Source organism: Massilia luteola (assembly GCF_034420155.1).
Taxonomy (GTDB): Bacteria; Pseudomonadota; Gammaproteobacteria; order Burkholderiales; family Burkholderiaceae_D; genus Telluria; species Telluria luteola.
Genome location: NZ_JAXOFN010000040.1, coordinates 1 through 57,671, shown reverse-complemented (window position 1 = coordinate 57,671; position 57,671 = coordinate 1). Strand labels below are relative to the sequence as shown.

At 66.4% G+C, this 57,671-nt stretch carries 44 protein-coding genes, 1 tRNA gene and 1 pseudogene (1 of these 46 running past the window's edge); 22 read left to right on the top strand and 24 right to left on the bottom strand.

What is annotated here, in order from left to right; translation table 11 throughout:
• The 3 genes in view from U9J41_RS26190 to U9J41_RS26180 are tightly spaced (at most 35 nt apart) and all read right to left on the bottom strand, a layout consistent with a single transcriptional unit that may run on beyond the window.
• Nucleotides 1-185, bottom strand: the 5' portion of a protein-coding gene (locus U9J41_RS26190; RefSeq protein ID WP_322405106.1) for a hypothetical protein. Its footprint begins 64 nt before the window's first position; only the first 185 of its 249 coding nucleotides appear in the window; the start codon lies at nucleotides 183-185; the stop codon falls past the left edge of the window.
• A 35-nt stretch (nucleotides 186-220) separates the two neighbouring features.
• Nucleotides 221-2,614 (bottom strand): GspE/PulE family protein, encoded by a 2,394-nt coding sequence (locus tag U9J41_RS26185; protein WP_322405105.1) that lies wholly within the window; start codon nucleotides 2,612-2,614, stop codon nucleotides 221-223.
• The gene (locus U9J41_RS26180) at nucleotides 2,614-3,516 is read right to left on the bottom strand and encodes an MBL fold metallo-hydrolase (RefSeq protein WP_322405103.1); all 903 of its coding nucleotides are present in this window, start codon (nucleotides 3,514-3,516) and stop codon (nucleotides 2,614-2,616) included. The genes U9J41_RS26185 and U9J41_RS26180 overlap by 1 nt, the downstream gene beginning before the upstream one ends.
• A 237-nt stretch (nucleotides 3,517-3,753) precedes the next feature.
• On the opposite strand from U9J41_RS26180, the gene U9J41_RS26175 reads away from it, so the two are divergent.
• The 5 genes from U9J41_RS26175 (at nucleotide 3,754) to U9J41_RS26155 (ending at nucleotide 14,461) form a co-directional block, all read left to right on the top strand.
• Nucleotides 3,754-5,385, top strand: coding sequence for an HD domain-containing phosphohydrolase (locus U9J41_RS26175; protein WP_322405101.1), 1,632 nt, complete (start codon nucleotides 3,754-3,756; stop codon nucleotides 5,383-5,385).
• A 3-nt stretch (nucleotides 5,386-5,388) separates the two neighbouring features.
• Nucleotides 5,389-7,644: a CHASE2 domain-containing protein gene (locus U9J41_RS26170; RefSeq protein ID WP_322405099.1), complete on the top strand. Its 2,256-nt coding sequence runs from the start codon at nucleotides 5,389-5,391 to the stop codon at nucleotides 7,642-7,644.
• Nucleotides 7,645-7,847: 203 nt separating this feature from the next.
• Nucleotides 7,848-9,428 carry a ShlB/FhaC/HecB family hemolysin secretion/activation protein gene (locus tag U9J41_RS26165; RefSeq protein ID WP_322405097.1) on the top strand — a complete coding sequence of 527 codons (1,581 nt, stop codon included), beginning with the start codon at nucleotides 7,848-7,850 and terminating at the stop codon, nucleotides 9,426-9,428.
• A 10-nt stretch (nucleotides 9,429-9,438) separates the two neighbouring features.
• Nucleotides 9,439-13,695 (top strand): two-partner secretion domain-containing protein, encoded by a 4,257-nt coding sequence (locus U9J41_RS26160; RefSeq protein WP_322405096.1) that lies wholly within the window; start codon nucleotides 9,439-9,441, stop codon nucleotides 13,693-13,695.
• Nucleotides 13,661-14,461 (top strand): FecR family protein, encoded by an 801-nt coding sequence (locus tag U9J41_RS26155; RefSeq protein ID WP_322405094.1) that lies wholly within the window; start codon nucleotides 13,661-13,663, stop codon nucleotides 14,459-14,461. Before U9J41_RS26160 ends, U9J41_RS26155 begins: the two co-directional genes overlap by 35 nt.
• A gap of 217 nt (nucleotides 14,462-14,678) precedes the next feature.
• On the opposite strand, the gene U9J41_RS26150 is transcribed toward U9J41_RS26155, so the two are convergent.
• From U9J41_RS26150 to U9J41_RS26105, 10 genes are all read right to left on the bottom strand, one after another.
• The gene (locus tag U9J41_RS26150) at nucleotides 14,679-16,511 is read right to left on the bottom strand and encodes a PhoH family protein (RefSeq protein WP_322405093.1); all 1,833 of its coding nucleotides are present in this window, start codon (nucleotides 16,509-16,511) and stop codon (nucleotides 14,679-14,681) included.
• Nucleotides 16,512-16,732: 221 nt separating this feature from the next.
• Nucleotides 16,733-17,191, bottom strand: coding sequence for a peroxiredoxin (locus tag U9J41_RS26145; protein ID WP_322405113.1), 459 nt, complete (start codon nucleotides 17,189-17,191; stop codon nucleotides 16,733-16,735).
• Between the two features lie 95 nt (nucleotides 17,192-17,286).
• Nucleotides 17,287-18,234 (bottom strand): polysaccharide deacetylase family protein, encoded by a 948-nt coding sequence (locus U9J41_RS26140; protein WP_322405092.1) that lies wholly within the window; start codon nucleotides 18,232-18,234, stop codon nucleotides 17,287-17,289.
• Nucleotides 18,235-18,243: 9 nt separating this feature from the next.
• On the bottom strand, nucleotides 18,244-19,284 hold the full coding sequence (locus tag U9J41_RS26135) for a bifunctional UDP-4-keto-pentose/UDP-xylose synthase (RefSeq protein ID WP_322405091.1): 1,041 nt from the start codon (nucleotides 19,282-19,284) through the stop codon (nucleotides 18,244-18,246).
• Nucleotides 19,281-20,198 (bottom strand): formyltransferase, encoded by a 918-nt coding sequence (locus U9J41_RS26130; RefSeq protein WP_322405090.1) that lies wholly within the window; start codon nucleotides 20,196-20,198, stop codon nucleotides 19,281-19,283. The genes U9J41_RS26135 and U9J41_RS26130 overlap by 4 nt, the downstream gene beginning before the upstream one ends.
• A 138-nt stretch (nucleotides 20,199-20,336) precedes the next feature.
• Entirely contained in the window at nucleotides 20,337-21,320 is a 984-nt protein-coding gene (locus U9J41_RS26125; RefSeq protein ID WP_322405089.1) for a glycosyltransferase, read from the bottom strand.
• 11 nt (nucleotides 21,321-21,331) lie between these two features.
• Nucleotides 21,332-22,471: a DegT/DnrJ/EryC1/StrS family aminotransferase gene (locus U9J41_RS26120; RefSeq protein ID WP_322405088.1), complete on the bottom strand. Its 1,140-nt coding sequence runs from the start codon at nucleotides 22,469-22,471 to the stop codon at nucleotides 21,332-21,334.
• A gap of 122 nt (nucleotides 22,472-22,593) precedes the next feature.
• Nucleotides 22,594-22,968: an EamA family transporter gene (locus U9J41_RS26115; protein WP_322405087.1), complete on the bottom strand. Its 375-nt coding sequence runs from the start codon at nucleotides 22,966-22,968 to the stop codon at nucleotides 22,594-22,596.
• Nucleotides 22,969-22,977: 9 nt separating this feature from the next.
• Nucleotides 22,978-24,645: a glycosyltransferase family 39 protein gene (locus tag U9J41_RS26110; protein ID WP_322405086.1), complete on the bottom strand. Its 1,668-nt coding sequence runs from the start codon at nucleotides 24,643-24,645 to the stop codon at nucleotides 22,978-22,980.
• Nucleotides 24,642-25,037 carry an Mth938-like domain-containing protein gene (locus U9J41_RS26105; protein ID WP_322405085.1) on the bottom strand — a complete coding sequence of 132 codons (396 nt, stop codon included), beginning with the start codon at nucleotides 25,035-25,037 and terminating at the stop codon, nucleotides 24,642-24,644. The genes U9J41_RS26110 and U9J41_RS26105 overlap by 4 nt, the downstream gene beginning before the upstream one ends.
• Nucleotides 25,038-25,352: 315 nt before the next feature.
• On the opposite strand from U9J41_RS26105, the gene U9J41_RS26100 reads away from it, so the two are divergent.
• On the top strand, nucleotides 25,353-26,579 hold the full coding sequence (locus tag U9J41_RS26100; protein WP_322405084.1) for a pyridoxal phosphate-dependent aminotransferase: 1,227 nt from the start codon (nucleotides 25,353-25,355) through the stop codon (nucleotides 26,577-26,579).
• 29 nt (nucleotides 26,580-26,608) lie between these two features.
• Nucleotides 26,609-27,928, top strand: coding sequence for a homoserine dehydrogenase (locus U9J41_RS26095; RefSeq protein WP_322405083.1), 1,320 nt, complete (start codon nucleotides 26,609-26,611; stop codon nucleotides 27,926-27,928).
• A gap of 86 nt (nucleotides 27,929-28,014) precedes the next feature.
• On the opposite strand, the pseudogene U9J41_RS26090 reads toward U9J41_RS26095, so the two are convergent.
• Nucleotides 28,015-28,763: pseudogene (locus tag U9J41_RS26090) on the bottom strand (TraB/GumN family protein).
• 910 nt (nucleotides 28,764-29,673) lie between these two features.
• On the opposite strand from U9J41_RS26090, the gene U9J41_RS26085 reads away from it, so the two are divergent.
• Nucleotides 29,674-29,964, top strand: a complete 291-nt coding sequence (locus U9J41_RS26085) for an antibiotic biosynthesis monooxygenase family protein (protein ID WP_322405082.1) — start codon at nucleotides 29,674-29,676, stop codon at nucleotides 29,962-29,964.
• Nucleotides 29,965-30,056: 92 nt separating this feature from the next.
• Here U9J41_RS26085 and U9J41_RS26080 read toward each other — a convergent pair whose 3' ends face one another.
• The 3 genes from U9J41_RS26080 to U9J41_RS26070 all read right to left on the bottom strand — a co-directional run bounded on the left by U9J41_RS26080 (nucleotide 30,057) and on the right by U9J41_RS26070 (nucleotide 32,804).
• Complete coding sequence (locus U9J41_RS26080) at nucleotides 30,057-30,284, bottom strand: hypothetical protein (RefSeq protein ID WP_322405081.1); 228 nt, start codon at nucleotides 30,282-30,284, stop codon at nucleotides 30,057-30,059.
• A gap of 153 nt (nucleotides 30,285-30,437) precedes the next feature.
• Nucleotides 30,438-31,721: a Glu/Leu/Phe/Val family dehydrogenase gene (locus U9J41_RS26075; RefSeq protein WP_322405080.1), complete on the bottom strand. Its 1,284-nt coding sequence runs from the start codon at nucleotides 31,719-31,721 to the stop codon at nucleotides 30,438-30,440.
• Between the two features lie 156 nt (nucleotides 31,722-31,877).
• Complete coding sequence (locus tag U9J41_RS26070) at nucleotides 31,878-32,804, bottom strand: LysR substrate-binding domain-containing protein (protein ID WP_322405079.1); 927 nt, start codon at nucleotides 32,802-32,804, stop codon at nucleotides 31,878-31,880.
• A 308-nt stretch (nucleotides 32,805-33,112) separates the two neighbouring features.
• Here U9J41_RS26070 and U9J41_RS26065 point away from each other — a divergent pair, with 308 nt between their 5' ends.
• Genes U9J41_RS26065 through U9J41_RS26050 form a run of 4 tightly spaced genes read left to right on the top strand, consistent with a single transcriptional unit; the run spans nucleotide 33,113 to nucleotide 38,695 of the window.
• Nucleotides 33,113-34,399, top strand: coding sequence for a dicarboxylate/amino acid:cation symporter (locus tag U9J41_RS26065; protein WP_322405078.1), 1,287 nt, complete (start codon nucleotides 33,113-33,115; stop codon nucleotides 34,397-34,399).
• Between the two features lie 38 nt (nucleotides 34,400-34,437).
• The gene (locus tag U9J41_RS26060) at nucleotides 34,438-35,433 is read left to right on the top strand and encodes a porin (protein ID WP_322405077.1); all 996 of its coding nucleotides are present in this window, start codon (nucleotides 34,438-34,440) and stop codon (nucleotides 35,431-35,433) included.
• Nucleotides 35,434-35,462: 29 nt separating this feature from the next.
• Nucleotides 35,463-37,331 carry a sensor histidine kinase gene (locus U9J41_RS26055; protein ID WP_322405076.1) on the top strand — a complete coding sequence of 623 codons (1,869 nt, stop codon included), beginning with the start codon at nucleotides 35,463-35,465 and terminating at the stop codon, nucleotides 37,329-37,331.
• Between the two features lie 11 nt (nucleotides 37,332-37,342).
• Complete coding sequence (locus tag U9J41_RS26050) at nucleotides 37,343-38,695, top strand: sigma-54-dependent transcriptional regulator (RefSeq protein ID WP_322405075.1); 1,353 nt, start codon at nucleotides 37,343-37,345, stop codon at nucleotides 38,693-38,695.
• Nucleotides 38,696-38,713: 18 nt separating this feature from the next.
• Here U9J41_RS26050 and U9J41_RS26045 read toward each other — a convergent pair whose 3' ends face one another.
• Complete coding sequence (locus U9J41_RS26045; RefSeq protein ID WP_322405074.1) at nucleotides 38,714-38,947, bottom strand: hypothetical protein; 234 nt, start codon at nucleotides 38,945-38,947, stop codon at nucleotides 38,714-38,716.
• Nucleotides 38,948-39,420: 473 nt separating this feature from the next.
• Between U9J41_RS26045 and U9J41_RS26040 the strand changes: the two genes are divergently transcribed.
• Nucleotides 39,421-42,243 carry a TonB-dependent receptor gene (locus tag U9J41_RS26040; protein ID WP_322405073.1) on the top strand — a complete coding sequence of 941 codons (2,823 nt, stop codon included), beginning with the start codon at nucleotides 39,421-39,423 and terminating at the stop codon, nucleotides 42,241-42,243.
• A 120-nt stretch (nucleotides 42,244-42,363) separates the two neighbouring features.
• Here U9J41_RS26040 and U9J41_RS26035 read toward each other — a convergent pair whose 3' ends face one another.
• A complete protein-coding gene (locus U9J41_RS26035; RefSeq protein WP_322405072.1) occupies nucleotides 42,364-43,863 on the bottom strand; it encodes a sensor histidine kinase in 1,500 nt (499 codons plus the stop codon).
• A gap of 6 nt (nucleotides 43,864-43,869) precedes the next feature.
• The gene (locus tag U9J41_RS26030) at nucleotides 43,870-44,568 is read right to left on the bottom strand and encodes a response regulator (protein ID WP_322405071.1); all 699 of its coding nucleotides are present in this window, start codon (nucleotides 44,566-44,568) and stop codon (nucleotides 43,870-43,872) included.
• Between the two features lie 175 nt (nucleotides 44,569-44,743).
• Here U9J41_RS26030 and U9J41_RS26025 point away from each other — a divergent pair, with 175 nt between their 5' ends.
• From U9J41_RS26025 to U9J41_RS25990, 8 genes are all read left to right on the top strand, one after another.
• Nucleotides 44,744-45,799, top strand: coding sequence for a porin (locus U9J41_RS26025; protein ID WP_322405070.1), 1,056 nt, complete (start codon nucleotides 44,744-44,746; stop codon nucleotides 45,797-45,799).
• A gap of 24 nt (nucleotides 45,800-45,823) precedes the next feature.
• A complete protein-coding gene (locus U9J41_RS26020) occupies nucleotides 45,824-46,771 on the top strand; it encodes a tripartite tricarboxylate transporter substrate binding protein (protein ID WP_322405069.1) in 948 nt (315 codons plus the stop codon).
• 51 nt (nucleotides 46,772-46,822) lie between these two features.
• Nucleotides 46,823-47,923 carry an ABC transporter substrate-binding protein gene (locus U9J41_RS26015; RefSeq protein ID WP_322405068.1) on the top strand — a complete coding sequence of 367 codons (1,101 nt, stop codon included), beginning with the start codon at nucleotides 46,823-46,825 and terminating at the stop codon, nucleotides 47,921-47,923.
• A gap of 139 nt (nucleotides 47,924-48,062) precedes the next feature.
• On the top strand, nucleotides 48,063-49,862 hold the full coding sequence (locus U9J41_RS26010) for an ABC transporter permease (RefSeq protein WP_322405111.1): 1,800 nt from the start codon (nucleotides 48,063-48,065) through the stop codon (nucleotides 49,860-49,862).
• 33 nt (nucleotides 49,863-49,895) lie between these two features.
• Nucleotides 49,896-50,969: an ABC transporter ATP-binding protein gene (locus U9J41_RS26005; RefSeq protein ID WP_322405067.1), complete on the top strand. Its 1,074-nt coding sequence runs from the start codon at nucleotides 49,896-49,898 to the stop codon at nucleotides 50,967-50,969.
• 17 nt (nucleotides 50,970-50,986) lie between these two features.
• Nucleotides 50,987-52,039, top strand: coding sequence for an AbrB family transcriptional regulator (locus tag U9J41_RS26000; RefSeq protein WP_322405066.1), 1,053 nt, complete (start codon nucleotides 50,987-50,989; stop codon nucleotides 52,037-52,039).
• A 166-nt stretch (nucleotides 52,040-52,205) separates the two neighbouring features.
• Nucleotides 52,206-54,101, top strand: coding sequence for an MFS transporter (locus tag U9J41_RS25995; protein WP_322405065.1), 1,896 nt, complete (start codon nucleotides 52,206-52,208; stop codon nucleotides 54,099-54,101).
• A 73-nt stretch (nucleotides 54,102-54,174) separates the two neighbouring features.
• Nucleotides 54,175-54,251, top strand: a tRNA-Pro gene (locus tag U9J41_RS25990).
• 175 nt (nucleotides 54,252-54,426) lie between these two features.
• Here U9J41_RS25990 and tnpC read toward each other — a convergent pair.
• The 4 genes from tnpC to U9J41_RS25970 form a co-directional block, all read right to left on the bottom strand.
• Nucleotides 54,427-55,986: an IS66 family transposase gene (tnpC, locus tag U9J41_RS25985; protein WP_322405064.1), complete on the bottom strand. Its 1,560-nt coding sequence runs from the start codon at nucleotides 55,984-55,986 to the stop codon at nucleotides 54,427-54,429.
• A 30-nt stretch (nucleotides 55,987-56,016) separates the two neighbouring features.
• A complete protein-coding gene (gene tnpB, locus U9J41_RS25980) occupies nucleotides 56,017-56,364 on the bottom strand; it encodes an IS66 family insertion sequence element accessory protein TnpB (RefSeq protein WP_322405063.1) in 348 nt (115 codons plus the stop codon).
• A 50-nt stretch (nucleotides 56,365-56,414) separates the two neighbouring features.
• The gene (locus U9J41_RS25975) at nucleotides 56,415-56,681 is read right to left on the bottom strand and encodes a site-specific integrase (RefSeq protein ID WP_322405062.1); all 267 of its coding nucleotides are present in this window, start codon (nucleotides 56,679-56,681) and stop codon (nucleotides 56,415-56,417) included.
• 159 nt (nucleotides 56,682-56,840) lie between these two features.
• Nucleotides 56,841-57,134, bottom strand: a complete 294-nt coding sequence (locus tag U9J41_RS25970; protein ID WP_322405061.1) for a hypothetical protein — start codon at nucleotides 57,132-57,134, stop codon at nucleotides 56,841-56,843.
• 321 nt (nucleotides 57,135-57,455) lie between these two features.
• On the opposite strand from U9J41_RS25970, the gene U9J41_RS25965 reads away from it, so the two are divergent.
• The coding region (locus tag U9J41_RS25965; protein WP_322405060.1) for a hypothetical protein at nucleotides 57,456-57,671 on the top strand (216 nt) is incomplete at its 3' end.

Here is a 57,671-nt window from a genome sequence, read left to right as displayed (position 1 = left end):
CGCTTGTCGATGATCATGACGTTGTCGGTACGGCTCGGCGCCTTGCGCGGGATGAGCGTGCCGGTGGGCGTATAGCTCGCATCGAGGTATTTGTCGCCCGGTTGCCCGGCTTCCTGGGCAGCGCAACCGGACAGCAGGACGGCGACGACGGCCGCCGCCAGGGCGGACGAATTGAAACGGCGCATACGATTCTCTCCTCAGCGTGTGAAGGGTTGTCGCGTCATTTGATGCAGACGGCGCGCACCATCTTGATGTCGGTGACGCCGTCCAGGATCTTCTCGATGCCGTCCATCTTCAGGGTCAGCATCCCGTCCTCCAGCGCGGCCGCGAGCAGCTCGGCGACGCGCGCGTGCTCGGTCAGCAGGCGCTTGATGCGGTCGCTGCCCAGCATCAGTTCGTGCAGGCCGACGCGCCCGCGGTAGCCCTTGGTGCACTCGGCGCAGCCGACGGCCCGGTACAACGTGAAGCGGCCGTCGGCGTCGCCGTGGCGCGCGCGCCAGCCGGCCAGCACGGCCGTGCGCGCGGCCCGCGCATCCGCCTGGTAGGCAGCCTGGCCGCGCAATTCCTCGCAATACTCGTCGAGCAGCGCGTCCACCTCGGCGTCGTCGGGGTGGTAGGCCTGGCGGCACGTGGCGCACAGGCGGCGCGCCAGGCGCTGCGCCAGGATGCCGAGCAGGGCGTCGGCAAAATTGAACGGGTCCATGCCCATGTCGAGCAGGCGCACGACCGATTCCGGCGCGCTGTTCGTGTGCAGCGTGGAGAACACGAGGTGGCCCGTGAGCGACGCTTCGATGCCGGTGCTGACGGTCTCGCGGTCGCGCATCTCGCCGACCATGATCACGTCCGGGTCGGCGCGCAGGAATGCGCGCATGACGGTCGCGAAGTCGAGGCCGGCCTTGCGGTTGACCTGCACCTGGCGCAGGCCCTTCTGGGTGATCTCGACCGGGTCCTCGGCCGTCCAGATCTTCGTCTCCGGCGTGTTCAGGTACGCCAGGATCGAGTGCAGGGTCGTGGTCTTGCCGGAGCCGGTCGGTCCGCACACGAAGAACAGGCCGTAGGGTTTGCCGACGGCGGCTTTCAGGCGCGCCAGGTTGTGCGGCAGGACGCCCAGCTTGTCGAGCGGGATCGGTTCGCCGGCCTGCAGGATGCGCATCACGATGTCCTCGACGCCGCCGCTGGACGGAATCGTCGCCACGCGCAGCTCGATGTCGAGCGGGCCATATTTGCGAAAGCGGATCTTGCCGTCCTGCGGCTTGCGCCGCTCGGAGATGTCGAGGTCGCACATGATTTTTACACGCGCGATGAGGGCGTTGCGGTAGCTGGCCGGGATCTCGATGTATGGCACCAGCACGCCGTCCTTGCGGAACCGGACGCCCGTCTTGCCGCGCCCCGGCTGCGGTTCGATGTGGATGTCCGACGCGCCCTGGCGGTAGGCGTCGACGATGATCCGGTTGAGCAGCTTGACCAGTTCGTTCTCGACGGCGGCCGAGACGTCGGACCCGCCGCCGTCCGCATCCTCGTCCGCGTCGACGTCCTCGTCCAGGTGCGACAGCAGTTCGCCCACGCTGGTGTCGTCGGCGACGGGGCCGCCGAAGAACTGGGCGATGGTCAGGCGCAGGTCGTGGCGGGTCGTCACGCGCCAGGCGATGCGCGCGCGGCCGAACACCTGGGCGGCGATGTGGCTGGCGGCGACGCGTTCCGGGTCGAGCGCCATCAGCACCAGGCCGTCGGGGCCGTCCTCCAGCGGCAGCCAGCCGTGTTCGAGCGCGTACTGCTGCTTCAGGTTGCGCAGCAGTTCGACGGGCTTCACGCGGTCGGCGTGGAACGCTTCGTAGGGCACGCCGGCATAATCGGACAGCGCCTGGCCGAGGTGGGCGGGCTTGAGATGGAAGTCGGCCAGCAGGACGTCCTCGATGTCGGCGTCGCGCTCGCGCGCGAGGCGCGTGGCTTCTTCCAGTTCCTGCGCGCTCAGGAGCGAGCGCGTGACCAGGCCATCGTAGCGGCCGCGCGGCAGCGCTGCGCGCAGGCGTTGGCTGAGCGCGACGGCCAGCGTCTCGCACAACTGCTTCACGCCGTCCAGGCACAGTTGCGGGAACGGGCCGCCGCTACGATGGTTGATGAACTGGATGACGCCCAGCAGCGTGCCGCCAGGGTCGGAGGACTGCGCGATGAGGGGCGCGACCAGCATCTCGCGCGTGCGGTAGCCGGTTTTCTGGTCGACGCCGCGCTGGAACCGCAGGTTGGGCGACAGGCGCCGCAGCTCGGCCTCGTCGTAGACGTCGGCGATGTTGACGGTCTGGCGCGTGCGGGCGACGAAGCCGGCGACGGACCCCGGCCCGATCGGCAGCTTCAGGTCGCGGAACGACGACAGCCCGGTCTTGACCTTGGCGATGAGGGCGTCCTGCTCCGGCGTGACGGCGTACAGCGTGAAGCGGTCGCTGTCGAACAGGTCGCAGAAATCCAGGCCCAGGTCGAGCATGATCTGGTCCAGGTTGGCGGTGGCGTGGATGCGCGTGGAGATGGCCTGCAGGCGGCGCTGGAAATCGAGGCGGCGCTCGGTGTCGCCGGGCGCGCGCCGGTCGCCCTTGCGCTGTTCCACGAAATCCGCGCTCATCAGAGTTCCACTTCCAGGCCTTCGTAGGCCAGTGTCACGGCAAGGCCGTCCAGGCGGCCCGCCCAGCGCGCCAGCGCCTGCCCGAACACGGCTTCCAGCTCGTCGTCGGAGCGGGTCGGCTCGTGGTGGGTGCAGTACAGGCTGCGCGCGCCGACCCGGAGCGCCAGCGCGATGGCGGCGTCGAACGTGCCATGGCCCCAGCCCTGCTTGGCCGGGTATTCCTCGACCGTGTACGAGCAGTCGGCGATGAGCGCGTCGATGCCCTCCATCGCGTGCTCGATCTCCCGCTCGCGCCGTTCGATGTCGCATTGCGCCGCGTCGTAGTCCGCGCTGCCGGGGGCGTGCGGGTTGAAGAAGGGTTCATGGTCGCCCGTGAAGAACACGGCGCGGCCGTTGCATTCGACGCGGTAGCCGAGGTTGGTGACGGGGTGGTGCATCACGACGTTGTGCACGACCATGTCGCCCACCGCGTGCGGCACGCCGACGGCCAGCGTCCGGTAGTCGATGACGGCGTCCATGCGTTCTTCGCTGACGGGGAAGTAGCTGTTCTGCAGCTGCACGCCCATCACGTGTTCGATGCCGCGGCCCGTGACGTGGTCGTGGGCGCCGTGCAGGCACACGCGCGTGCCCTTCACGAACAGCGGCGTGAAGAAGGGCAGGCCGTGGATGTGGTCCCAGTGGCTGTGCGTGATGAAGATGTTGGCGTGCACGGGGGCGCCATCTTCCGCGCGCCGGCGCATCAGGTCCTGGGCGAGCGCGTAGATCCCCGTGCCGGCGTCGAGCACGACCAGCGTGCCGTCGTCGCCGCGCACTTCGATGCAGGTCGTGTTGCCGCCGTAGCGCACGGTACGCGGCCCGGGGGACGGGATCGAACCGCGCACGCCCCAGAATCTGAATTTCATAGAAGTCCCTTGCTGTGCAGTCTCGTCGCCTGCTTGTGTTTTTCATCGCGGCGGGCCAGCGCCGTTGCAATCTATGGCAGATGATAGCGGGATTCCGTAAGCGATTATCTGAAATTTGCAATTTCGCACCGATGTGTGTACAGAGGTGACTAACAAAGTTACACTGTGTGTTAATTTCGGTACGGCAATTTTTATGGCGATCATTGCACGTCGGATTTCAGCGAGACAGACACGAGCATGCAAGACCTCACCCCGACCAATATCGTAGAGCGGCTCGACCTGCTCACGGAGGTCAGCGTCGCCCTCGGCGACGGCCATGACATCGACACCTTCCTCGACCGCATCCTCAAGGTCGCGAAGAGCATGACGAACGCCGATGGCGGCACGCTGTACCGGCCCAGCGCGGACGAGCGCTGCCTGTGCTTCCACATCTCGCTGAACGATTCGCTGGCGCTGTACCAGGGCGGGGCCAGCGGCAAGTCCATCGACCTGACGCCGATCCCCTTGTATGATCAGGACGGCAACAAGAACCTCGCGTCGGTGGCGGCCTATGCGGCCAACTTCCACCAGTCCGTGAACATCGCCGACGTGTACCGGGCCGACGTGATCAGCTTCTCCGGCATGCGTTCGTTCGACCAGGCGTTCGGCTACCGCTCGAAATCCATCCTGACGGTGCCGATGACGGGCCACGAGGGCGAACTGGTCGGCGTGCTCCAGCTGATCAACGCGATCGACCGGGAGACGGGCGAGATCCGTTCGTTTTCCGACACCGACCAGCGCTTCATCGAGGCGCTGGCGGCGCAGGCGGCGGTGGCGCTCACGAACCAGCAACTCGTCGTACAGATGGAACAACTGCTGGAGTCCCTCGTCAACCTGATCAACATCGGCATCGACGAAAAATCGCCGTACACGGGCCGCCACTGCCAGTTCGTGCCGGAGCTGACGATGATGCTGGCCGAGGCCGTGCACGAGACGGACATCGGCCCGATGGCGTCGTTCCGCATGAGCGACGCCGACCGCCGCGAACTGCGGCTGGCCGGCCTGCTGCACGACTGCGGCAAGATCACGACGCCGGTGCACGTCGTCGACAAGGCGACGAAGCTGGAAACGATCTTCGACCGCATCCACATGATCGACACGCGCTTCGAGGTGCTGCTGCGCGACGCCGAGATCCGCGCGCTGCGGGCGCAATGCGCGGTGAGCGGCGATGCGGACGCGGACCGCGCGGCGATCGCCGCCGCCATGCACGCCGAGCAGGCGCGCCTGCGCGCGGACCGCGATTTCCTGCGCAGCGCCAACGTCGGCAGCGAAGGCATGTCGCCGGACGACCAGGCGCGCGTGCGCCGCATCGCCGCGTACCGCTTTACGGGGCCGGACGGTATCGAGCGCGACTTCCTCGACGAGGACGAGGTACGCAACCTGACCGTGCGCTTCGGGACGCTGAACGACGACGAGCGCAAGATCATCAACAACCACATCGTCGTCACGATCCGCATGCTCGAATCGCTGCCGTGGCCCAAGCACCTCAAGAACGTGCCGGAATACGCCGGCGGCCACCACGAGCGCATGGACGGCAAGGGCTATCCGCGCGGCCTCGTACGCGAGCAGATGTCGGTGCAGGCGCGCGTGATGGCCATCGCCGACATCTTCGAGGCCCTGACGGCGCGCGACCGCCCGTACAAGAAAGGCAAGACGCTGTCCGAGTCGCTGCACATCCTCGGCAGGTTCGCCCTCAACGGCCACATCGACCCCGACCTGTTCGACATCTTCGTGCGCGAGAAGGTCTACCTCAGGTTCGGCCGCCAGAACCTCGACCCGTCGCAGCTCGACGCGGTCGACGAGGCGGCGATACCGGGTTACCGGCCGTAAGCCATGGCACGGTTGCGCAAGGCATTCGGCAGATACGGCGCCCGCTGGGCGCTCGGCTTCGTCCTCACGCTCGCGGCGGTGCTGTACACGAACGGCACCTGGCACAGCCACGCCATCGAGCGCCAGGACACCATCATCGCGGACCAGCGCATGCGTCTGGAAGGACCGGCGCCCGATCCGCGCATCGTCATCGTCGACATCGATCCGAAGAGCCTCGCCGCCGTCGGGCGCTTCCCGTGGAGCCGCGACGTGATGGCGAAGCTGGTCGACCAGCTGGCCGGGCACTACGCCACGGCCGCCATCGGCTTCGACGTGTCGTTTCCCGAACCCGACACGAGCTCCGGCTACGCCGTGCTGGCGCGCCTCGCGCGGCACGAACTGAAGGACGTGCCGGGCATGGCGGCGAAGCTGGCCGCGCTCGAGCCCGAACTCGACTACGACGGCCGCTTCGCGAAGGCGCTGGCGGGACGGCCCGTGGTGCTGGGCTATAACGTGTCGTCGGAGCTGGCCAAGGGTGTGCTGCCGAAGCCCGCGTTCACCGTCGCGGATCTCGGCGGACGCCAGCTCGACGCCTACGTGCGGTCCGGCTACGAAGCGAACATCGCGCGCCTGCAGGCGGCGGCGCGGGGCGGCGGCAGTTTCACCGTCATTCCGGACGTGGACGGCGTCGTGCGCACGGTGCCGCTGCTGCAGCGCATCGGTGACGGCTATTACCCGTCGCTCGGCCTGGCCACGGCCGCCGTGTACCTCGGGGCGACGGCGATCGTCCCGGACTTCGGCAGCGAGGCGCCCGGCGGCGCCGACGGCGCGGCCGGCGCCGATGCCATCGACCTCACGCTGCCGCACGGGACCAAGAGGATCCTGGTCGGCGACGGCCTGACGACGGTCGTGCAATTCCGCGGCCCGGGCGGCCCGGGCGGCGGGACGTTCCGCTACGTGTCCGCGGTCGACGTGTTGAACGGCAAGGTGCCCGCGGACGTCCTCAAGGGCGCCATCGTCCTCGTCGGCACGACGGCGCCCGGCCTGCAGGACCTGCGCTCGACGCCGGTGAGCAGCGTCTATCCCGGCGTGGAAGTGCATGCCAACGTGATCAAGTCCATTCTCGACGGCCGCTTCAAATCGTATCCCGACTACGCCACGGCGATCGAATTCCTCCAGGTGCTCGTGGCCGGCACGCTGCTCGCGCTGCTGCTGCCGGCGCTGGCGCCGCTGCCGGCCGTGCTGGCGTCCGGCGCCGTCTTCGCGGGCGTCGTCGGCTTCAACTGGTTCCTGTACCGCGAGATGGACTGGACGACGGACATGTTCATCTGCCTGCTGCTCGTCGCGCTGCTGTTCGTCGCGAACGTGGCATGGGGTTATCTGTTCGAGTTCCGCAAGGGCCGCGCCCTCGTCTCGCGCTTCGGCGAATACGTGGCGCCGGAACTCGTCGCGCAGATGGCCGAGAACCCGGAAGCCTATACGATGGAAGGCGAGAGCCGCGAGCTGTCCGTGATGTTCGTCGACGTGCGCGGCTTCACGACGATCTCGGAAGGCCTGTCGCCCAAGGCGCTGCGCGAATACATCAACCTCTACCTGACGGCGATGTCCGAGGACATCCGCGCCAGCCACCAGGGCACGCTCGACAAATACATCGGCGATGCCGTGATGGCGTTCTGGGGCGCGCCCGTCGCCTTCGCCGACCACGCCAGCCGCGCCGTCGCCACCTCGCTGCTGATGCAGGCCAGCGCGGCGCGCCTGAACGACGCGTTCCAGCGGCGCGGCTGGCCGCGGCTCACGATCGGCATCGGCATCAATTCCGGCCTGATGCACGTGGGCGACATGGGGTCCGCGATCCGCCGCGCCTACACGGTGATGGGCGATGCCGTGAATCTCGGCTCGCGCCTGGAAGGCATCACGAAGGTCTACGGCGTCGGCATCGCCGTGGGCGCGGCGACGCGCCTGGCCGCGCCGGAATTCGTCTACCGCGAACTGGACCTCGTGCGCGTGAAGGGCAAGAACGAGCCGGTGGCGATCTTCGAACCGCTCGGCAAGCCGGCCGACGTCGCCCCCGCCGTGCTGGATGAACTGGCCGCCTGGGACGCGGCGCTGGCCCGCGTGCGTGCGCAGGACTGGGATGCGGCCGAACCGGCCATCGCGGCGCTGCATGCGGCGCATCCCGGGCGGGCCCTGTATGCCCTGTACCTGGAGCGGGTCGCGCGCTGGCGCGCGGCGCCGCCGGGCGCCGGGTGGGATGGGGTGACGACCTTCGATACGAAGTGACGGTGTATCGGCGACACAACGCCGCATCCGCGATACCCGCCATCCCGAGGGGAAGATCCCGAATCCTTAACAAATTTTCTCTCAAGCAAGGGAAACCTGATTACACTCCCAAGAATCCGGGGAGCGCCATCGGGGTTCCCTTCATTCGCGCGCAGGCCCGGGGATGCATGGGCCAGAATAACAACGATATGGTCATCCAGAACATGAAACTACGCTTGGCACGCCTGGTCGCGGGCTCGCTGCTGGCCGCCGCCGTCGGCGCGGCCTGGGCGGACGATGCGATCCGGTTCGAGATCAGCCGCTTCGAGGTGAGCGGCAACACGCTGCTGCCGGCCGCCGACGTGCAGGCCGCGGTGGCGCCGTACACGGGCCGGGGACGCGATTTCGGCGACGTCCAGCGCGCGCTGGAAGCGCTCGAGGCGGTGTACCACACGCACGGCTACAACATCGTCACCGTCCAGCTGCCGGAACAGGAACTGAACGGCGGCATCGTGCGCCTGAACGTCATCCAGACCAAGGTGCGCCAGGTCGAGGTGACGGGCAACCGCTGGTTTTCGGAAGCGAACGTGCGCGCCAGCCTGCCCACCCTGGTGCCGGGCGCGACGCCCAATCTCACCGACGTGTCGCGGAATCTCCGGCTCATCAACGAGAACCCGGCCAAGAAGGTCAAGCTGACCCTCGCTGACGCCGACGCCGGTGCGGGCGGCGAGGATGCCGTCGACGCCAGGGTCGACGTCGCGGACGAGCGGCCGTGGAAGGTCGTGCTCAACGCCGACAACACGGGCACCGAGTCCACCGGCAAGACCCATGCGGGCGTGCTGCTGCAGCATGCGAACCTGTGGGGCCGCGACCACGTGGGCACCCTGCAGTACACGACGACGGCCGAGCGCCCGGACCGCGTGGCCGTGTGGGCCGCCGGCTACCACGTGCCGCTGTACGCGCTGGGCGATTCCGTCGACCTGTACGCGAGCTATTCGAACGTCGACTCGGGCGCCGTCAACGCCGGCCTGTTCGACCTCGCGGTGAGCGGCAAGGGCGCGATCTACGGCGCCCGCTACAACCACGTGCTGGCCAAGCGCGGCGAGCTGGAAAGCCGCATCGTGTACGGCATCGACGTCAAGGCCTACCGGAACAACGTCGTATTCGGCACCCAGGACTTCGGCAACGACGTCACCGTGCGCCCCCTGAGCATCGCCTATGCCGGCAGCCACGCGGCGCCGGCCGGCCAGACCGATTTTTCCGTGGCGCTGCTGCAGAACGTGGCGGGCGGTTCGCGCGGCAGCGCCGCCGACTTCGCGGCCGTGCGCAGCGGCGCGAAGGCCGGCTACCGCATGGTGCGCTTCGCGGCCGCGTTCACCAACGTCATCCAGGGCGACTGGCAGACGCGCGTGCTGCTGAACGGCCAGTGGACGCGTGACGCGCTCGTGCCGGGCGAGCAGTTCGGCGCCGGCGGCGCGACGACCGTGCGCGGCTTCGGCGAACGCGACCTCGCCACGGACACGGGCATCGTCTCCAACGTCGAACTGTACACGCCGGACCTGTGCGCCGGCGCGGGCTGGCAATGCCGCGTACTGGGCTTCTACGACACGGCCTGGGGCGAGCGCAACCACGCGCTGGCGGGCGAACTGCGGCGCGCCGCGATTTCCAGCGCGGGCCTCGGCCTGCGCTTCGCGGCGGGGAACGCGGCCAGCGTGCAGCTCGACTATGGCCACGGCATGCACGTCGGCCAGGTGGCCGCGACCAGCAGGAACAAGCTCCACGTCCGCGTGGCGCTGGCGTATTGAGGACTTCCTTATGACTTCATCGTTCAAACGACGGTTCGGCGCGCTGCTGCTGGCGGCGGCCTACTGCGGGGGCGCCTCCGCCGCGCCCACGCTGCCGCAAGTGGCGGCGGGCCAGGCCAGCTTCAACCAGCAGGGCAACGTGTTCTCGATCACGAACACGCCCGGCACCATCATCAACTGGCAGAGTTTCAATGTCCAGGCCGGCGAGGTCACGCGCTTCATCCAGCAGAACGCCGACAGCGCGGTGCTGAACCGCGTGCTGGGCCAGGACCCGACGAAGATCCTCGGCGCGCTGCAATCCAACGGCAAGGTCTTCCTGATCAACCCGAACGGCATCCTGTTCGGCCAGGGCGCGCGCGTGGACGTGAACGGCCTCGTGGCATCCACCCTGAATCTCAGCGACGCCGACTTCCTGGCCGGGCGCAAGCGCTTCCAGGCCGGAGCGGCGACGGGCGCCGTGCGCAACGAGGGCACCATCGCGACGCCTTCCGGCGGCCAGGTGTTCCTGATCGCGCCGGACGTCGAGAACACCGGCATCGTCAGCGCGCCCGACGGCGACGTGATCCTCGCGGCCGGCCACAGCGTGCAACTGGTGGATTCGTCCGATCCGGACCTGCGCGTCGAGCTCTCCGCACCCGGCGGACAAGCCGTCAACCTGGGCCAGGTGATCGCCCGGGGCGGCCGCATCGGCATCTACGGCGCGCTCGTCAACCAGCGCGGCGTCGTCAACGCGGACAGCGCCGTGATGGGTGCGAACGGCCGCGTCGTGCTGAAGGCCAGCCGCGCCGTCGCGCTGGAGGCGGGCAGCGTCACGCGCGCCGGCGGCAGCGCGGGCGTGGACGGCGGGACCGTCCAGGTGCTGGGCGAACAGGTCGATATCGCGTCCGGTGCTACCGTCGACGCCGGCGGCCGCAACGGCGGCACGGTGCTCGTCGGCGGCGACTGGCAGGGCGGCGGCAACGTCATGCGCGCGCAGCGGACCAGCGTCGCGGCGGGTGCCGTCATCCGCGCCGACGGCAGTGCCGGCAACGGCGGCAAGGTCGTGCTGTGGTCCGACGGCGCGACGCGCGCACACGGCACCGTCTCCGCACGGGGCAGCGCGGCCGGCGGCGCGGTCGAAACGTCGGGCCATGTGCTGGACGTCGACGGCATCGCGGTGAATGCGTCCGGCGCGAAGGGTAACAATGGCACGTGGCTGCTGGACCCGTACGACATCGAGGTGGTGGCGGGCGGCACGGCCGGGGCGGACGACGTCAAGGCCGCATCCGCCGGCGCCGCGACCGGCGTCACGCGCGTGGCGCCCGCCACGCTGACGGCGGCCGGCACCGACGTCGTCCTGCAGGCGCAGCACGACCTCACCGTCACCGACGCCCTGGACACGGCCGGCAGCGTGCACGCGCAGGCCAACAACGACATCACGGTCAACGCGCCGGTGAGCGCCGGCGGCGACCTCGATTTCCGCGCCGGGAACGCGTTCACGCTGGGCGCCAACGGCAGCCTCAAGACCGGCAACTACATCGACGTCAGCGCCAACCAGGTCACGCTTGCCGGCACGATCGCCGGCAACGGCCAGTTGCCGGTCCTGACCTTGACGTCGGCCGATCCGGGCCGCGCCATCAGCATCGGCACGGGCACGGGCACGGGCACCACGGATGCGCTGGTGCTGGACGCCGCGGCCCTGCAGCGCCTGAGCGCCAACCTGTATGAGCTCAACGTGGGCAACAGCGCGCACACGGGCACCGTGACGGTGGCCGGTGCCCTGAGCGCGGCGACGAACGTCGTGCTGGAAAACGCCGGCGACATCCACATCGGCGCGCCCGTCGACCTGTCGGCGAACGCCGCCAGCCGCTTCATCGCCAGCCAGTACGCGCCCGGCGGCCTGGTCGACGTCGCGGGCGCCGTGACGGCGTCGAAGTCGGTGCTCCTGCAGGCCGACCGGCTGGCCATCGGCGCGCCCGTGGCCGCCGCCAGCGTCACACTGCAACCCAACAGCGTGGACATGCCCATGTTGATCGGCGGCGAAGGCCCGGCCAACGGCTTCGTGCTCGGCCAGGCGGCGCTCGCCAACGTGAGGGCGAACGAACTCACGATCGGCGGCCTCGCCGGCAGCGCGGGCGGCATCGGCGTCGTCGGCGCCACGACGCTCACGGACGGCGGCATGCCCGCGAAACTCACGCTCGACGCCGGCGCCGGCTACCTGTCGATCAACGCGCCGCTGAGCGTCGCCGGCACGTTGGCCCTGACGTCGAACGCCGGCATCTACGAGAAGGGCGGTACCGTCAGCGCGGGCGCCGTGGCGCTGCGCGGCGGCGCGGTCGTGCTGACGGGCGCGAATGCGATCGGCACGCTGGCCGGCACCGGCACCGGCGATGTGTTCCAGGTGAATACCGCGGGCGGCCTGCACATCGGTACCGTCGACGGACTCGCCGGCATCGGCGCCGCGGGCACTGACGTGCAAATCACCAGCGGCGGCGCGCTGGCGCTCGACGCCGGCGTGTCCGGCGCCAGCGCCATGCTCGACGCGGCGGGCATCGCGGGCGGCGGCGTCGTACAGGCGGCCAAGCTGGTGCTGACCTCCAGCGCCGGCATCGGCACCGCGGCGAATCCGCTCAACACCCGCACCGCCGCGCTGACGGCGACCAACAAGGGGGCGGGCACCCTGCCCATCAACATCGCCAACATCGGAAAGCTCGAGCTCACGCGGGCCGTGCAGGACGGCGACGGCAACGACGGCGCGATCGCGGTCGACAGCGTGGGCGGCATGACCGTGCCGGCCTTCGATGTGGCCAACGGCGCGGGCGAAGTGCGCACCAACGGCGGCGACATCGGCCTCACGACGCACAGCCCGCTGACCATCCTGGGCCGCGTGGCGACGACGAGCGGCAACGTGCGCCTGCTGGCCGACAACGGCGGCGTCCTCACCATCGACGCGAACGCCAACGTGATGTCGGTCAGCGGCAACGTCAGCATCACGGCCGGCTCCACCCAGATCGCGACCGGCACCGTGACCGGCAAGCACGTGGACATCACGACCACCGACACCGCGACCCCGCCGCCGCCACCGCCGGCCCCGACCCTGGACGCCTGCCTCGCCAACCGCGCCGCGGCCGGCTGCGGCCCCGTGCTGGCGGCCGCGCTGCAGGCCTGCGTGGCCGATCCGTCCGGCCCGCGCTGCGGCGCCGTGCTGCCGACGTACGACACGTGCGCGGCGCATCCGACCACGGCCGGCTGCGCCCCCGTCGTCAAGGAACACGACGCCATCACGGCCTGCATGCTCGACCCGAGCGCGCCGGGCTGCGCGGCGACCTTGCCCGTCTACGATGTCTGCAAGACCGATCCGTCGACGTATGGCTGCTCGGTCGTCATCAAGGCGCACGACGCCGTCGCGGCCTGTATCCTCGACCCGAAAGCGCCGGGCTGCGCGACGACGCTGCCCGTCTACGACGTCTGCAAGACCGACCCGTCGACGTATGGCTGCTCGGTCGTCATCACGGCGCACGACGCCATCACGGCCTGCATCGCCAATCCGGCGGCGCCGGGCTGCGCGGCGACCTTGCCGTCGCTGGACCAGTGCCGCGCGGACGGCAGCGCCTATGGCTGCGCGCCCGTGCTGGCGCGCGCCCGCTTCGACGCCTGCCTGGCCAATCCGGCCGGCGCCGGCTGCGGCGACATCCTGCCCAAGCTGGACGTGTGCAAGCTGACGCCGTCGCTCGAGGGCTGCACGCAGGTGCTGGCGCTGGGTTTCCAGGCGTGCCTCGCGAACCCGCATGATCCGGGGTGTGCTGGCATCTTGCCCACGCTGACGCAATGCCAGGGCAACAGCAAGCTGCCCGGCTGCGACGCCGTGCTGCCGACGCTGGCGCAATGCATCGGCAGTCCGAGCCTGCAGGGCTGCGACGTACGCCTGCCGGCGCTCGCGACGTGCGCGGCGGCGCCGGCCACGGCGGGCTGCGAGGCGGTGCTGCCGACGGCATCGTTCTGCAGCACCCATCCGGGCGACGCCAGCTGCGTGACGTTCAGCGGCAGCGGCGGCGCCGGCCAGAACGCGCAGGGCACGCCGGTGGCCCAGGCGGTGCAGACGGCCGTCCAGGTCATCAATACGACCATCCCCGCGGTCGCGGTGCTCGTCGCCGCCGGCGGCGGCGACGCCAAGGACGACCGCGCTGCCTCGGCCGCCAAGCCGGGCGAACGCGCGTCCGGCCCGGCGCAAGCGGAACTATCTGGAGTGAAGAATGAAAAACCTGCGACCAAAATGTACTGCAATTGAGGCATTGGCCCGGGCCGTGCTGGGTGCCGCGCTGCTGCTGGCCGGCGGCGCGGCGTGGGCGGGCCAGGTCGTGGGCGTCGTGGCGCACCTGAGCGGCCCGCTGCTGGACCGCAAGGCCGACGGCACCGTCAAGGTGCTGGCCGCCAAGTCGGAGGTCGAGAGCGGCGACACGCTCGTGTCGGAAAAGAATACGTACGCGCAGATCCGCTTCATCGACAACGGCGAGATCACGCTGCGCCCCGGCACCACCTTCAAGATCGATAACTTCGCCTACGCGGCCGACAAGCCGGAAGCCGACAGCGCCGCGTTCAGCCTGTTGAAAGGCGGCCTGCGCTCGATCACCGGCCTGCTGGGCAAGCGCAACAAGGAAAAATTCTCGCTCAAGACGCCGGCCGCCACCATCGGCATCCGCGGCACGACGTTCATCGCGCAATGGGTCGATGCATCCGTACCGGTGCCGCCGGCGCCCGGCGCGGCCACGCCCGTCCCCAACGGGGCGCCCGGCCTGGTGCCGAACCTGGCACCCGGCCTGCACGTGGCGGTGCTGGAAGGGATGATCGTCGTGACCAACGCCGGCGGCGTGCAGAACTTCCCGGCCGGCCAGTTCGGCTACACGCCCAGCTTCACCGTGCCGCCCGTCGTCATCCCGCCGAATCCGGGCCTGAAGTTCGAACCGCCGCCGGTGTTCAACGGCGCCGCCAGCGGGCCGCTTGCGTCGCGCAGCGAGGTGGCGCAGAAGGGTGGCGTGGATTGCATCGTCAGGTAACGGCAACGGCACATATCGTCGTTCCCGCGCAGGCGCGAATCCGGGTTGTGTGCGCTGCGTTCGCGGCGGATGTCGCGGCTTCGGCGACGGACCTTGGGTCCCCGCCTGCGCGGGGACGACGTTGGTGAGGTAACGTCGGGTTGGTTGATTGACGGGACAATAAAAAAAGCCTGTGCACCTTCCGGCGCACAGGCTTTTTGTCGGGACGGTCGAACCGTTACAGCACTTCGCTCGCGTGATCCGCCAGGCGCGAACGCTCGCCGCGCGCGAGGGTCACGTGGCCGCTGTGGCCCCAGCCCTTGAAGCGGTCGACGACGTACGTCAGGCCGCTCGAGCCTTCGGTGAGGTACGGCGTGTCGATCTGCGCGATGTTGCCGAGGCAGAGGATCTTCGTGCCCGGACCCGCGCGCGTGACGAGCGTCTTCATCTGCTTGGGCGTCAGGTTCTGCGCCTCGTCGATGATGAGGAATTTGTTGACGAACGTGCGGCCGCGCATGAAGTTCAGCGACTTGATCTTGATGCGCGAGCGGATCAGGTCCTGCGTCGCCGCGCGGCCCCAGTCGCCGGCGTCGCCGTCGGACTTCATCAGCACTTCCAGGTTGTCGTCGAAGGCGCCCATCCACGGCGACATCTTTTCTTCCTCGGTGCCGGGCAGGAAGCCGATGTCTTCGCCGACGGGCACCGTCACGCGGGTGACGATGATCTCGTTGTAGACCTTCGTCTCCAGCACCTGTGCGAGGCCGGCGGCCAGCGCCAGCAGCGTCTTGCCCGTGCCGGCCTGGCCGAGCAGCGTGATGAAGTCGACCTCGGGATTCATCAGCAGGTTCAGCGCGAAGTTCTGTTCGCGGTTGCGCGCCGTGATGCCCCACACGTTGTTCTTGTTGCTGGAGTAGTCGCGCAAGGTCTGCAGCACGGCGGTCTTGCCGTTGATCTGCTTGACCTGGGCGTACAGCGGCGCCTCGCCGCTCTTCGGTTCCAGGTACACGAACTGGTTCACGAGCAGGCTCGGGACCAGCGGACCGGTCACGCGGTAGAACGTGGACGAATAGCCGCCCTTGATCTCCTGCCACGATTCCACGCCCTTGCCGTGCTTCGTCCAGAAGTCGTCCGGCAGCTGGACGATGCCCGAGTACAGCAGGTCGGTGTCTTCCAGCACGTGGTCGTTGAAATAGTCTTCCGCGGCCAGGCCCAGTGCACGCGCCTTGATCCGCATGTTGATGTCCTTCGACACCAGCACGATCGCGCGGCCCGGCTGCTCCGTTTCCAGCGCGCGCACGACGCCCAGGATCTGGTTGTCGGCCTTGCCGGACGGGAGACCCTCGGGCAGGGCGGCGCCGTTCAGGCGCGTCTGGAAGTGCAGGCGGCCCTTCGCATCCTTGTTGCCCAGCTTGGCCAGCGGAATGCCGGTCTCGATGGCCTCGTCGTCGACGTTGGCGATCAGCGCGTCCAGCGTGCGCGAGACCTGGCGCGCGTTGCGCGCGACTTCCGACATGCCCTTCTTGTGGTTGTCGAGTTCTTCCAGCGTCATCATCGGCAGGTAGACGTCGTGTTCCTCGAAACGGAACAGCGACGTCGGGTCGTGCATCAGCACGTTGGTGTCGAGCACGAACACCTTCGTCGTGCCCGACGTGTCGGCCTTGCGGCTCGCCTGCGACTTGACGTTGACCTCGACCGGCTTGTGCTTGGCCGGATGCGGTTCGTTCATGTCCGTTTCGCGCAGCTTGGCGCTGGCGCCGCCTTTCGCGGCCTTGCCCGGTTTCGCGGGCAGTTCGGCGCGTGCGGGCGCGGGCGGCGTTGCCGGTGCGGCGACGGCGGGGGCGCCTGCCGGCGTGTCTTCGCGCGCGGGCGCTTCGGCCAGCAGCGCGGCCTTCGACTTGCGGGGTTTCGTGGTCTTGGGGGCCGGTACGGCCGCGCCACTGATCAGGTCTTCGACCGGGTCGTTCTCCGCCTTCGCGGTTGCGCGCACAGGCGATTTGCCCGGTTCGGCCCTGGGGTAATCCTTGGCCAGCAGGATGGTTGCCGGCTTGGTGGGTATTTTAGGCAGTGGCATCAGGGTCTCAATCTAGAAAAAAGTCGGAAAAACGCGCCATGCGGCGCGCGCGCGCCGCCGGGCAGACAGATGCAACTGGGGAGAGCTGCGAGGCGCCGGCGGGCCCAGACGAGGGCCCCTGGCCGGCAGCCAGATTGGAATGATGCGGTGAGGTAAAACTGTGACTCAAAATAGGCGAACGCTCGGCTAAAGGTTTGTCGAAACCATCGCCAGCCCGCTCTTCAAGGCTGGCTCTTCAAATAATCCAGCACTTCATTCACGTGATCATTGACTTTCACGCCACGCCATTCTTTCACCAACTTGCCGTCAGCGTCAATGACAAACGTACTGCGCTCGACCCCCCGCACTTTTTTGCCATACATATTCTTCATCTTCATGACGTCGAACCGGGTGCACACGGCTTCGTCCGCATCCGAGATCAGGTCGAACGGCAGCCCCAGCTTGGCCTTGAAGCTTTCGTGCGAGCGCAGGGAGTCGCGGCTGATGCCGTAGACGGCGACGCCCAGGGCCGTGAATTCGTCGTGGTGGTCGCGGAAGTTCATCGCTTCTGTCGTGCAACCGGGGGTATTGTCCTTGGGATAGAAGTACAGCACCGTGTAGCGCGCGGGACGACCGTTCAGCTCGAAGGTCTGGTCGCCGGTCATCGGCGCGCTGAAGTTGGCTAAAACCTCGTTGGCCAAGGGCGCGGCGGTGCCAAGGGCGGATTCGGGGGCTGCGGTTGGGCTTTCGGCCACGGTTTTCTCCTGAATGGATGCGCGGCCGGTCAGCCGCGTGTTTATTCCACGGTATCGAGGATGATCAGTTCCCCTGACCGTCCCGGTAACTCGCCCCATTGCACCGGATACTCGGGCAATTGCGGCGCTTCCTGTTTTATCTTCTCATAATAGTCCGCCATCGACGCAAGTTGGTAACCTTGGGCTTTCCAACCTGACAACAGCTGCTCGAATATGGGGGCGAGTTTCTGTCCTTCAAGCTCCGCGTGCAAGGTATACACGTGGTCGCGTTGCGGGTTCGCCGTCAGCTTGAGCAGGTGGGCCGCGATGTTGTTCTCGTCGATGACGGTGCCGCCGATCTCGCGGCCCAGCAGCTCGTCCAGCGTCGGCAGCGTGGTCGGCATCTGGATGTGCGACAGGCCGCGGTAGCGGTACGGGCCCGCCTGCGGATCGGCCAGCGAACCGTCGTCGCGCAGCTGGGCGCGACCGTCCGACGCGTAGCGGTAGCCCACGGCGTCGTGGCGCGCGAACGCATGCTGGTTCATCTGCCAGCCCGCCGCGCCGAACGTGCGCGGCGCCGTGCCGAACACCTGCGCGAAGCGCTGCTCGCTCTTCTTCATCACGTTGTTCGTCCAGGCGGCGTCGCGGCCGCGGACGTTGTCCTGCCACCAGACGTGGTCCCACGTGTGGATGCCGCATTCGAAGCCGGCGTCGCGCACGGCGCGCATCTCGGCGGCGGTCTTCGCGCCGATGTCCGGGCCGGGCAGCAGCACGCCGTACATCAGCGTCTTGAAGCCGTAGTGTTCGACGACGGACGTGCGCGACACTTTCTGGAAGAAGCCGGGACGCAGCGCGCGCCGCATCGCCCAACCCGTGTGGTCGGGGCCCAGCGAGAACAGGAACGTCGCACCGGCCCCGTGCGCGGTGAGCATGCGCACGAGATTGGGCACGCCTTCGCGCGTGCCGCGGTAGGTGTCGACGTCGATCTTGAGGACGAGCAGCGGTGCCAAGATGCGCCCTCAGTCGACGAGGGCGCGGGCCGCGGCGACCTGGCCGCGGTAGGCGTCGAAGATGTGGCGCAGCGCGTCCGCCATCGTCACGGACGGGGCCCAGCCCAGGTCGTTCCGCGTGTTCTCGATCTTCGGCACGCGGTTCTGCACGTCCTGGTAGCCGGCGCCGTAGTACGCGCCCGAACTGGTCTCGACGATCCTGACTTTCTCCGCGCCGGCCGCGTATTCCGGGTATTCCGCGGCGAGCTTGAGCATCATGTCGGCCAGTTCGCGGATCGAGTAGTTATTCGTCGGGTTGCCGACGTTGTAGATCTGGCCCGTCGCACGGCCGTCCTTGTTCTCGATGATCTTCATGAGCGCCGCGATGCCGTCGTCGACGTAGGTAAAGGCGCGCTTTTGCATGCCGCCGTCGACCAGCTGGATGGTTTCGCCGCGCACGATGTGGCCGAAGAACTGCGTCAGCACGCGCGACGAACCTTCCTTCGGCGTGTGGATCGAATCCAGGCCGGCGCCGATCCAGTTGAACGGGCGGAACAGCGTGAAGTTCAGGCCTTCCATGCCGTAGCCCCAGATCACGCGGTCCATCAGCTGCTTGGCGCAGGCGTAGATCCAGCGCGGCTTGTTGATCGGGCCGTAGACCAGTTCCGAATTCTCCGGATCGAATTCCGAGTCCGGGCTCATGCCGTAGACTTCCGACGTCGACGGGAAGATCAGGTGCTTTTTGTATTTTGCGGCCGAGCGGACGATCGGCAGGTTCGCCTCGAAGTCCAGTTCGAAGACGCGCAGCGGCTCCTTCACATAGGTCGACGGCGTCGCGATCGCCACCAGGGGCAGGATCACGTCGCACTTCTTGACGTGGTACTCGACCCATTCCGTGTTGATGGTGATGTCGCCTTCGAAGAAGTGCATGCGCGGATGCTCCAGGAGATCCGTGATCCGCTCCGAATTCATGTCCATGCCGTAGACTTCCCAGTCGGTCGTCGCGAGGATGCGCTTGGACAGGTGGTGGCCGATGAAGCCGTTGACGCCGAGGATGAGGACTTTTTTCATGTTGGGTTTTCCTGGAGTTGTGCCCGCAGTTCGGCCGGGGAGATGCGCTGGCCGTCGGCCAGCAGGCTGTGAATGACCAGCGCGCGGCCGTCGCCGCAGACGCCGAGGATGGCATTATCCACGACCGCGAGGCCCGGCGGCAGCCTATCCACATTACCGTTGAAGAGGCGCGCGCGCTCGATCACGTAGCGGCGCGGGCCGGCGTCGGTGAAGGCGCCGGGGTAGGGCGGCGCGACGGCGCGGTGCAGGTTGTAGACGTCCTGCGCGTTCTTGCTCCAGTCGATGCGGCCGTCTTCCGGCTTGCGTCCGCCGAAGTAGCCGCCCTGGGTCAAGTCGTTCGGGATGCGCGGCGCCGTGCCGGCCAGCAGCGCGGGCAGCACGCCGTACAGCGCCAGCTCCGCCGCCACCGTCACCTTGCCGAACACTTCGAACGCCGTGTCGTCGGGCAGGATGGGCACGGCCTGCTGCGCGACGATGGCGCCGGCGTCCGGCTTCACCGTCATCTCGTGCAGCGTGGCGCCGGTCTCGGTGGCGCCGTGCAGCACGGCCCAGTTGGTGGGCGCGCGGCCGCGGTAGGCCGGCAGCAGCGAACCGTGCATGTTGTACGCCGGGGCGATGTCGAGGATCGCCTGGGGCAGCATGTGGCGGAAATAAAAGCTGAACATCAGGTCCGGTTGCGCGGCCTGGATGGCGTGCACGAGGTCGGCGCCTTTCGCGTCGTCCGGCGTCAGGTAGGGGATGTTCTCCGTTTCGCACAGCGAGAGGACGGATTCGAACCAGATGTTTTCCGTGGCGCTGTCCCGGTGCGTGATGACGAGGGCGACGTCGACGCCGCCGGCCAGCAGCACCTTGAGGCAGCGTACGCCCACGTTGTGGTAGGCGAAGACGACTGCGCGTTTGCGGGGTTGGGTCATGTTGTGTGCCTTGATGGCGGAATGGTGTTAAACCGTCGTTCCCGCGCAGGCGGGAACCCAAGTTTTGCGCGAGTAGCCGGCAGCACTTGGGCCCCCGCCTGCGCGGGGGCGACGTATTGTAGGCCGACTGTCGGACAGTCAGCGCACGACCTGCCGCTTCTCGATCCCGTCCGTGTCCGCCAGGTCCGCCGGCGCGCCCTGCAGGATCGTGGCGACGACGTAGCGCGGCCGCGCCCGTACCTGCTGGTAGATGCGGCCCACGTATTCGCCCACGAGGCCGATCCCGAACAGGATCACGCCCATGAAGAAGAACGCGATCGCGAACAGCGTGAACACGCCCTCGGCCTCGGCGCCCAGCAGGAAGCGGCGCACGACGAGGATCAGCACGAGCAGCGCGGACAGCAGCGACAAGGTCATGCCCAGCAGCGAGAACATCTGCAGCGGCACGAGCGAGAAGCCCGTCATCAGGTCGAAGTTCAGGCGAATGAGGCTGTACAGCGAGTATTTCGATTCGCCGGCCGCGCGTTCCTCGTGCTCGACGACGATCTCGGTCGGCCTGCGCGAGAACTTGTACGCGAGCGCCGGCACGAAGGTGTTCACTTCGCCGCACTGGTTGACGAGGTCGATCACGTTGCGGCCGTAGGCGCGCAGCATATTGCCCTGGTCCGTGATGTGGATGTTCGTGATGCGCTCGCGCACCCGGTTCATGGCCTTCGACGCCACCGTGCGCCATGCGGAATCCTGGCGCTTGCGGCGGATCGAGCCCACGTAGTCGTAGCCCTCGCGCATCTTGGCGATCAGCTTGTGGATTTCTTCCGGCGGGTTCTGCAGGTCGGCGTCGAGCGTGATGACGATCTGGCCGTGCGTCTGTTCGAAGCCCGCGAGGATCGCCATGTGCTGGCCGTAGTTGCCGTTGAATAGGACGACGCGCGTCACCTCCGGGCGCTTGCGGTACTGCTCCGCCAGGATCGCCACCGAGTTGTCGCGGCTGCCGTCGTTGACGAAGATGACTTCGTACGGCAGGCCCAGCGCGTCCATCGCCGGATACAGGCGCGCGAACAGGTTCGCGAGGCCCGCTTCTTCGTTATAGACCGGAATGACGACGGAGACTTCCGGCTTCATCGCCACCCCCGTCATTTCGCCAGCACCTTCTTGACCGCGGCCACGGCGCGCTCGACGTCGGCGCTGGTCATCGCGTTGAACATCGGCAGCGTCACGGTCAGGCGGCCGATCTTCTCGGCGACCGGGAACATCCCTTCCTTGAAGCCGCGCTCGCGGTACAGGGTGAACAGGTGGATCGGCGCGTAGTGGTAGCCCGTGCCGATATGGTGTTCCTTCTGCATGCGCGTCATGAAGTCGGCGCGCGTGCCCGGGCCGTTGTCCGGCAGGATGATCTGGAACAGGTGCCAGTTGCTCGTGCCGAAGGCCTGGATCGGCAGCTGGGCGCCGGTCTGCGCCTCGAAATCCGGGCCGAAGCAGTCGAAGTAATGGCGCGCCAGCGCGGCGCGGTGCGCCGTCAGCTTGTCCAGGTTCTTCATCTGGCCCAGGCCGATCGTGGCCATGATGTCGCTCATATTGTACTTGCCGCCCAGGACGTCGACGTCGATGCCGTCCACGCCGCTGCGCGTCACGCCCTGCAGGCGGTATTTCTCGGCCAGGCGCGCTTCGTCGAGGTTGTTCAGCACGAGGCAGCCGCCTTCGCCGGTCGTGATGTTCTTGTTGGCCTGGAAGCTGAACGAGCAAAAGTCGCCGAACGAGCCGATGCGCTTGCCGTTCCACAGCGAGCCGATGGCCTGCGCGGCATCCTCGACGACGCGCAGCTTGTGCTTGTCCGCGATCGCGTACAGGCGATCCATGTCCATCGGCAGGCCGGACAGGTAGACCGGGATGATGGCCTTGGTGCGCGGGGTGATCGCCGCTTCCAGCTTGTCCAGGTCCATGTTGCGCGTGACCGGATCGATGTCGGCGAAGACCGGCGTGGCGCCCACTTCGATGACCACGTTGGCCGTCGCCGGCCACGAGATCGGCGTCGTGATCACTTCATCGCCCGGCCCCACGCCGGCGATGCGCAGCGCGATCTCCATCGTGCAGGTGCCGGAATTGAAGGTGCGTACCGGACGGCCGCCGAAATATTCGGAAAGCAGGGCCTCGAATGCCTGGTTTTTCGGTCCGGTCGTGATCCAGCCGGAGCGCAGCACTTCGCCGACGGCGGCGATGGTGTCTTCGTCGATGGTGGGCCGGGAAAAGGGCAGGAAGGGCAGCTCGGCAGTCATGGGAAGCTCGTATTCTCTCGGTAAAGATGTCATCCGTGGCAAGCCATCGTGCGGCTTGCCAGGCTGAATGTTGTTTATACAGACAAAGCCGGCATTGTAGCAGCGCGCCGTGCGCCGCCGTATTACGTTCTTGCCAGCAATACTACGCCGATCACGATGACGCCGATCGCCACCAGGCGCTGCGGCGACACCACTTCGCCCAGGAACATCCACGCGCCGATGGCCGACACGACATAGCCCAGCGACAGCATCGGGTAGGCGATCGTCACGTCGGTACGCGACAGGCCGATGATCCACACGACGAGCGAGATGCCGTAGCAGGCCAGGCCGCCCAGGATCGGCGCCTGGGTCACGACCTTGATGAAGGTCTGGAACCAGTTGGCCATGGTGAGGTGGATGGCGCCGCCGAGGGCGTTCGTGCCCGCTTTCAGCAGCAACTGGGCACAGGCGTTCAGGAGCACGCCGGAAATGATGAAAGCAAAAGTGGTCAGGTTCATGGAAGACGATCAAAAGTTCGCGATGACGGTGCGGCGCGCGTCCGCCGCCACGATGCGCAAGGGGACGCCCTGGCGCTGCAGGTCGGCGGCGATCTCCGGACGGGTGATCGCCACGTCGTGCCGGCCGGCGGCCGCGGCGGCGCGCCATTGGGCGACGAACGCGGGAATCGTCGGGATCGCGAGTTCCGGTTGCTGTTGCAGGCCGAAGTCGAACTCGTCGCGGTAGTCGACGAGGATCACGGGACGGCCGAGATAAAAGGTCAGCGACTGTTCATAGATGCCGACCGAATAGACCTTCACGGCGGGATCGGCGGCGCCGGCCGCCTTGAGTGCGGGCAGAAGGTCGACGCCGGCGCGCACCTTGCCGATCGGTTCGAAGCCGACGAGCATCAGCTCCGTGCCGGCGAAACCGGCGACGGCCAGCACGACGACGAACAGGTCGCGCAGCATCTGGCGCGCGTACAGCATGGCGAGGCAGCCGCCGATCAGCAGCACGAGGCCGGCCGCCAGCACCCACGGCTGGTACGCCGCGTACAGCACGTCCTCGCCCGCATGCTTGGCCAGCTTGAGCATGAACGGGACGGTCACGAGCAGGGCCACGCCCAGCAGCGCCGTGAGGCCGGCCGTCACCATGCGCCCGCGGCGCGTGCCGACGTCCAGGTAGTGCGCCACCAGCAGCGCGACGCCGGGGAACACGGGCAGGATGTAGCCGGGCAGCTTGGAATTCGACTTGGTGAAGAACAGGACGATGAACGCGACCCACACGAGCAGCATCAGGCGCGGACGGAAGCGCGTCGTCTCGCCGTTGCCGCGCGCGCCGGCGACGAGGCTTTGCACCAGTACGCCCAGCCACGGGACGCTGCCGGCCGCCAGCAGGGCGAAGAACACCCACCATGCCGCCTCGCGGTGGTGTTCCTTGAGCAGGAAGCGTTCGAAATGCTCGTGGATGAAGAAGAAGTGCGGCTGCTCCGGGTTGCGCATCCCGACCAGCACGAACCACGGCGCGGCGATCGCGAAGAACAGGATCAGCCCTTTGACGAGATGCAGGCGCTTCCAGATCGCCCAGTCGCGCGCGAAGATCGTGTAGAGCACCAGCACGCCGCCCGGCAGCACGATGCCGATCAGGCCCTTGGACAGCACCGACAGCGCCATCCCGGCCCAGCACGCGAGCATCCAGTTGCGCCGTTCGCGCTCGTTCGCATCGTCGCGCTGGGCGATGAGCAGGGCGCACAGGGCCAGGGTCATCATGCCGGACAGCCCCATGTCGACCGAATCGATCTGGCTGCACGCGACCCAGTAGAACGAGGAGCCCAGCACCAGCGCGGCATAGAAGCCGACGCGCGCGCCGAACACGCGCGTGCCCGCGACGCCGGTCAGTACGACGCCGAACAGTCCGCACAGGCCCGTCCACAGGCGCGCCTGCCAGTCGCCCAGGCCGAACAGGGTGAACGACAGGGCGTTCATCCACGTCTGCAGCGGGGGCTTCTCGAAATACTTGATGCCGTTCAGGCGGGTCGTGATCCAGTCGCCGCTGGCGAACATCTCGCGCGCCATCTCGGCGTAGCGGCCTTCGTCCGGCGGCACCAGCGTGCGTGCGCCCAGCACGCACAGCAGGACGATGGCAAAGGCGATCAGCAGGGTCCAGGTGAGGGTCTTGTTGCGGTGCAGGTCGTTCATTCGGCCTTCGTGCCCTCGTGAGTGTCGATGATCAGCGCCAGCGTCACTTTGCGGCCTTCGCCCATCAGGATGTTGTAGGTGCGGCAGGCGGCGTGGCTGTCCATGCTCTCGACGCCGATGCGCAGGTCGGACAGGCTGGCGACGAGGCGCGGATGCACGAACCGCTGGCGCTCGCCGGTGCCGAGGATGACGACGTCGGGCTTGTCCGCGGCGATGGCTTCGAAATGCTCGGCCCGGAGGTCTTCGAAGCGCGTCACGGGCCACGGGCGCGGCGCCACCTCGGGCATCACCAGCACGCTGTAGTCGAAGCGCTGGGCGTTGATCTCGACGCCGGACCGGTCGTAGCCGGTGACGGTCTGGTATTTTTCGGTGCTGCTGGAATGTAGCTTCATGATGGAAAAGCCGGGAGATGACAGGCACAGGGCGCGTATTGTAACTGGTTTCCACTACGCCCCAGCAATGGTGGGTTGCTTAATCCTTGCGCTTTCGGCAGAATGAAGTTTTTCGCATTGCAACAACGGGGGCGTCGATAAACCTGCTGCGCGTTGCATTTTTGTCTGGGCCGCACAGGATCCGATGCTCGCTGTACTCATGTACAGCTGCGCTTCTCTGACAAAACTGCTGCCGCTCGCGACGGTTTCTCGAGGCCCCCGGGACGCTACCGATTCGGCCGGGCACTCCCCGGCAACTATTTCCAGGGTGATATTTTGCGACCGATTTTGAAATCCAACAAGCTCGACGACGTCTGCTACGAGATCCGGGGCCCGGCGCTGCAGATCGCGCGCCAGATGGAGGAAGACGGCCACAAGATCATCAAGCTGAACATCGGCAACCTGGCCGTGTTCGGTTTCGATCCGCCGGACGAGATCGTGCAGGACATGATCCGCAACATGCAGAGCTCGGCCGGCTACACCGATTCCAAGGGCATGTTTGCACCGCGCAAAGCGATCATGCATTACACCCAGGAAAAGAACATCCGCGGCGTCGGCATCGACGACATCTACCTGGGCAACGGCGCCTCCGAACTGATCGTGATGGGCATGCAGGGCCTGCTGAACAGCGGCGACGAAGTGCTCGTGCCGATGCCGGACTATCCGCTGTGGACGGCGGCCGTCAGCCTCGCGGGCGGCAACCCGGTGCATTATGTATGCGACGAGCAGGCCGGCTGGCTGCCGGATATCGACGACATGCGCAGGAAGATCACGCCGAACACGCGCGCGATCGTCGTCATCAACCCGAACAACCCGACCGGTGCGCTGTATTCGCGCGACGTGCTGCTGGAAATCGTCGAACTGGCGCGTCAGCACCAGCTGATCGTCTACGCCGACGAAATCTACGACAAGACCTTGTACGACGGCGAAACGCACACGTCGATCGCCTCGCTCGCCGACGACGTCCTGTTCGTCACCTTGAACGGCCTGTCGAAGAACTACCGCTCGTGCGGCTACCGCGCCGGCTGGATGGTCCTGTCCGGCGAAAAGCGCCATGCGAAGGACTATATCGAGGGCCTGAACATGCTGGCCTCGATGCGCCTGTGCGCCAACGCGCCGGGCCAGTACGCGATCCAGACGGCCCTCGGCGGCTACCAGAGCATCGCCGACCTCGTCGCGCCGGGCGGCCGCCTCACGCGCCAGCGCGACCTGGCCCACCAACTCCTGACCGATATCCCGGGCGTTACCTGCGTCAAGCCAAAAGCGGCGCTGTACATGTTCCCACGCCTCGACCCGAAGATCTACCCGATCGCCGATGACCAGCAATTTATCTGTGAGCTGTTGTCCGAGGAAAAAGTCCTGCTGGTGCAAGGCACCGGCTTCAACTGCAAGACCCCGGACCATTTCCGCGTGGTCTTCCTCCCCAATTCCGACGACCTGACGGATGCGTGCGGCCGTATCGCCCGCTTCCTCGATGGCTACCGGCGCCGCCACGCGCGCTGAGAACGACAGACAGCAGACAGTACATTCATATGAAACCCATCAAAGCAGGCTTGCTCGGCCTCGGCACCGTCGGTGCAGGCACCTACCACGTCCTCCAACGCAACCAGGAAGAAATCCGCCGCCGCGCCGGCCGCGGCATCGAAGTGGCCATGGTCGCCGTCCGCAACCTCGAACGCGCCAAGCGTATCGTGGGCGCCGAGGTGGAGGTCGTGACCGACCCGTTCGCCGTCGTCAACAATCCGGACATCGACATCGTCGTCGAACTGATCGGCGGCTACGGCCTGACGCGCGAGCTGGTGCTGAAGGCGATCGCCAACGGCAAGCACGTCGTCACCGCCAACAAGGCGCTGCTCGCGCTGCACGGCAACGAGATCTTCGAAGCGGCCCAGGCCAAGGGCGTGATGGTGGCGTTCGAAGCGGCCGTCGCCGGCGGCATCCCGATCATCAAGGCGCTGCGCGAAGGCCTGTCGGCCAACCGCATCGAATCCGTGGCCGGCATCATCAACGGCACGACGAACTTCATCCTGTCCGAGATGCGCGACAAGGGCCTGGACTTCGCCACCGTGCTCAAGCAGGCGCAGGAACTGGGCTATGCGGAAGCGGATCCGACCTTCGACATCGAAGGCGTGGACGCGGCGCACAAGCTGACCATCATGTCCGCCATCGCGTTCGGCATCCCGGTGCAGTTCGGCAGCGCCCACATCGAGGGCATCAGCCAGCTGCAGGCCGTCGACCTGCGCTACGCCGAACAACTGGGCTACCGCATCAAGCTGCTGGGCATCACCCGCCGCACGACGGTGGACGGCAAGGAAGGCATCGAACTGCGCGTGCACCCGACCCTCGTGCCGGGCGCGCGCCTGATCGCGAACGTCGAGGGCGCGATGAACGCCGTGCTCGTGCAGGCCGACGCCGTGGGCGCCACGCTGTACTACGGCAAGGGCGCAGGCGCCGAGCCGACCGCGTCCGCCGTGATCGCCGACATGATCGACGTGACCCGCCTGGCGACGGCCGACCCGTACTCGCGCGTGCCGCACCTGGCGTTCCAGCCGACCGAACTGGCCGACGTGCCGATCCTGCCGATGGAAGACATCCGCACCAGCTACTACCTGCGCGTGACCGTGCAGGACCAGCTGGGCGTGATGGCCGACCTGACCCGCATCCTGGCCGAAGCCGGCATCTCGATCGACGCCGTGCTGCAGAAGGAGCCGGGCGAGAAGGCGCGCACGGACATCGTCATCATCACGCACCAGACCCGCGAAAAATACGTCAACGCGGCGATCGCCAAGATCGAGGACCTGGCCACGACCGTGGGCAAGGTCGTGCGCATCCGCCTGGAAAGCCTGGGCTGATGGTCATGCCGGGCGCCTGCGTCCGGCCGGATACGTGACGAAGCCGCCCATCGTGCGAACGGTGGGCGGCTTCGTCGTTTTCAATTTCAATACAGCTGCTCGACCTTCAGTCCCTTTGCTCGCAACAAGGCCGGCAAGCTGTCCTTGCCGATCAAATGCATGAGTCCAACTGCCGCCATCGTATGGTTTTCACGCGTCAGCAAGCCGTCGAGTTTGTCGGCCATCGCCCGTTGCGTTCGGTCAGGAAGCGGCGCTGCACGATCTGCGACGACAGCCGCTGGTCCGTCTCATATTTGAGCGCCAGCGCGTCGAGCGTAGCGTGATCGGCCTTGGCCCAGCCGTCGGTCATGGACCGCGCGTCCTGCTGCGCTTCGCCCGAATCGAGCGAAGCAAGGGTTTCATCCAGTATCGTCCACTGGTCGGCAACGGGCAGGTGGTCGAGCAGGTCGAGTTGGCTCTCGGCCGTCTCCAGGCCGATGACCTTGATGTTCTCGCTGTGTGCCAGTTTGGCCAGGTACGCGTCGACGGCCAGGTCGGGCCGATAACCGAGCTTGGCGTATTCGACCGTTGCCAGCGTGATGATCAGCATCCACGGCTTGAACTGGGTGGCCAGCGTCGCTGGTGCGCCGAGCGCCTCCAGCCGGCGTGTCAAGCGCGGTCCGAGCGCGGGTGGCATGGCGGCGACGATGGCGGGCGTGGTGGCTGCGGCGCGCCGCATCATCGCGGCCAACTCCGCAGTCTGTACGGTCGGATCGAACTCCAGTGCCAGCGTGGAGGAAGCGGCCAGGGCCTTGGTCACGCTGTCGTCGAGCGGGAAGAATTCGGGCAATCCCATGTGGATGGTGCCGAACAGAACCATCGTATGCCCGTGGCCGCTAACCTTGAACAGCGCGCCGCGCTCGACCGCCCAGGCCGGGCCGGGCAGCAGACTGAACGCAGCAAGAAGAATGAGAATGATCCGGCGAGCCATCGGCGTTTCCTTGACTAAGAGTAAGCCGGCCGAATTTTATCCATTCATCTCCCCTGCAGCTATTTAATTTTGACATCTTTTTCGCGCGACACATTGTCGTGACAGAGCGTGATTTTTTGGCTTGGGCAACGTGCTATGCTTGGGAGTGGCTGGGTTCGGCCAGAAGCGGACCTCGAAAGCTTCTCTTGTTTAGGGCCTCTAGCAAAAATAAGAAAGCTCAAGCAATGGAACATGAATCTAGAAGTCCAGATGGCAAACATCGTGCTAAGTGGTACGGAGGCGGCGAGTTATGGATGAGTGGGCCTGAATGGGGCTTCCTTGAACTCGACGGCAGTACGCCATTTCGACTAGCATTGCCCGGGTTTAAGTGGTCCGCAGACTCTGCATACTTTGCGTTCGTATTCGTCCACGATGAGCACGTAACAACTCGACAAGGCGTTGAAGGCCTCTCGTTCAAGATTCGTATCGTTCGCCTTTGTGATGGACAAGTAAGGCATCTGACGGGCAGTCGTGATCTCACGTTGGTCTCATTGATAGAATTCGACAACCATCACCTAACCTTTACGGTCGCGGATCATAGTCACACGGCCATTCTTGGTCAACTTAACTGGACCGAACCGGAAAAAAAACGGCTAGTTGAGTATCCACCCTCTGCCAACGCAGCAGCCTAGGTCCGCTATGGTCGGAAGTTGCCGTACACCGAGCCGCCACGCACGGCCGCTCAGGGCACCTGGCCTTTTGGCATCACAAGCCTTTACTTTTGAAAGCATCACTGATGATCCTGGAAGTCGCCCCACTGCAAGTGCGTGCTGGCCAAGAAGCCGGCTTCGAAGCCGCATTCAAACAGGCGCAGGCCACCATTTCTTCAATGCCGGGCTATGTCTCGCATGAACTGCAGCGTTGCGTCGAGCGATCAACTGAATACATTTTGCTTGTTCGATGGGAGTCGCTGGAGGCGCATGAGGTCGGGTTTCGCCAGTCCGCCGGGTATCAAGAGTGGAAAAAACTGCTGCATCATTTTTACGAACCCTTGTCCGTGGTCTCACACTACGCCCAGGTGGAATGAATCCCCGGCACCGCCGCCCACTGACGAGGTACGGTAAATCGTTGGAAAGACACGGCTGATCCCACGGCCCACCGACGTCTTTTACAAGCGCGTCATGGTGCGTTGGGCCACCGCCTGGCCAGCGGCAGCGGCGGCAGATAGGCCGCGCCGAGGAAGCCGTCGGCGAATTTATCCACATAGCGGACGGGCACCGTGGCGCACGCTTGCAGGGGAACGGTGGTGAGCGCCAGCACGCGGCGCTCGATCTGGTCGAACAGCGCGTCGGGGGAGGGGTGTCGGTCGTTTTCATCCGGGCATTCTGTCTGTGCTGCGGCGCACAAGAATGGTGTCCGGATGCGGATTTGTGCTCGCTCAACGACGACGGAATTTTCTGCAACGCATGCTTATCTGCGCGCAATGTGCAGCAAAAAACCCCTTTTTTGAAGTCGCGTGGCGTCGTACCGTCGGACACGCCACGCGATCCGCACGCGGTTTTACGGATACAAGCCACGCACTTCGCGCGCCTGCAGGATGCGCGTGCACGCAACGATGAACGTCGCGGTGCGCAGCGAGACGCTCTTTTCCTGCGCGACCGCCCACACGGCGCCGAAGGCACTTTGCATGATGCGGGTCAGGCGCGCGTTGATCTCGTCCTCGGTCCAGAAGAAGCTCGAGAAGTCCTGCACCCATTCGAAGTACGACACCGTGACGCCGCCCGCGTTGGCCAGCACGTCCGGCACGACCAGCACGTCCTTGTCCGTCAGGATGTCGTCGGCTTCCGGCGTCGTCGGGCCGTTCGCGCCTTCCAGGATGATCTTCGTGCGCAGGCGCTGCGCGACGTCCGCCGTGATCTGCCGTTCCAGCGCGGCCGGGATCAGGATGTCCGATTCGATGTCCCAGAAGGCCTCGCGCGCCAGCGTCGCGTCGGCGCCGGGGAAGCCCATGACGCCACCCGCTTCGGCCACGTGCTGATGCAACCTCGCGACGTCGAGGCCACCCTCGCACACGATCGTGCCGGTGTGATCCTGCACGGCGACGATCTTCGCGCCGGCGTCGGCGAAGATCGCGGCCGCGGTGCCGCCGACGTTGCCGAAGCCCTGGATCGCGACGCGCGCCCCGGCGACGGCGACACCGCGCCGCTGCGCGGCTTCGCAGCCGACCACGAACACGCCGCGGCCCGTCGCTTCGCGCCGTCCCAGCGAGCCGCCGAGCGAGATCGGCTTGCCCGTCACGACGCCGGTCGACAGGTTCCCTTCGATCATGGCATACGAATCCATCATCCAGGCCATGACCTGCTCGTTGGTGTTCACGTCAGGCGCAGGGATGTCCTTCGTCGGGCCGATCAGCATGCTGATTTCGCTCGTGTAGCGGCGCGTGAGGCGCTGCAGTTCGCCTTTCGACAGCGTGGCGGGATCGACGCGGATGCCGCCCTTGGCCCCGCCGTACGGCACGTTGACGGCCGCGTTCTTGACCGACATCCATGCGGACAGCGCCATGACTTCCGACAGCGTCACGTCCTGGTGAAAACGGACGCCGCCCTTGCCCGGGCCGCGCGACAGATTGTGCTGCACCCGATAGCCCTCGTAGTGGGCGATGGTGCCGTCGTCGCGTTCGATCGGGACGTCCACGGTGAGGATGCGCTTCGGACGTTTCAGCGTCTCGACCCAGCGCGACAGGCTGCCCAGGTGCGGCGTGACGCGTTCGACCTGTTGCAGGTACTGGCCCCATGGGCCAAGGTCGTGGGGGTTCAGGTAGGAGGGGAGGGAATCGTGGGTCATGCAATGGCTCCGGTTGGCGAGTGTCTAGGTTCGAGGCTGTGCGCATGCTGAGCTGCGCGGCCAACGAATCATAGAATCCGGCGCCGGATCATTGCCAATGCTGCTTGCGCATGCGGTCATGCGCAAAATGCATCACGGCATCACGGCATCACGGCATCACGAAACCGATCGGTGCGCGGCGAGGAAGTCCCACAACGCCGCGACGAGCGGCTTGCCGGGGCGTGCGGCGGACGGGCGTTCGCGATACAGCCGGATCTCCATCTCGATTTCCCACGCGCCGGCGTCGCTGGCACGCGCCAGCTGCCTTTGTTCGACCTCGCGGACGACTGCCGATTCGGGCAGGAACGCGACACCGTGGCCGTCCAGCGCCATCATCTTCAAGCCTTCCGCCATGTCGGTCTCGTAGCGCTTTTCGAAGCAGGGCTCGGTGGCCGCGTCGGCGAGGATCAGGTCCACCATCCGCCCGAGATAGGCGTTCGCGGTGTACGAGAGGAACGGCAACGGCGCGCCCTTGCGGCCGGGCAGGCGGTATTCCGGTTCGCCGTCCTGGGCGCAGCGGGCATACGCGCACAGGGCTTCGCGCCCCATCATCAACATGTCGTAGCGGCCGGGATCGAGCTGCACCGGCTGGCGCGGATGGTGGTAGCACAGCAGCAGGTCGCAGCCGCCTTCCACCAGCTGCAGCACGGCGTCATGGACGTTGAGGGCGATGAGGCGGCTGGTGATCGATGCGAAGTCGCGTTCCAGCGCGTTCAGCCACTTCGGGATGAACGTGAGCGACAGCGTGTGGGGCACGGCCAGGTCGATCGTCCTTTCGGCGGCGGCGCGGTTGTGGCGCAGCAGGTCGCGGACCCCGTTGATCTGGCCCAGCATCTCCAGCGCCTGTTCGTAGAACACCATGCCGGCCGGGGTGACGCGGGTGGGAAACGTCGTCCGGTCGATCAGGTCCGTGCCGAGCCAGTTTTCCAGCGAGCGGATGCGGCGCGAGAAGGCCGGCTGCGTCACGTGCCGCAGCTGGGCCGAGCGGCTGAAGTTCTTGGTCTCGACCAGTGAAATGAAGTCTTCCAGCCATTTTGTTTCCATGCCGAATCTCGCGGTTGCATCGTCGCGGCATTGTAACGCGCATTCCTTGCCGGCATCCCCGCTGAATCTCTGGGCCCGGCGCCTTTCCAATTTTCCATACGACGCCCATGCGGACGGTCTGGATTCCTGGACGGCGGATGCGGCCGTCATTGCATTTCCATAAAGAAACTCCTTTGGAATCAAACGCTTGCCGGACGAATTCCCCGGCGATTTCTCTGGCATGCGTATTGCTGATGTGCGTACACCCGGTTCCCGCCGGGTCACGACAACACGCGGCGTCATTCAGCGCCGCGATCTTGGAGATTAAAGTGAAAAAGACGCGTCCCTTGACCCTGACCATCCTGATCGCGATGGTACTGGGTGCCGCAGTCGGCTACGGTTGCCACGAAACCATCGCCGACAAGCAGCTCAGTGCCGACATCGCGGCACATATTTCCATCGTCACCGATGTGTTCCTGCGGCTGATCAAGATGATCATCTCGCTGCTCGTATTCTCGACCTTGACGGTCGGCATCGCCCACATGGGCGACGGCCGCGCCGCCGGCCGCATCGGCATGAAGGCCATGGCCTGGTTCGTGATCGCCTCGCTCACCTCGCTGAGCCTGGGCATGCTGTTGTCCAACCTGCTGCAGCTGGGCGCGCACCTCAACCTGCCGCTGCCGCCGGTCGATGCCGCCACCGGCCTGAAGACCGCCGCCTTCACGCTCAAGGACTTCGTCGCCCACATGGTGCCGAAGTCGCCGATCGAGGCCATGGCCAACAACGAGATCCTGCAGGTGCTGGTGTTTGCCCTGTTCTTCGGCGGCGCGCTGGGGGCGCTGGGCGAGGCCGCCGCCGGCCTCACGCTTGTCATCGACCAGCTGGCGCAAGTCATGTTGCGCATCACCGGCGTCATCATGAACCTGGCGCCGCTCGCGGTGTTCGCGGCGATGGCGTCGATCATCACCACCAGCGGCCTGGGCATCCTGCTCACGTTCGCGAAGTTCATGGGCGCCTTCTACCTCGGCCTCGTGTGCCTGTGGCTGCTGCTGGTCCTGGGCGGCTACCTGTTCATCGGCAAGCGCGTGCTGCGCCTGCTGGCGCTGATCCGCGAACCGTTCCTGCTGGCCTTCTCGACCGCCAGTTCGGAAGCGGCCTATCCCAAGCTGCTGCTGGCGCTGGACCAGTTCGGCGTACAGCGCAAGATTTCCAGCTTCGTGCTGCCGATGGGGTATTCCTTCAACCTCGACGGCTCGATGATGTACTGCACCTTCGCCGTGCTGTTCATCACCCAGGCCTACGGCATCGACCTGTCGCTGGGCACGCAGATCACCATGCTGCTGTTGCTGATGCTGACGTCCAAGGGCATGGCCGGCGTGCCGCGCGCGTCGCTGGTGGTGATCGCCGCCACCCTCAACCAGTTCCACATCCCCGAAGCCGGCCTCCTGCTGCTGATGGGCATCGACCAGTTCCTCGACATGGGACGTTCGGCCACCAACGCGGTCGGCAACGCCATCGCCACGGCCGTCGTCGCCAACTGGGAAGGCGCGCTGGAAGAGTCGCCCGAGCAGGTCGCGCCGCAGCCCGTCCCGGTTATCGGCGCGCGCGCCGGCTGACCGCATCCGACACATACCAACAACCAACGGAGACTCGATTGAAACATCGCTATATCGTCGGCGCGTGCGCGCTCGGCCTGAGCGCCGCGTTCGCGCAGGCGCAATCCATGGTGAAGGTCTACGGCGTGGCCGATGCCGGCATCGTGCTGGAACGCGGCGGCCCGGCCGGGTCGATGGAGAACGTCGGCAGCGGCGTGGCGTCCGGCTCGCGGCTGGGCTTCAAGGGGAAGGAAGACCTCGGCGACGGCACGAGCGCTTTCTTCGTGCTGGAAAACGGCTTCAATATGGATACCGGCACGGCGGGCCAGGGTGGGCGCCTGTTCGGCCGCCAGGCCCTCGTCGGGCTCGCCGGCGCGGCCGGCTCGGTCAGCCTGGGCCGCCAGTACGCGCCGTACTACAAGGTCGTGCGCGACATCGTCGATCCGTTCTGCACCGGCCTCGCGGGCAACGCGCAGAACCTGTTCCCGACCTTCACCCGGGTCGATAATTCGGTCGAGTACCAGACACCGAAGTGGCGCGGCGTGTCGGCCGACGTCCTGTACGGCGTCGGCGAGGCGGCCGCCGACGCCACGAAGAACCGGACGATCGGCGCGTCCGTCGGCTACGATGCCGGCCCGCTGACCCTCGTGCTGGTGCACCACCAGCAAGGCAACGCGACCGGTACCGCGCACAGCCGCAACACCATGCTGGCCGGCCGCTACCGCTTCGGCGTGGTGACGGCGCACGCGGCCTACGCACGCAATCGCGACGTGCTGGGCAATGCCAGCCGGGATGCCTTGCTGGGCCTCGCCGTGAAGGCCGGCGCGGGCAGGGTGCTGGCCTCGCTGGTGGTCCACCGCGACGATGGCGGCCGCGAAGCGCACGCCCGCCAGGCCGCGATCGGCTACGAGTACAGCCTCTCCCGGCACACCGACCTGTACACGGCGTACGGCCACATCGTCAACCGCGACGGCGCCGCGTACACGGTCGGCAATGCCACCGACGTAGGTTCCGGCACCACCGGCATCAACCTTGGGGTGCGTCATGTGTTTTAATCGCAGGACGTAAACACCCCAGGACCGCCATGCCCGCAGCCGCACCCACCGTCAATCCGCGCCAGGCCGGCCGCTGGCCGCGCCGGCGGCTGGCGTTGTGGGGCGTGCTGCTGCTCGGTTGCGTGGCGCTGGCCGGGGTGGCGTATCGCTATGCCGAGGACGCCGCGATCGGGCGCCTGCGGCTGTCCGGCGCGCAGCGGCTGGACACCTATGCGGCCAGCCTGGAGCACCTGCTGTCCAAATACGATTTCCTGCCCGGCACGTTCGAACTGAACAAGGACGTCATCGCGCTCCTGCGCCGGCCCGGCGACGAGGCGCTGCGGAAGGAAGTCAATGTCTACCTGGAGCATGTCAACCGCCTGGCCAGGTCGACATCGATCTATATCGTCAACCTGCAGGGCGTGACGCAGGCCGCCAGCAACTGGCGCGAGCCCGACAGCTTCGTCGGCGACAACGTCGCCTTCCGGCCCTATGTGCGCGACGCGCTGCGGGGCGCGCCGGGCGGCTTTTACGGGGTCGGCACCACGCGGGGCGAGCCCGGCTATTATTTCGCGCGCGGCATTTACCAGGACGGCCGCATGCTGGGCGTGGCGACCGTCAAGGTCAATATCGAAAGCCTGGAGGACACCTGGGCCGACGCCGGCGGCAAGGCGCTGCTCGCCGATGCGCATGGCGTGGTGTTTCTGAGCTCGGTGCCCGAATGGAAATACCATACGCTGGCCCCGCTGACGCCGGCGGTGCGCAAGGAATTGGAAGCGTCGCGCCAATATGTCGCGCATCCGCTCACGCCGCTGGGCCTGCGCACCGTGCGCGCGCTCGACGACGGCGCGCGCATCGTCGCCGGCCCGCCGCCCGCCGCCGGCGGCCCCATGCTGAGCCAGTCGCGTACGCTGGCGAGGCGCAACTGGCAGCTGGTCTACCTGTCCGACCTCGCGCCGGTCCGCGCCGGCGCCCGCGCCGCGGCGCTGCTGACGCTGCTGTCGGAGGCGCTCGCGATCATGCTGGTGCTGTATGCGCGCCAGCGCCACCGCCTCGGCCGCCAGCGGCTGCGTGCCCGCGAGGATTTGCAGCGCGCCTACGATCGACTGGAAAGCCTGGTGGCCGAGCGCACGGCCAGCCTGCAGACGATGACGCGCGAGCTGCGCGACGAGAACCTCGTGCGCCAGCAAGCCGAACAGCAGCTGCGCAAGGCGCAGAGCGAGCTGGTCCAGGCGGGCAAGATGGCGGTGCTGGGGCAGCTGTCGGCCGGCATCACGCACGAGCTGAACCAGCCGCTCACCGCCTTGCGCACGATGTCGGACAATGCCCGCGTGCTGATCGAGCGCGGCCGGCTCGATGACGCGCGCGCCAACCTGGCGACCATCTCGCAACTGGTCGAGCGCATGGGCCTCCTGACCGGGCAGCTGCGCCAGTTCGCGCGCAAGGCCGACGCGATGCTGAGCGCGGTACCGGTGGGGGAGGCCGTCACGGCGGCCCTGTTCCTCGTCGAGCGCCGGATCGCGCAGGAGCGGGTCGGCTTCCGCATGTCGACGCACCCCCGCGACCTGTATGCGCTGTGCGACAGCAACCGGCTGCAGCAGGTGCTCGTGAACCTGTTCAGCAACGCGCTCGACGCGATGGAGATGGCCGGCAGCACGCCGCGCGAGCTCGTGGTCGACGCCGGGCGCGACGGCGCGCGGGTACGCATCGCCGTGACCGACAGCGGTCCCGGCGTGCCCGAAGAAATACGCACGCATTTATTCGAACCCTTCTTTACCACCAAGCCGCAAGGAAAAGGGCTGGGCCTGGGCCTGGCCATCTCCGAGCAGATCGTGCGCGAATTCGGCGGGCACCTGCGGGCCGAGTCGCCGCCCGGCGGCGGCGCCCGGTTCATCATCGATCTGCCCCGCGCGGACTAGGAGACAGCACTATGTACGAGTTGTACGAAGCCATGAAAGTCCTGCTCGTCGAAGACGACGCCATCGTCCGCGCGGGCAGCGTCCAGGCGCTCGACCTCGCCGGCTTCCAGGTCGAAGCCTTCGACGCCGCCGAGCCGGCGCTGGCGCGGGTAGCGCCCGGTTTTGCCGGCGTGATCGTCAGCGACGTGCGCCTGCCCGGCATGAGCGGCCTCGCGCTGATGGACGCCGTCAAGGCCATCGATGCGCAGGTGCCGGTGGTGCTCGTGACCGGCCACGGCGACATCTCGATGGCGGTGGGCGCGATGCGCGGCGGCGCCTACGATTTCATCCCCAAGCCGTATTCGTCGGAACAACTGGTCGAGGCGGTGCAGCGCGCGCTGGAAACGCGGCGCCTGATACTGGAGGTCGCCGCGCTGCGCGACCGCATCGCCAACGGCGCGGGCATCGACGCGATGCTGCTGGGCGATTCCGCCGCGATGCGCGACCTGCGCCGCCTGATCCTGGACCTGGCCGACGAGTCGGCCGACGTGCTGATCTACGGCGAGACCGGCACCGGCAAGGAGATGGTGGCGCGCTGCCTGCACCAGTTCAGCAGCCGCCGCAACCACCATTTCGTCGCGCTGAATTGCGGCGCGATCCCGGAAAACATCTTCGAGAGCGAAGTGTTCGGCCACGAGATGGGCGCGTTCACCGGCGCGGCCAAGCGGCAGGTCGGCAAGATCGAGCACGCCCACAAGGGCTCGCTGTTCCTCGACGAGGTCGAAAGCCTGCCGCTGTCGCTGCAGGTCAAGATGCTGCGCGTGCTGCAGGAGCGCTACGTCGAGCGGCTCGGCTCGAACACGCCGGTGCCGGTGGACGTGCGCGTGATCGCCGCCGCCAAGGTCGACCTGAAGGCATGGTCCGACCAGCAGAAATTTCGCAGCGACCTGTACTACCGGCTGAACCTGATCGTGCTGAACCTGCCGCCGCTGCGCGAGCGGCGCGAGGATATTCCCCTGCTGTTCGAGCACTTCATGCTGGGCGCGGCGGCGCGCTACAAACGCGGCGTTCCGACGGTGCCGGGACCGCTGATGCAATCGCTGATGGCGCACGACTGGCCCGGCAACGTGCGCGAGCTGCGCAATATCGCCGAACGCTTCGTGCTGGGACTGGCCAGCGGCGCCGACGGCCTGCTGGCCGCGCGCAGTGCGACGCCGGTGCCGCTGGCCGAGCAGGTCGGCGCGTTCGAGCGCGCCGTCATCGAGCAGGAATTGCGCAAGGCGGCCGGCAGCATCAGCGAAGTCAGCGTCGCGCTCGGCGTGCCCAAGCAGACGCTGTACTACAAGATGCAGAAGTACGGCATGAGCCCGGACGACTACAAATAGCCGATCACAGATAGCCGATCACAGATAGCCGCGCGACGGATCTTCCCGGCGCCGCGCCAGTTGCCTCGCCGTCAATCCGGAATGGCCGGCATGGCCCAGGAAACCGTCCGCAAATTCGTCCACGCAGCGGCGCGGCATGGCGGCGGGCGCGTGCAGGGACGCGGTGGTGAGCGCACGCAGGCGGCGCTCGATCTCGTCGAACAGCGCGTCGTCCGCGCCGGGCATCGGGGGAGGGGTGTCGGTCGTTTTCATCCGCGCATTCTACCGGTGCTGCGGCGCACAAGAATCGTGTCCGGATGCGGGTTTGTGGTCGCTCAACAACGCCGGAATTTGCCGTAATACATGCTTCTCTGTGCGCAATGTGCGGAGAAAAACGGGTTTTGGAAGTGGCGTCGGATGGCGCCGGCCGGGGCATTTTGCGGTGCTCGCGGGCTCGTCGGCATGGGCTTTGACATCGAGCAAGACCACCTGCTGCGCCCATGAGGAAGCGTGGATCCTTGCGGTTCGCCAAAGGCCTGAACCGCGCCGGTTTTGTTGTCAAAAAGACTGGTGTGATATCGAAACCTGTATGGGAAACCCAGAAAAAATCATTGGCTCGATCATTGCCGGATCTCTAAGATGGCTTTTGAGAAATGCCAGTTGAGTAGCAAATTTCCTATAACTAGAAACACAGGAGACGTATGAAATCGCAAGTATCTGCACGGCCTTTGGCCTTGAAGGTGTCCGTGACCGCACTGATGGGCGCCGGCCTGCTCAGCAGCGCGTCGGTGTGGGCGCAAACCACCGCCGAAAAGACGGATCAGCCCGCTGATGTCACGACCGTGGTCGTCACGGGCGTCAAGGCATCCCTGATCAAGAGCCTGGCAATCAAGCGCACCAGCGACCAGGTCGTGGAATCGGTCGTTGCCGACGACATCGGCAAACTGCCCGATAACAACGTCGTCGAAGCGCTGCAGCGCGTGACGGGCATCCAGGTCACCGATCGCGCCGGCGGCGAAGTCGGCACCCTGTCGATCCGCGGCATGCCCGATGTGCAAACCACCTGGAACGGCCGCACCATTTTCACCGCCTCGGGCACGCAGGTCGCGCTCCAGGACATTCCGTCGACCCTGGTTCGCCAGATCGACGTCTACAAGACGCGCGACGCCAGCCAGCTGGAAACCGGGATCGCAGGCCAGATTGACGTCAAGTCGCTGCGCCCGTTCGATTTCAAGGGTTCGAAAGTGTCGCTGTCGGCACGTGAAACCTATCTCGATCCCGCGAAAAAGGCGAACCCGCAGCTCAGCGGCATGTTGAGCAACCGCTGGCAAACCGGCTACGGCGAATTCGGCGCCTTGGTCAATCTGTCGGATACCAAGACGAAATACCGCAACGAAAGCGTGACGCCGGGTGCGATGGTGCCGTTCGTCAGCCCGAATGCCGCCGAAGATCCGGCGGGTTACACGCCCCTGCAGCGCATTACCGACACCAGTATCTGGACGCCCGGCACCCGTACCGGCCTGCCGACCGCAGCGGGTTCGACGCTGAATTTCAATGGCAAGGCGTACCCGTATTACCTGTCGCGTGACGCCGTTTTCCAGAGCGACCTCGAGGGAGAGCGGGAACGTCCTTCCGCGAATATCGCCTTGCAGTGGAAACCGAACAGCGATTCGGTCTACACCTTCGAATCGATGTACAACGGTTATCGCAACAAGACCTTCAACAAGTTGCTGTTCAGCTTCGTCGACTGGTGGGGGGATCTCGGCAGCAACCCCGCGGGGTCGATCACGACGTTCCCGGGAACGAACATCATCAAGAGCCGTACGGTCGGTAGCGTCTACGGCTTCAACAGCGGCGACCTCACCACGTCGGCAACCGATTCCTACGTGTATGCCCTAAACGGCAAGTGGGACGTTGGCGACCGCCTGAAGCTGGACGGTGACCTGTCGTACCAGACCAGCACGTATCACTCGGAATTCACGGCCACCCGGATCGATCGCGTCGCACCGTCCATCAACGTCAACTTCAATGACGGCAGCAACAACACGGGGTTCCACTTCAACAACGATGCCGACCTGACCGACCCGTCCAAGTGGAATGTGGCGCAGTTCTACGATAACGCCAACCGCAACAAGGGCAGCGCCGCGACGGCCAGCCTGGCGGGCGTCTTCGATGCCGACTGGGGTGCGCTGCAGACGATCCAGTTCGGCGCGCGCTTCGACGACCGCAAGGCGTCGGAAGCGAACCGGACGCAATCGAGTGCCTTGAACCGCAACCTCGCCTCGCTGGGTGCGGCGTATTCCTCCACCAACGCGAACTTCGGCACGGACATCTCGGACGTTCCGCGCACATGGCTGGAGCCGAATGCCTACTACATCCGCGACCATATCGACGACTGGCGTACGCTCTTCAATTCGATCGATCCGAATTTCCTGACGACGGACAAACTGAGCCTGCAGAAGACGTTCGACGTCGATGAAAAGACGACCAACCTGTTCCTGATGGGGAATACCCAGAACGACCTGTTCGGCCATCGCCTGCGCGGCAATTTCGGCGTGCGCTACGTCAAGGTCAATACTGGCATGACGTTCTACAAGGTCGATGCCACCACCAAGGCGGTCACCGCGACCAGTGCCAGCAAGTCGACCAGCAAGCTCCTGCCGAGCATGACCCTGATTTACGACCCGTCCAGGGACGTCGTGCTGCGCTTCAACTATGGCGAAACCCTGCGCCGCCCGAACTTCGGCGACCTGAATCCTGTGTATCAACTCGGTGACGACGTGTCGAAGGTCGGTTACGGCTCGGGCAGCGGCGGCAATCCGGACCTGAAACCGACGCAATCCAAGAACCTCGACCTGACGGCCGAGTGGTATTTCCAGAAGGACAGTGCAGTCTACGGCACCCTGTTCAAGCGCAAGATCGACGGCCTGGTCGTGAACCTGGCGCGCAAGATTCACGTCGATCCGGCGGACGACCCGTTCCGCAACTCGACCTCGGGTGGCGATCATACGAACGGCTATGACTACGTCATCAACTCGCCGACCAACGCCTCCAACGGCAAGATCAGCGGCGCCGAGCTCGGCTTCATCTACTTCCCGAAGGGGCTGCCGAGCCTGCTGGATGGCCTGGGCATCCAGGGCAGCTATACGCATCTGACCTCGTCGCAGAACGTGCCCGAGACCAATAGTGCCGGCGACATCGTCTCGCAGCTCGAGACACCGTTCTTCGGCGTGTCCAACCGCTCCTACAACGCCACCCTGGCTTACGAAAAGGGCCCGATCAGCGCGCGCTTGTCCCAAGTGTGGCGCTCCGGCTTCCTGGCCACCAACGAAGCGGCATTGTTCGCCAATCCGATCGGTATCTGGCGTCATCCGGAAAAGAGCGTGGACATGCAGATCACCTATAAAATCAACGACAACATGTCGTTCGATATCAGTGGTGTCAACCTGACCAACGAAATGCAGCAGCAGTACTACCACTTCGGCGATGCGGGTAACGCGCAGGTGAGCAATTTCGGTACGCTCCAGATCGGACGTTCGGTCTCGGCTGCCTTGCGCTGGAAAATGTAAGCTGTAAGCTGTAAGCGGTAAGCCCCGACGGTCGAATCGACCCCGGCAGGCAGGAGGGCGTTGCTCGGTTCACACCGGCAACGCCCTTTTTCATTTCGGCGCCGCGGGTTCGACAGTGGCCTACACCCCCGCGGGCAACTCCCGCGCCGGGAACGTCACGCTGACCTTCAATCCGGACCCGCCCTCGGCGCGGTCCAGCGCGAGCGTCGCCCCGTGCACGGTCGCGATGTCGCGCACGATGGCCAGCCCCAGCCCGGTGCCGCCCGGATTGCTCTCCAGCGCCGCCGCCGCCCGGTAGAACGGCATGAACACCTTGTCGTATTCGGCGGGATCGAGCCCCGGCCCGCTGTCCTGCACGTCGAGCACGACGACGCCGATCAGCCGGCGCACGCGCAGCAGCACGGTGCCGCCCGGCGGCGTGTAGCGGAGCGCGTTGTCGACGAGGTTGCTCACCAGTTCGTGCAGCAGCAGGGCCTGGCCGTCCACCGTCGTCGCGCCGTCGTCCTCCGCTTCCAGCGCCAGGTCGATGCCTTTCTGGACGGCCGGCAGCGCCAGCTCCAGGCCGACCTGGCGCGCCACGTCGGCCAGCGGCACGGGCGCGAGCGCGGCGTTCGCGCCGCCGTGCTCGATGCGCGCGAGGGTCAGCAGGCGGTTGGCCAGGTGCACCGTCGAATCCGTCGTCGCCGCGATCGAGCGCACGATGGCTTCCATCGCGGCCGGATCGTTGGCGCGCAGGGCCAGCTCGGCCTGGGTCTTGAGCACCGTCAGCGGCGTGCGCAGCTGGTGCGACGCGTCGGCGATGAAGCGGCGCTGGCTCGCGATCAGGTTCTGCATCCGCGCCATCGTGCCGTTCATCGCCGCGACCAGCGGCCGCACTTCGCGGTGCACGAGGGCTTCGTCGACGTCGGACAGGTCGGACAGCGCGCGCGTCTCGACGACCTGCTTCAGGCGCATCAGCGGCTGCAGCACGAGGCGCACAGCGAACCACACGAGCGTGGCCACGGCCAGCACGAGCAGCGCCTGGCGCAGCAGCGTGTTGAGCAGGATGCGGCGCGACAGCGCGCGGCGCGCGTCCAGCGTCTCGCCCACCTGGATCAGCGCGATGCCGCGCATCGAATCGTCGTACACGGGCTGCAGCAGGGCGGCGATGCGCACCGGCTCGCCGTTGTAGTCGGCATGATAAAACCGCACGAGGGCCGGATACAGTTCGGAGCGGGGCGTGTTCTTCGGCACCGGCGGCAGGTCGTCGTAGCCGGACACCGTCTCGCCGTGCAGGCCGCCCACGCGGTAATAGATGCGGCCCAGCGTGTCGGTCTCGAAGCTGTCCAGCGCCACGTAGGGCACGTCCGCCACGACCTTGCCGTCGCGGACCGACACCCGCTCCGCGAGCGCGCGCGTGGACGCGAGCAGCGAGCGGTCGTAGGCGATGTCGGCGGCGTCGAGGGCGTCGCGGTACAGCGACACGGCATTGGCCGCCACGAGGATCACGAGCGGCACGATCAGCCAGCGCAGCAGCTGGCCGCGCAGGCTGCCCAGCGGTGCGGGGGCGTCGTCTCCGCCGGCGCGCCGGCGCGGCCACAGGCGCGCCAGTAGCGGGATCGGTGCGAAGACGGACGGCATCGCGAATCAGGACGCGGCGGGCGGCCGTTCCTGCAGCAGGTAGCCGATGCCGCGCAAGGTGGCGATGGCGGCGCCGCCGTCCGGACGCTTGTCCAGTTTCTTGCGCACGCGGTGGATGTACAGCTCGATGGCGTCGAGGTTGGCGTCGTCGTCCAGCGCGAACACGTCGTCGAACAGTTTTTCTTTCGACAGCGCGCGGCCCGGGCGCGAGATCAGCGCTTCCAGCACGGCATGTTCGCGCGGCGTGAGCGCCAGCGGTTCGCCGCAGTAGGTGAACATGCGGGCGACGGTGTCGAAGCTGAGCTGACCGCAGCGGTGCACGACCGCCTCGTTGCCGACGCTCCTGCGCAACAGGGCTTTCACGCGCGCTTCCAGTTCCGCCAGTTCGAACGGCTTGGCGAGGTAGTCGTCGGCGCCCAGGTTCAGGCCCTGCACGCGTTCTTCCAGCCCGCCGCGCGCCGTCAGGATCATCACCGGCGTGCGCCCGCGCGCGCCGCCGCGCGCGCGCAGGCGGCGCAGCACGTCCAGGCCGTCCATGCGCGGCAGCGTCAGGTCCAGGATCACGAGCGCGTAGTCCTGGGTGTGCAGCAGCGCGTCGGCATCCGCGCCGGTGGACGCGCATTCGACGGTGAGGTTGGCGTCGCGCAGGGCTTTCGATACCCAGTGGGACAGCTCGACGTGGTCTTCGACTAACAGGATTCGCATCGCGTCAGTGTAAGCGCAAAGCGGGCGCGCCGAAAGCACCGTGGCCCGGTTGCTACGTGATTTCCACAATGCCGTGATTGAAAGGTTGAGTGAAAGCTGATTGAAAGCTTGGCACGCCTATCCTTGGTTTCACGAGGCGGCAAACGACCGCATTGATCACAACAACGGAGACACTATGAAGAAATCGGCCCTCGCGCTCGCCGTCCTGGCAGCGCTTTCCCTGAACGCATCCGCACAGACCAACGTCCAGGTCTATGGCCTGGTGGACGCCGGCGTCGAGTACGTGAATCACGCCGCCGCCAACGACGGCAGCGTGGTGCGTGTGGTTTCGGGCGGCAAGAACACGTCGCGCTGGGGCTTCCGCGGCACCGAAGACCTGGGCGGCGGCCTGAAAGCCGTGTTCAACCTGGAAGGCGGCATCCTGCTGGACACCGGCGCCCAGGACGGCAACCTGTTCAAGCGCCAGGCCAACGTCGGCCTCGAAGGCGACTTCGGCCGCGTCATCATCGGCCGCTCGTTCACGACGACCTATGACCTGGTCATCAAGTTCGACCCGATGGGCTTCGCGCCCAACTATTCGTGGGCGACGTCGGGCAACGCCACGGGCCCGTCGAAGTACGGCATGACCACCGCGTTCGACAACCTGATCAAGTACACGGGCCATACGGGCGGCTTCACCTACGGCGCCACCGTCGGCATGGGCGAGCAGGCCGGCAACTCGTCGGATGGCCGCAAGTACGCCGTCGGCGGTTCCTGGTTCGGCAGCGGCCTTGGCCTGATGGCGTCGTACGAGCAGATCAACGGCAACACGGTCGTCGCCACCGGCAACCGCGACAAGACCACGGCCTTCCACCTGGGCGCCACCTACAAGCAGGGCCCATTGCAGTACACCGCGGCCATGCGCGGCTACAAGCTCCAGTCGGGCAAGGCCGCCACGCCGGACGTGGAAGGCGACACCTACTGGGGCGGCGTGACCTACGCGGTCTATCCGTGGACCCTGACCGGCGCCGTCTACCACATCGACACGAAGAACCTGTCGTCCGCGAAGGATGCGGATCCGACGATGCTCGTGGCGCGCGCCATGTACTCGCTGTCCAAGCGCGTCTGGCTGTACGCATCGGTGGCGCACGCCAAGGCCGACCACGGCCAGCTGGTGGGCCTGTCGCGTGACGATCCGGGCTTCGCGTCGACGCAGACCGGCATCACGACCGGCATCCAGTACCGGTTCTGATCCACGACCCGCGGCCGCAACATCATGAAGCGCGCCATCCACCTCCTGATCGCCGCGGCGTCGTTCGCCGCCGCGGCCGCGGCCAGCGCCGGCGCGGAATGCGTGATCCCGTCCAAACCCGGCGGGGCCATGGACCTCACGTGCAAGCTGGCCCAGAAGGCCATGCCCGACACGAAGCTCAAGCTGGCCTACCTGCCGGGCGGGATCGGCGCCGTCGCGTGGCACACGCTGATCTCGCAGCGGCGCGCCGAGCCGGACACCCTCGTCGCGTTCTCGGGCGGATCTCTGCTCAACCTCGCCGAGGGCAAGTTCGGCAAGGCGACCGCCGACGACGTGCGCTGGGTCGCGGCGCTCGGCGTCGACTACGGGATGATCGCGGTGCGCGCCGACTCGCCCTGGCATAGCCTCGGCGAATTGATGAATGCCATCCGGCGCGATCCGCAGCAAGTCCTGATCGGCGTGTCCGGCACCATCGGCAGCCAGGACTGGATGAAGATCGCCATGCTGGCGCGCCGTGCCGGCGTCGAGCCGCGCCGGCTGCGCTTCGTCGCGCTGGAAGGCGGCGGCGAAACGTTCACGGCGATGAGCGCCAACTATGTACAGGTGATTTCGGGCGACGCGTCGGAAGCGGTGCTGTACGCCGGCCCCGGCAACGTGCGCGTGCTGGCCGTGCTGTCCGAACACCGCCTGGCCGGCGTGCTGGCGGCCGTGCCGACGGCGCGCGAGCAGGGCTACGACATCGTGTGGCCCGTGATCCGCGGCGTGTGGATGGGACCCGACGTGCCGGAGGCAGACTACCGCCGCTGGGTCGACGCCTTCGCCCGCATGCAGGCGACGCCCGAATTCGCGCAGCTGCGCCAGACGGCCGGCCTGCACCCGTTCTCGCTCACCGGCGACGCGCTCACGCGCTGGGTGAAGCAGGCCATCACGGATTACAACCGGCAGGCCAGGGAATTCAACCTGGTTCGCTAGCACCGAGGCCGGCACCATCGGCCGACAACAATACCTACCAAGGAGACAACCATGAATTTCAAGAAGACCGCAGTTGCCACCATCTTTGCTTCCGCAGCGTTCGCATTCGCCGTCCCCGTGCTGGCCCAGGTCCCGGCGGGCTATCCGGCCGGCTACCAGCAACTGATCGACGGCGCGAAGAAGGAAGGCAAGCTGGTGATCTACGGCGCCACCGACAGCAAGGCCGCCCAGCCCCTGATCAAGGATTTCAACGCGATGTATCCGGACATCACGGTCGAGTACAACGACATGAACTCGACCGAGGTGTACAACCGCTTCTTTTCCGAGAACGCGGCCGGCGGCGACACGGCCGACGTGCTGTGGTCCTCGGCGATGGACCTGCAGATGAAACTGGCCGCGGGCGGCTACGCGCTGCAGTACAAGTCGGTCGAGGCGTCCAAGCTCCCGGCATGGGCCGTGTGGAAGGATACGGCCTACGGCACCACGTTCGAGCCGGCCGCCTTCGTCTACAACAAGCGCCTGGTGAAACCCGAGGAAGTGCCGCAGACGCACGCCGACTTCGTGCGCATCATCCAGCAGCCGAAGTTCCAGGACAAGGTCACCACCTACGACATCGAGAAATCCGGCGTCGGCTTCATGTTCATGACGCAGGATGCGCGCGACTTCGCGCAATACAAGCAGCTCGAGCAGGCATTCGGCGTGGCCAGGGTGCGCGTGCAGTCGTCGACCGGCACCATGCTGGAGCGGATCTCGTCGGGTGAAAACCTGATCGGCTACAACATGCTGGGTTCGTACGCGCTGGTGCGCGCCAAGACCGATCCGTCGCTGGGCGTCGTGCTGCCGAAGGACTACACCCTGGTCATTTCGCGCATCCAGTTCATCAACAAGCTGACCAAGCACCCGAACGCCGCCAAGCTGTGGACCGACTACATGCTGTCGAAGCGCGGCCAGACCGTCATCGCCAACGCCTCCAAGCTGTATGCGATCCGCGCCGACGTCACGGGCGAAACGACGTCGAGTGAGTTGATCAAGCTGATCGGCGAAAAGAACGTCAAGCCGCTGCCGGTCAGCCCGGCCGTGGCCGAGTACCTCGACCCGGCCCTCCGTCTCGCGTTCCTGAAAGAGTGGAAGGCCAACGCCGGCAAGAAGTAAATCAGCCCCAAGACCGTCGTTCCCGCGGAGGCGGGAACCCAAGTGAGTGTCCTGGTCCGCTCAAAGTGGGTCCCCGCCTTCGCGGGGACGACGGGTTCAGGCTCCATCTCAATCGGACACTCCCATGCCTACTTCAACCATGCCACTCGACACCAAGGGCGCCGACGGCACCGGCAGCCTGCCGGCCGTGCGCGCGCCGCGCTTCAACTGGACGCGCGGCCTCGTCGTGCTGCTGACCTGCCTGGCCATTTTCCTGCCGCTGTTCCTGGTGTTCTACCAGAGCGTCCTGAGCGCGCCGTTCTTCATGCCCGACAAGGTGCTCGGGCTGGGCGCCTTCCGTTTCATCTTCGACGACCCCGACTTCTGGCTCGCCTTCAAGAACGGCATGTTGCTGGCCTCGGGCCTGGCCGCCATCGCCGTGCCGCTGGGCGGCATGCTCGCGTTCCTGATGGTGCGCACCGACCTGCCGGGGCGCGGCTGGATCGCGCCGCTGCTGCTCGTGCCGATCTTCGTGTCGCCCATGGTGATGGGTTTCGGCTACGTCGTGTCGATGGGCCCCGTGGGCTTCTACTCGACCTGGGTGCACGAGCTGATCGGCTTCGTCCCGTGGAACGTGTATTCGTTCACGAGCATCGTCGTCATCGCCGGCCTCACGCACGTGCCGCACGTGTACCTGTACGCCTCGTCCGCGCTGAAGAGCCTCGGTTCGGACGTCGAGGAAGCGGCGCGCGTCTCCGGCGCGTCGCCGTGGCAGGTGATGTTCAACGTGTCGCTGCCGATGATCATGCCGGCCCTCGCGTATGCGGGCGTGCTGGTGTTCTTCCTCGGCTTCGAAGTGTTCGGCCTCGTGCTCGTGCTGGGCGACCCGGAAGGCCACCTCGTGCTGGCCACGTACCTGTACAAGCTGACCAATAAACTGGGCACGCCGTCGTACCACCTGATGGCGGCCGTCGCCGTGTGCCTCGTCGCCGTGACGATGCCGCTCGTGATGCTGCAGCGCTGGCTGCTCAAGTCGGCCAACAAATACGTGTCCATCAAGGGCAAGGGCGCGCGCCAGAAACCGCTCCCGCTGGGCAAATGGAAGTGGGTTGCGCTCGCCGTGCTGGGCGCATGGATCCTCGTCACCGTCGTGCTGCCGCTGTCCGGCATCGTGCTGCGTTCCTTCGTCCAGTACTGGGGCGAGGGCGTCAAGCTGGCCGACGTGCTCACGCTGCAGCACTTCCGCGACATCTTCGACGAGCCGTCGCTCGTGCGCGGCATCGTCAACACGATCCTGATCGGCGTGATCGGCGGCGCGCTGGCCGTGGCCTGCTACACCGCGATCGCGCTGGCCATGCACCGCAAGGCCGACGGCATCACGCGCCTGCTGGACTACAGCGTGCTCGTGCCGCGCGCCGTGCCGGGCCTGCTGGCCGGCCTGTCGTTCCTGTGGGTGTTCCTGTTCGTGCCGAGCTGGCTGGACAGCTTCCTGCACGGCATGGACAACGGCGTGGCCGCCTGGCTGTCGGCGCACGTCATCCCCGCGTTGCGCCAGGTGCGCTCGACGATCTTCGCGCTGTGGCTCGCGTACTCCGTCGTGTGGCTCGCCTACGGCATGCGCCTGATCTCGACGTCGCTGCTGCAGGTGGGACCGGAACTGGAAGAGGCGGCGCGTGCCGTCGGCGCGAGCCGCGGCCGCGTCACCCGCGACGTGACGCTCCCGCTGATCAAGTTCGGCATGCTGGGCGCCTGGCTGATGGTGTTCCTGATTTTCGAACGCGAGTACTCGACGGGCGTGTACCTGCTGTCGCCCGGCACCGAAGTGATCGGCGCGATGCTCGTGTCGCTGTGGGCCGGCGGCTCGACCGACCTCGTGGCCGCGCTCTCGTTCATCAACATCACGCTCGTCGCCATCGGCCTCGGCATTGCATTGCGCTTCGGCGTCAAGCTTCACAACTGAGCTCCACAACCCATTCGAATCGCGAGACATATCATGAACGTTTTGACCGTCAACGACCTGCACCTCGACTACGGCCATGGCGCCACCGCCAACCCGATCCTGAAGGGCGTGTCGATGCACCTGCAGCGCGGCGAAGTCGTGGCGCTGCTGGGCCCATCGGGCAGCGGCAAGACCACGCTGCTGCGCGCCGTGGCCGGCCTGGAAAGCCCGAAATCCGGCACGATCGACATCGGCGAGCGCCGCGTGTTCGACGGCAGCAAGAAGCTGGAGCTGCCGGCCGAGGCGCGCAACCTGGGCCTCGTGTTCCAGTCGTACGCGCTGTGGCCGCACAAGACCGTGTTCGACAACGTCGCCTACGGCCTCAAGCTGCGCAAGCTGTCCGCGCGCGACATCGAGCCGAAAGTGCGCGAAGTGCTGGCGCAGCTGGGCCTCGGCCACCTGGGCGAGCGCTTCCCGCACCAGCTGTCCGGCGGCCAGCAGCAGCGCGTGGCGATCGCCCGTGCGCTGGTCTACAACCCGCCCGTGATCCTGCTCGACGAACCGCTGTCGAACCTGGACGCCAAATTGCGCGAAGAAGCGCGCGCCTTCCTGCGCGAGCTGATCGTGCGCCTGGGCCTGTCGGCGCTGATGGTCACGCACGACCAGGCCGAGGCGATGGCGATCTCGGACCGCATCCTCCTGCTCAACAACGGCAAGATCGAGCAGCAGGGCAGCCCGCAATCGATGTACGAATCGCCGGACACGCTGTTCACCGCCGAGTTCATGGGCAGTAACAACCGCCTGCCGGCACGCGTCGTGGCGCGCAACGGCGGCGCGGCGCGCGTGCAGGTGGAAGGCATGGCGCTGAACGCGACGGCCCGCGGCAGCGGCGCGTCCGATCCGGACGTCGATGCGGCCGCGCTGATCCGCGTGGAAGAAGTGCGGATCGGCCGCGACCCCGTGGACAACGGCATCCAGCTGCCGCTGTCCACGTGCATGTACCTGGGCGACCGCTGGGAATGCCTGTTCAAGCATGGCAATTCGAACGTGCGCGCCTATTCCAAGCACCGCGTCGACCCGGGACAGTACTGGCTCGAGATGCCTGCCGATAAGCTCTGGGTGTTCTGATTCGCCTGCCGCTGCCATTGCCGTTCCCGCGCGCGCTCGTGCGCACGTTCGTGCCCGCGCTGGCGCTGGCCTTCGGCGCCGCGCAGCTCTGCATCGCCCTCGACACGCCGCTGCCGTGGATGATCGGCCCGCTGTTCTCGACCGCGCTCGCCTGCATGATGGGGGCGCGCCTGGCGGCGCCCGTGCAGGCGCGCGAGGCGGGGCAGTGGGCCATCGGCACCGCGCTGGGCCTGTACTTCAGCGCCCCCGTGCTGGCGGCGCTGGCGCGTAACCTCGGCTGGATCGCGCTGGCGGTGTCCTTCGCCGTCTGCCTCGGCATGCTGGCCGGCGCGCTGCTGCGCCGGCTGTCCGGCAGCGACGACGCGACGGCCTTCTTCGCGATGGCCGTCGGCGGCGCGTCCGAGATGGCCGTGCAGGCCGAACGCCACGGCGCCGTCGTCGAACGCGTGGCGGCCGCGCACAGCCTGCGCATCATGATGGTCGTCGGCAGCATCCCGTTCGCCGTGCGCTGGATCGCCGCCCACGGCTGGGGCGAGGGACTGGACCCGTACGTGCCGCTGGCCGGCCGGGTCGACGTCGCCGGCCTGTGCGTCCTCATCGTCCTCACGTCGTGCGCGGCGCTGGCATTGAAGCGCCTGCGCCTGCCGAACGCCTGGGTGATCGGTCCGCTGATCGTGGCGATCATGCTGACGGCGGCCGGCGTGCAGCTCTCGCGCCTGCCGGAATGGATGATCCGCACCGGCCAGCTGTTCATCGGCGTCTCGCTCGGCACGCGTTTTACGCCGCGCTTCGTGCACACGGCGCCGCGCTACCTGGCCAGCGTGGCCGCGTGCACCTGCGTGACGCTGCTGCTCGCCGGCCTGTTCGCGTTCTGCGTGGCGGCCATCACGGGCCTGCATCCGGGGACGATGGTGCTGGCCACGTCGCCGGGCGGCATCGCCGAGATGGCGCTGACGGCCCGCGTGCTGCACCTGGGCGTGCCCGTCGTGACGGCGTTCCACGTCGCGCGCATGGTCGTCGTGGTGCTCGGGATCGGGCCTTTGTACCGGGCGTGGACGCGCGTCGCCTGACCCGGCGCGGGTGACGCCGAATGCGACCCGCCATGCGTCGAGTCGCGTTATCAGCCCGTTCGGGTAGCGGAATGCGCGACCATTGATTCACACTCAGCAACATTGTGTGTTCAACGTGCCGGTTGTGTTGTAGATTGTCGCATCCCCGACATCCGCATCATTGACCATGAGCCATCCGAACCACCCCAGCCAGTTCTCCCTGCTGACCCAGCGCCGCTTCGGCCCGTTCTTCTGGACCCAGTTCCTGGGCGCCTTCAACGACAACCTGTTCAAGACCGCGCTGCTGGTCGTGCTGACCTACGACGCGCTGGCGTGGACGACGGTGCCCGCGGCGCTGCTGAACAACCTGATCCCCGGCCTGTTCATCCTGCCGTACGTCGTGTTCTCGGCCACCGCGGGGCAGATCGCGGACAAGGTCGAGAAGGGCCGGCTGGCGCGCTTCGTCAAGCTGCTCGAACTCGTCATCATGGCCATCGCCGCCGCCGGCTGGCTGACGCACACCCTGTGGCTGCTCGTCGCCGCCGTCGTCGGCATGGGCGTCCATTCGACGTTGTTCGGCCCCGTGAAATACGCCTACCTGCCGCAGCACCTGAAGCCGGAAGAACTCGTGGGCGGCAACGGCGTCATCGAGATGGGCACCTTCGTCGGCATCCTGCTGGGCGAAGTGATGGGCGCCATCCTGGCCGGCCACGGCGCCATCGGCGTGCACCTCGTCGCGTTCGGGACGCTGGCCGTCGCCGTGCTGGGCCTCGTGACGAGCTGGCGCATCCCGCAATCGCCGGCGCCCGCGCCCACGCTGAAGATCAGCGCGAACTTCGTCGCCGAATCCGTGCGCAACATCGGGTTCTCGCGCAAGAACCGCACCGTGTTCCTGTCCATGCTGGGCAATTCCTGGTTCTGGTTCTACGGCGCCCTCGTGCTGTCGCAATTCCCGCTGTACGCCAAGGATTACCTGCACGGCGACCACAGCGTCTTCGTGCTGCTGCTGACCGTCTTCTCGCTGGGGATCGGCGCCGGCTCGCTGCTGTGCGAAAAGCTCTCGGGCCGCAAGGTGGAGATCGGCCTCGTGCCGTTCGGCGCCATCGGCCTGTCGCTGTTCGGCATCGACCTGTATTTCGCGAGCCTCGGCTACACCAACACGATGCCCGTGGACGCCGCCGGCGTGCTCGCGCAGCACGGCACGATCCGCATCCTGGCCGACATCCTGCTGCTGGGCGTGTTCGGCGGCTTCTTCATCGTGCCGCTGTTCGCGCTGATCCAGACGCGCTGCGATCCGGCCCACGTCTCGCGCACCATCGCCGGCATGAACATCCTGAACGCCCTGTTCATGGTGGCATCGGCCGGCGTGGCCGTATTCCTCATCAAGCGCGGTTTCAGCATCCCCGAGATGTTCCTGACGACGGCGCTGCTGAACGCGGTCGTCGCCATCTACATCTTCTCGCTCGTGCCGGAATTCCTGATGCGCTTCCTGGCCTGGCTGCTGATCCACACGATCCACCGCGTGTCGACCGTGGACGTCGAACGCATCCCGGAGGAGGGCGCCGCGGTCCTCGTCTGCAACCACGTGAGCTATGTCGACGCCATCGTCATCATGGCCGCCAGCCCGCGCCCGATCCGCTTCGTGATGGACCACCGCATCTTCAAGACGCCGCTGCTGGGCTTCATCTTCCGCACGGGTAAGGCGATCCCGATCGCGCCGGCCCACGACGACCCGTGGCTGATGGAAAAGGCGTTCATCGACGTCGCCCATGCGCTGCACGAAGGGGAACTGGTGTGCATCTTCCCCGAAGGTAAGTTGACGCGCACGGGCGAGATGAACGAATTCCGCGGCGGCATCGCCAAGATCGTCGCGCGCAGCCAGGTGCCGGTGATTCCGATGGCGCTGCGCGGCCTGTGGGGCAGCGTGTTCTCGCGCGATTCGTCGAACGTATTCGAACGCTCGTTCGCGCGCGGGCTGCGTTCGCGGCTGGCGCTGGCCGTCGGGCAGCCGGTGCCGCCGCAGGAGGTGACGCCGGAGGGCCTGTACGACGAGGTGCTGGCGCTGCGCGGGGACTGGAAGTAAGTTTCCCCCCATGGTGCCTGGTGACAAAAAGACTAGTCATCCCGCGTGCCTCTGTTATAATTCCGGACCAAGTCGGGGCGTAGCGCAGCCTGGTAGCGTACGTGCATGGGGTGCACGTGGTCGGAGGTTCGAATCCTCTCGCCCCGACCAATAGAATCAAGGACTTAGGCCAGCTTCGCAGCTGGCCTTTTTCGTTTCTGGCCGAGCTGGTAAGTAATTTGGTAAGTAATTTTGGGCAGCTCAGGTGTAAGCGTGTTCCCAGCACCGTGTTGAGCTATCGAGGTCGATACGAGATGATACTCGTCACACCGCTGGGAAGCGGAGTTCAGCCGGCCAGGTTGGCGGCACAGTTCCAGGGCAGGAAGTCGTCGACCCGATTCACGGGATGATCGGCGATATGCGTCAGCACGTGGTGCAACCAGGCTTCGGGGTCGATATCGTTCAGCCTGGCTGTTCCAATGAGCCCGTACATGGCGGCCGCGCGTTCGCCGCCGCTGTCGGCGCCGGCAAACAGGAAATTGCGGCGGCCCAGGGCCACGCCGCGCAAGGCCCGTTCGGCGGCCGAGTTGTCGATCTCGATGCGGCCGTCGTCGGCATAGCGGGTCAGGGCCGGCCACAGCTTGAGCGCGTACAGGATCGCCGCCGCCGTGTCCGACTTGCGCGACAGCGTGGCGAGCGAGGCCTGTAGCCAGCGCTCCAGGTCGTCGAGCAGCGGCCTGGAGCGCGCCCGCCGTTCGGCGAGGCGTATGTCCGGCGGCTTGCCGCGGATGGCTTCTTCGATGGCGTACAACTCGCCGATGCGGCGCAGCGCCTCGGTGGTCAGGGGCGATGGGCGGGCCGCGTGCAGGTCGTAGAATTTGCGGCGCGCGTGCGCCCAGCACGCCGCTTCGACGACGCGTCCGCTCTCGTAGATGGCGTTGAAGCCGGCGTACGCGTCGGCCTGCAGCACGCCGGTAAATCCGGCCAAGTGCGCTTGCGGATGCTCTCCCTTGCGGTCGGGAGAATAGGCAAACCACACGGCGGGAGGCTCGTCGGCGCCGCTGGCGCGGTCGTCGCGCACATAGGTCCACAGGCGCGCCGTGCGCGTCTTGCCGTTGCCCGGTGCGAGCACGGGCAGCGGCGTGTCGTCGGCGTGCAGCTTGGCGGCGGCGAAGACGTGGCGGCGCAAGGCGCCAAGCAAGGGGCGCAGCAGTGCGCTGGCCGCACCCACCCAGCTGGCCAGCAGGGAGCGCTCCAGTTCCACGCCCTCGCGTGCGTAGATGACGCTCTGGCGGTACAGGGGAACATGGTCGGCGTACTTGGCCACCAGCACATGGGCCAGCAAGCCGGGACCGGGCAGGCCACGCTCGATGGGACGGCTGGCCGCTTGGGCCTGCACGATTCGATCGCAGCAGGTGCACGCCAGCTTGGGACGTACATGGCGGATGACGCGGAAACTCGCCGGCACATACTCCAGCTGTTCCGACACGTCCTCGCCCAGGGGCGCGAGTTTGCCATTGCAGTCCGGGCATGCATCCACGGCCGGATGCAGTACGCGCTCTTCGCGCGGCAGATTGGCAGGCAGCGGCTTGCGCTCGGCCTTCTTGCGTGGCGCCACGTCGACCGGTGCCTGCGCTTCGGCCACCGCCTCTTCGGCCTCCAGGTCTTCGAGCTTGAGTTCCAGCTGTTCGATTTGCTGGTCGAGCTTCTCGGAACGGCGGCCGAACTGCATGCGCCGCAGCTTGGCCAGCACCAGCTTCAAATGCTCGATCTCGGCGGTGCGCGTCGAGAGTTCGGCGGACAGGTGGGCCACTCGCGCCTCGCTGGCCTGCAATGCCGCCTCGCGCGCCAACAGCATCGCTTTCAGGGCGGCGATATCGTCGGGCAGGTGGGTGGCGTCGGGCATGCGGTCCAGTTTACGCGGGTGGCGCCACGTTTACAAGGCCGACTGCGGCCGCCAAGTACGCTCCGGCCGGCGCCAGTCGATGCCTTCCAATAGCATCGAGAGCTGGGCTTGCGTCATCGTCACCGTGCCTTCGCTGGCTTGCGGCCAGACGAAGCGCTCGCGCTCGAGCCGTTTGCACAGCAAACACAGGCCGTCACCGGTCCACCACAGCACTTTCACCAGGTCGCCACGCCGGCCTCGGAACACGAACACGTGGCCGCTGTACGGGTCTTCGTTCAGTGCCGTCTCCACCTTCGCGGCCAAGCCGTTGAAGCCCGAGCGCATGTCGGTCGCGCCGGCCGCCAGCCAGATTCGCGTACCCGCGGGCAGCCCGATCATGGACGCAAGCCTTGCAGTTGTTGGCGCCGACCGAATATTGACCCATTGGGTCAGTTTTCGGTCGGCCTCAACACGATGCGCGGCCGTTTCACGCCGTCGACCGGGTTGCCGGTGACGGCATTGGCTTCGTAAAGCGCATCGAACAGCGACGACAGGGCCGACAGCTTTCGGCGAATCGTCGCGTCGCCCAGCGCGCGCTGTTTCAGGTCGTGGCGCCAGGCCAGCACGTGGCCGCGGCCGACGTGGCGGAAAGCTTGCGGGTCCTCGATGCCGGCGAACGCCCTGAACTCCCGCACGTCGTTGCTGTACGCGCGCATAGTCTGCGGGTTATCGATGTTGGCGAATCAGGCGATCTCGGGCGGGATTTCGGCGAGCTGCTGGAAGTCCTGGGTGGTTAGCGAGCGCGCGGCCGGCGCGGCCGGCAGCAGTGCGCCGGCGTTTTCCGAATCGGTCGGGGGCATGGGAAGGCTGCTGATCTAGGGTTGCTGCTGTTGCTTCATCCATTCCGCCTCGAGCTTCATGTAGTCGTTGCAACGATCGTCCATTTCCTGCGATGCAGCTTGCAGCGCTTTGCCGGAGTCATTCGACACAGCTTCGACGTCGGTCACGGCTTGAGCATACGTCCATCCGTTTTCACGCATCAACCGGATCACCTCTTGTCGATTTTTGAGAAACACCGCATGGCGATCGGTTTCCAGAAGCGCTTTTTCCCGTGCGATCTCCCAAGCGCGCAGCGCCTGGCGCAGGTCGTCCTTCGTAATTTGTTTCATGCCGATTCCTCAAGGTTGAGCTCCGACTTTACTCTTGGTAATGTATTTTCACGTGATGAACGAATTAGAAATAGTTGATGTAATGCATCGAGAAATTCCACCGTGCATGTTGTTTTTTCTTTGAAACTTACAGATATTTATTCAAAATCATGGCCAGTGAATCGACGTTTCTGAATCCATAATTTATATTGTGTTCTCACGCTGACAACTAGGTACTGATGCTAAAAGAGGGCTTAGGATGATCTCTCGCGAGCAACTTACAAGATATCGGCCTGACAAGACAAAGCATTTTTCTCTAAGTCTACTAAATGAACTAACGAAATGACAAAAACTTTTGGCTCTGCATTGCCTCCTAAGGAGCCGCTGATTAATTCACTTTCGCGCGCGAAAGTCGACGAGATTGCTGGCCAGGTTGCTTGGCACCTCGAAAGATGTTTTTGGCCCGGCCACAGGCAATTGTTCAGCAAGTCGGCAGTATTTCTTTTGCCTTCCGGCACTCAGGACGCACGTCGGGTGTCGGTGACCGTAAATCGCCGG

What these genes read in the sequence shown, in the direction of transcription:
- U9J41_RS26185 (WP_322405105.1), bottom strand. Translation starts at nt 2,614, where the DNA reads ATGAGCGCGGATTTCGTGGAACAGCGCAAGGGCGACCGGCGCGCGCCC.
- U9J41_RS26180 (WP_322405103.1), bottom strand. Translation starts at nt 3,516, where the DNA reads ATGAAATTCAGATTCTGGGGCGTGCGCGGTTCGATCCCGTCCCCCGGG.
- U9J41_RS26175 (WP_322405101.1), top strand. Translation starts at nt 3,754, where the DNA reads ATGCAAGACCTCACCCCGACCAATATCGTAGAGCGGCTCGACCTGCTC.
- U9J41_RS26170 (WP_322405099.1), top strand. Translation starts at nt 5,389, where the DNA reads ATGGCACGGTTGCGCAAGGCATTCGGCAGATACGGCGCCCGCTGGGCG.
- U9J41_RS26165 (WP_322405097.1), top strand. Translation starts at nt 7,848, where the DNA reads ATGAAACTACGCTTGGCACGCCTGGTCGCGGGCTCGCTGCTGGCCGCC.
- U9J41_RS26160 (WP_322405096.1), top strand. Translation starts at nt 9,439, where the DNA reads ATGACTTCATCGTTCAAACGACGGTTCGGCGCGCTGCTGCTGGCGGCG.
- U9J41_RS26155 (WP_322405094.1), top strand. Translation starts at nt 13,661, where the DNA reads ATGAAAAACCTGCGACCAAAATGTACTGCAATTGAGGCATTGGCCCGG.
- U9J41_RS26150 (WP_322405093.1), bottom strand. Translation starts at nt 16,511, where the DNA reads ATGCCACTGCCTAAAATACCCACCAAGCCGGCAACCATCCTGCTGGCC.
- U9J41_RS26135 (WP_322405091.1), bottom strand. Translation starts at nt 19,284, where the DNA reads ATGAAAAAAGTCCTCATCCTCGGCGTCAACGGCTTCATCGGCCACCAC.
- U9J41_RS26130 (WP_322405090.1), bottom strand. Translation starts at nt 20,198, where the DNA reads ATGACCCAACCCCGCAAACGCGCAGTCGTCTTCGCCTACCACAACGTG.
- U9J41_RS26125 (WP_322405089.1), bottom strand. Translation starts at nt 21,320, where the DNA reads ATGAAGCCGGAAGTCTCCGTCGTCATTCCGGTCTATAACGAAGAAGCG.
- U9J41_RS26120 (WP_322405088.1), bottom strand. Translation starts at nt 22,471, where the DNA reads ATGACTGCCGAGCTGCCCTTCCTGCCCTTTTCCCGGCCCACCATCGAC.
- U9J41_RS26115 (WP_322405087.1), bottom strand. Translation starts at nt 22,968, where the DNA reads ATGAACCTGACCACTTTTGCTTTCATCATTTCCGGCGTGCTCCTGAAC.
- U9J41_RS26110 (WP_322405086.1), bottom strand. Translation starts at nt 24,645, where the DNA reads ATGAACGACCTGCACCGCAACAAGACCCTCACCTGGACCCTGCTGATC.
- U9J41_RS26105 (WP_322405085.1), bottom strand. Translation starts at nt 25,037, where the DNA reads ATGAAGCTACATTCCAGCAGCACCGAAAAATACCAGACCGTCACCGGC.
- U9J41_RS26095 (WP_322405083.1), top strand. Translation starts at nt 26,609, where the DNA reads ATGAAACCCATCAAAGCAGGCTTGCTCGGCCTCGGCACCGTCGGTGCA.
- U9J41_RS26085 (WP_322405082.1), top strand. Translation starts at nt 29,674, where the DNA reads ATGATCCTGGAAGTCGCCCCACTGCAAGTGCGTGCTGGCCAAGAAGCC.
- U9J41_RS26075 (WP_322405080.1), bottom strand. Translation starts at nt 31,721, where the DNA reads ATGACCCACGATTCCCTCCCCTCCTACCTGAACCCCCACGACCTTGGC.
- U9J41_RS26070 (WP_322405079.1), bottom strand. Translation starts at nt 32,804, where the DNA reads ATGGAAACAAAATGGCTGGAAGACTTCATTTCACTGGTCGAGACCAAG.
- U9J41_RS26055 (WP_322405076.1), top strand. Translation starts at nt 35,463, where the DNA reads ATGCCCGCAGCCGCACCCACCGTCAATCCGCGCCAGGCCGGCCGCTGG.
- U9J41_RS26050 (WP_322405075.1), top strand. Translation starts at nt 37,343, where the DNA reads ATGTACGAGTTGTACGAAGCCATGAAAGTCCTGCTCGTCGAAGACGAC.
- U9J41_RS26045 (WP_322405074.1), bottom strand. Translation starts at nt 38,947, where the DNA reads ATGAAAACGACCGACACCCCTCCCCCGATGCCCGGCGCGGACGACGCG.
- U9J41_RS26035 (WP_322405072.1), bottom strand. Translation starts at nt 43,863, where the DNA reads ATGCCGTCCGTCTTCGCACCGATCCCGCTACTGGCGCGCCTGTGGCCG.
- U9J41_RS26030 (WP_322405071.1), bottom strand. Translation starts at nt 44,568, where the DNA reads ATGCGAATCCTGTTAGTCGAAGACCACGTCGAGCTGTCCCACTGGGTA.
- U9J41_RS26025 (WP_322405070.1), top strand. Translation starts at nt 44,744, where the DNA reads ATGAAGAAATCGGCCCTCGCGCTCGCCGTCCTGGCAGCGCTTTCCCTG.
- U9J41_RS26020 (WP_322405069.1), top strand. Translation starts at nt 45,824, where the DNA reads ATGAAGCGCGCCATCCACCTCCTGATCGCCGCGGCGTCGTTCGCCGCC.
- U9J41_RS26015 (WP_322405068.1), top strand. Translation starts at nt 46,823, where the DNA reads ATGAATTTCAAGAAGACCGCAGTTGCCACCATCTTTGCTTCCGCAGCG.
- U9J41_RS26010 (WP_322405111.1), top strand. Translation starts at nt 48,063, where the DNA reads ATGCCACTCGACACCAAGGGCGCCGACGGCACCGGCAGCCTGCCGGCC.
- U9J41_RS26005 (WP_322405067.1), top strand. Translation starts at nt 49,896, where the DNA reads ATGAACGTTTTGACCGTCAACGACCTGCACCTCGACTACGGCCATGGC.
- U9J41_RS25995 (WP_322405065.1), top strand. Translation starts at nt 52,206, where the DNA reads ATGAGCCATCCGAACCACCCCAGCCAGTTCTCCCTGCTGACCCAGCGC.
- tnpC (WP_322405064.1), bottom strand. Translation starts at nt 55,986, where the DNA reads ATGCCCGACGCCACCCACCTGCCCGACGATATCGCCGCCCTGAAAGCG.
- tnpB (WP_322405063.1), bottom strand. Translation starts at nt 56,364, where the DNA reads ATGATCGGGCTGCCCGCGGGTACGCGAATCTGGCTGGCGGCCGGCGCG.
- U9J41_RS25975 (WP_322405062.1), bottom strand. Translation starts at nt 56,681, where the DNA reads ATGCGCGCGTACAGCAACGACGTGCGGGAGTTCAGGGCGTTCGCCGGC.
- U9J41_RS25970 (WP_322405061.1), bottom strand. Translation starts at nt 57,134, where the DNA reads ATGAAACAAATTACGAAGGACGACCTGCGCCAGGCGCTGCGCGCTTGG.